The following is a 53,299-nucleotide window of genomic DNA, read 5'->3' as shown; positions in this document are numbered from 1 at the left end:
CAATTCCCTGCATCGTGTAAAGATAATTGCTATGTTCATCATCCACCCGTTTCCATCCACCAACTTGTATCTTATTTAACCTTAAAAGACGTTGTAAGTTGTAATAATCATGATGGATTGCATCAAGCAACTTATTAATTACGTCTTGCAATTTTTCCGTTTTAAAACGATCTGGATATTTTTCAATTTGCTCTTTATCACTCATTAAAGACCTATGCGCCATGTCGATTAAAATAAATTGGTGAAGTAGTTGCTGTTGTTCTTCTGTCATACGATACCACGCTCTTTATAAACGACTGGAGCAATTGCTAACACATTGTCTATGATAAAAGTACGTTTTGATTGTTTGGTAAAGCAATACACTTGAAACTTATCACCTATTATTTTGATGATTTTAATACGACGTTTACTAATGGCACCATTCTTTGATATATACATCAAATCGATTAATTGATTACGTTGCACTGCTTTTTTTAGTTGTTCTTGCATAATCTGCACTCCCCTAAAATTAAAATACGAACAATAGTTTGTGTTCATTTTAGAACAAATGTTCTCGTATAGCAAATGGAAGATTTATGAACTAAAAAAAAGACATAGATTTACTCGTCATTGTAAGATAATGTATAAAATGTAAATGTAAAAATTAGGAGGTTTTTTTAAAATGAAAAAACAATTGAAAGTGGCAGCAATGAGTACACTTTTATTATCAAGTTTAGCTGTACCAACTGGAGCATTTGCGGATGGTCCAAATATAACCAATGTACAAGCGAGTGCACAATTTACTGACGTTAGTAAAAATCATTATGCTTATGATGCTATCCAGTGGGCACAACAACGAGGCATTGTAAGTGGTTATACCAATAGCAAAGGAAAACCAAACGGTAAATATGGTCCTAATGATAGTGTAACTGAGGCACAATTTGCAAAAATGATTTCTGAATTTCTGCAGTTAAAAGATGATAAAGGGGACTTAAATAAATACACATCTGATCTTCATTGGGCGGATGATTATTATGATGCGCTTGCAAGTTACGGCGTTCCGTTGAATGCCTATTTTGATAATAATTTAAGAAACAAACCTGTTAAGCGTGGAGTAGTTGCGCAAGTAATCGGTCACTTAACTGGAAATGCTACTTCGTTAACCGACTCAATCAACTATATGATTGGAGAAGGAATTACTACTGGTCAGAATCCTCAATTCGAAAATAAAGATATATTAAAGTATTTTGGTTCTCAAAACACATTAACTAGAGCGGAAGTAGCAGCATTTTTATACCGTATGCATAATGCTAGTATAGATGAAGCTATAGGAAATGCTATAGATGCTCATGAAAATCAAGAAGGTCTATCTTTAGTTGGTCAAGCAAATAAAGGAATAAGTAGATTAGATAAAAGTTTACGTTTTGGAAATTTAGGTCCCGATGGAAAATATGATAATTTCTTTGGAGATGGTTTTGAAGTAGTAAAACCGAGTCCTCCTATAAAAACTGATAGTGAATACATTAATGAATTAAAAACTCTTGTGGGTGATGAGAATATTCAGAAGTTAGAAAATAAAGGTTTTAAATTTAGTTCAACTAAACAGCAAAGTACTGGTTCTGTGTCTGTTGGGTACAGTGACGATAGAAATGGTTACTATACAAATATTTTCTTCTACATGAAAGACGGTGAGTTGGATATAATTGCGGCAGATTTTCCTCATGACGGCGTAATTGAGTTGTATGCAAATTTAATGGGTATAAGTGAAAGTAAATTAACTGGAGGAGCGTCTGATATGAACATTCAAAATAGTAAGTACTCGATTAGATATTCTATTGGTGCTTACATTTTAGACATAAAGTAAAAAATAATTAAGGTGTGTTGGGATATTTTAATAATATAAAAATTGGTTAATTAAACCTTTAATCCAGCACCCTCTTCCATTCCAGTCATAGTAAATGTTGAATATTAGGAGGAGAATTATGTATAAAAAAAATATTATATTAAATAGTGCAAAGTTAGGATTCTGCAGTATTTTAATAGCTGCTAGTGTATATGGTGCTCTTGGAACAGAGGTAATTACTGCAGAAGCTTCAAGCAATGAAATAAATACAAAAGTAGCTCAGCAAGTAGTAAGTCAATTTAAAGATGTAGATAAAGGGAATTATGCTTTTGAAGCGATTAATTGGGCTAAGGATAGAGGGATTGTTGAAGGTTATCCAGATGGTACATTTAAACCGAACGAATCGATTACTGAAGCACAATTTGCTAAGATGTTAGCTGAGTTTTTAAAGATAAAAGATGAAAAGGGAGATTTAATTAAATATACCCCGGATAAACATTGGAGTGATACTTATTATGATGGATTAGCTTCATACGGCGTTCCGTTAAACGGTTATTTTGAAAATAGTTTAAGAAATACCGCTGTAAAACGAGGCGTTATCGCACAAACAATCGGACATATGACAGGAAACGCTAATGCTTTAAGTGACTCGATTTATTACATGATTGGAGAAGGCATTACCACGGGACAAAACCCACAATTTGAAGGTACTGATTTATTTAAATTCTTTGGCAGTAATAACAATTTAACACGTGGTCAAGTAGCTGCATTTTTATATCGTATGCATAACGCTAATGTTGATTCAGCCACAGGGATTTCATTATTAGCTTACAAAAATGAAGAAGGTTTAAGCTTAGTTGGTCAAGCTAATAAAGGAATGAGTAAATTAGATAAAAGTTTACGTGTAGGTAAATTAGGAAGTGAGACGCCTGTAACTGGTGGAGGAAATAACGATGGTAATACAAAGCCGAATCCTCCAGTTGAAAATAGTCCAGATTATAATGACGCTAAATTACCTGTAAGTGAGACTGCTAAATCTGTTGATGTAGAAACAGTTAATAAGTTAGTTGATAGTTTGTCTAGTAGTACATATCAAAAATTAAAAGATAGCGGACGTGAAGTAACTTTTACTGATGCAGGAAGTACTGTAGGTTTTGATAAAAATACTTTTGTTATTAAGATGCAATCTGGAAACTATAAAGGTTCGGTTTCCTATAAGAAAACTGATAACCCGGATTTAATTGTAGGTATTGTAAAAGATTTATATGGAATAAGCATTCCTAAGAATGAGGTATTTTCCTCTGATAAAGGTACTATTTATACAAGTAAGTATATGATAGAGAGTTATGGTAGTACCCTTTTAATAAGTATTGGAGATTTCAGGGCTAAGTAACTTTTATGTATCCTAATTTAAGTTTAATCTCTAAACAAAAAGTATCAAAAATACAGTTTATAAAAGAAGCTCCTTCCAAAACAATTTAATTATATTGCGGAGGGGTAAGTATTTATTTTAATATTTTCAAATTATTTTTATGTAAACGCAAAAAAGCCCGCCACTACTGCGATTTACAGTATGACGGGCCTAATTTAAATTAAATCACTCTAATTCTTTAATACTAATATTGTTCTTTGCCATAATAGTTTTAATGACTTCTATACCAATACTTGTTAGAAATTCATTTTTGTTGCTAGATAGATAACTCTTTTCAATAGCTTTGTAAATTTTAACAATTTTAGGAATCAAATAAAGGTATAAATACATTGGAATTATAACCGCTTTATCTTCTGGAGTAATCGGTAGATCTATACTCGAATTCTTCGCTACTACCATTTGAAGTTCCTTATTATCATTAGAAATTTCGCGTAAATAAAAGGTCATTGTGGCTTCAGGCATTTGTAAATCCATTTTTATAGATGTAATTGGATATCCATTTGTTAAAAATGCTTTTGTAATAATTAATTCAGCTGTTTGTGTACTTCGGCCTTCAAATTGGTTATCTTCATTGATAACGTTTCCTGTAAAACCGTTAATATTATCTAAATAAATTTCCTCATTAATTTGAAAATCTTTTTGAATAAATTTATAGAACAACCAATTAAACAATTCTGAATTAATCTGATGTATAGCAGTAATTGGATCTATTAGATTTTCACCAACAAGATTTTTAATTCTACGTAAATCGTAAAATTCTGTCGAGAAAACAATCATATAATAATTATCGTTCCATTCTATAAATAGAACATCAATTAAAGAAGTATTTAAACGTTCTTTTTTAGGTAAAAGTATTCCAGTTACGCTATCTTTAATCTGACGGGTAGTGAATTCACACGAAGCTAAAGCCTTTTTATATTTGAATTTTATATCATCATTAGGGAAATTAACCTCAGTTTCTTCACTTGAAGAAACCCACTGTGAAATAAAATATTTATCTTCTTCAGGAATATTTTCTGGTATGTTCTTTGTTGACAATTTTTCACGAAACTTCTTTTCGAGGATTTCATTTTGTACATAATTAAAATCAGCAATTTCGTTTTTTAATTTATATAGAGTATATCTCTGGTTTTTTTGCAGATAATTCATTACCCAAATCCTACCCTTCAATTTGCAAGTTTTTAACATCAAAAATACAATATTTATACAAAAACCATTTTAGTTTTGAGTTACTAACTTCCATACTAAATTTAATTTCACTAACCCCAGCTGAAATGCGTTGTAATTGTAGATCTTTAAAAATTTGCGTTTCATTCTTTGACGAAGAGTATAAATCGAATATTTTGAAATACCATACATTATTATTTATCTCACTATGTTCGTCTGTTTCAAAACCATCATTCAATTCTACAGAAAAAATTTTGGGGTTCATTTCCATTTTCACTTTACATTGCATCATTTTTAAGAGTGTTAATTGAAGTAAATTGAATTTAGCAGAAAATTTTATTCTAAGAAACTGTGGTTCTTCTGGATTTTTTTTGAAATCTAAAATTTCAAGAGTTTTATTTTTCTCATTTGTATATGTAATTAATATTTTTGGTCTCACATTAAAAGCTATTAGTTTCTTTATAGTTGCCCAAACAACCATGCTTACTATATAACCTATCACTACTGAAAATGAAAAAAGAATCCCTAAAAACTTTTCTATATTGCTTGCACTTATAGGAATACTTTTCATAAACGTTGTAATATTTGCTGTGTATTTGGTTGAGATTATCAACGCTAATACACTTCCTGTAAATATGAAAAACGCATCTGATAATTTCGATTTTATTTTATCCTTCATTATTAATTAAACCTTTTCCAGTAAAAAGAAATTCGATTAGATTTAATAATATATTATTATATTCTTCATTAAATCTGTTTGAAACGCCAATATTACCGCTTGAAAATATTCGAATTGAATTATACTTATCGAATATATCAAAATCAATATAGCTAATCTTTTGTCCTGTTTCATTTAAAAATTCAAAAGAAGATTTTACATCATCTTCTATCATTTCTTTTACTTGCATCTTTTCAATCTCGGCTTCTTCTCCATCAAATTTAAATTCAAAATTAACAAATTTAAAAACTTCACTTTTTGAAATTTCCAACAATAAATACAGAAACTTGTAATTAGTCATAGTTAAGGGTTTATATAAATCTTTAGAAAAAAATTCCGCTATTTTTTCTTGGTTAATATTATATATATCAGGATTATACCTCACGCAAATGTACTTATTAGCGTTTTTTATTGCATAACATTCGTCAGAAAATAAAGATGTGAAATAATCGATGTTTTTTATATCAAATGCTTCACTTACTTTGATTGGTTTATATACTCGCACATTTCACACTTCCTTTCGTTTAATTGTATTATATACGATAAGGATAAATTATACTAATTTATATTTCATATGTAAAAACTAAAAAAAGCCCGTCACTACTGCATTTAAACAGTAATGACGGGCTTTGAATTATTTTGCTACAATTAGACGTTGGTTAACGATCAATTTAAGACCATCGTAATCACCATTTGTCATCTCACCTTTATCAAATTTCACTAACCACGATTGATTGATAAGACCTTTACCAACAAATTGTACTAATTCATCTCGTACCGCTGATTTTGTTGTTGATGAACTGAATTGCATAATGTTTTCATCTCCTTTAACAACTGTATTTTTATCGCCTGATATTGCAATCTGATATGCAACCTCTGTTCTAGCTCGATACTTCGCGAAGTTGCCATCACGTCTCATAATGAGCTCTGGACAATACTTGCCACTCCAATCTTGATGTGGCCGTACTTCATTTGCTGAAAGTTTGTAAAAACATATTAAATGAACCGTCAGTGCAATTGCATTTTCTTCCGCTTGTTCGTAATGTTTTTGGTCTGAATGCATACAAATTTCAAGCCCAATCGATTTACTGTTTCCGTTTCCTTTAGCTCCATCTCCACAATGCCAAGCCGTTTCGTTAAAAGGGATATGAATATAAATGTAATCCTCATCAACGGCCGCATGCCACGATACATGTGAAGTATCACGTACAGACTTACCAGCTAAGTTGTGAATTAGATTATTATGGGCTTTTGCGTTTGCTCCTTTACCGCGGTTACCCGTATTATGAATGGTTACGTACAGCGGTTTCATCGCTGTACACGGACGTATTTCGGGATTGCCTTTTTTAATAATGTCGATTACGACTGTAGCTTTGCCGATTTTGTCGCCCGTCTTTAATCCAGCTACTGAATAGGTCATTTTTGATCAACTCCCTTTGTCACCTTAACTAAGTCAAACGCTCCACTTGCAGCTAATCCGCCAATAAACCCAGCAACAGCCATAGTATAAATGCTGTAAACCGTCAATGGCTGCAGTAAAACACCAAATAAAATACCGACTGCCAACGAGACAATCGGTATGTAACGTTTTGTTAAATTGAGTGTCGTTTTTAATACCTGTACTAAGGCTGTAATTAGCCCCACAATTGTCAATGCGATGATAAATAATGTTGTTAAATCCATTTTAAGCGCTCTCCCTATTCTCAAATTTCTCCATACGTAAACGTAGGTCCGAAACATCAGTTTTTACCTCATTAACAGTAGCTCCCATTGTACTAATTGCTGTCACAATTTCCTTTTGCGTCTCGCTAAGAGACAGATTAGCCGTAATCGATTTGTCGATTTGCTCAGTCATTTTCTTCTCGCGTTCTTTTGATTCATCACGATGAGCCTGATCTAAATTGATTAAATAATTGAAAATATATCGCCCAGCTAATAATGCCGCAATGATTAAAATGATTGATAAGTAAATCCACGGATTTGGACTGCTAGCCACTTTTTCGGCTATACCTGCCCCTGTTATTACTAATAGTTCCATTGCCCTCACCTCTACCCATAAAAAATAGCACTGCTCGGTACAGTGCGTTTCTCTGTATTTGTGTATAAACGTTAAAAAACTTGCGCTGTGAGACGCATCGAGAAATTACTTCGTGGGTAGTTGCTCACCTCGATAACGCTCACAATGCAATATAAAAAGCACCCTCGAGTGAGAGTGCTTTTTATTAATTAATTTCTACATCATCTAGATTAAGATTTAATTCATTTGCTACAACTTTAATTAATTTTTCTGGATTATCTTCTTGGCTTTCAATATTTACAAACCCATCTGACAATTTAGTATCTTCAACTTCATTGCCATACTCATCATAAAATTTTACTTCAGCAATGCGAATTACCCCTAACATATATTCTGGCATATCATCATCTAAAAAAATTACTGCTGATTTAATGTCACTCATCAATATCACCTCCTAATGGATTATTTTACTATAAAAATAATTTTATAGTAAGGAAGTTAATAGATTTTACCTGTTATTAATTTATATTCTTCAACAGTAATTTCACCATAAGGATTGCTCTCTGTGACAACAGCTAAACGCAGTTGATCAGCTGTCACCCATTTTAAGTTATAAGCCATTTTCCAGAATGCCATTATGAAGCACCTCCTTTCATTGCCATGATTTCGAGTTTCATTTGTGCTACTTGAGCGCCTAACCCGTTGATAATTGCATCCTTTTGTATATTGGATAGTTTTTCTAAAGTGAGTTGCATGCCAAGTTCTGCTACTTGTTCTTCGGTCGTAGGTATAGAACCTACTTTTTCAAGTGGTCCTAATTCGCCATTAGGAAGCCTTCTTCTTCTCCACATTATTCAAGTACCCCCATGATTAAATAAATTTTATTATCAATATTAGTATTAGCTCTCGTTGTAGTTAACTTAAGAATAATATTGTCTTTCGGCTCAAGAGTTTCGTGGTAAAATTCGTCTTCTACAACACCTTCATACACAGGGTCTGTAGAATTTGCTGAAAGTGGCACATATAGTTCTTGTTCACCTTTTAAAGTCATAGATAGCTCAGCAGATATTTGAAGCCCCTCATCTCGTTGAATCCACAATAAAACGCCCTTTGCAGATCCTTTTGGTGGCTCAATTTTATAACGAGCTACAGATTGCAAAATAGGCGTTTTGATTTCATTTTTATTTAGTTTGATTGTTTTACTTGTTTTAGCCCCGTAATTGTCAACTACCTCTATAATGATGGTATTTTGACCAACGACCAACTGAGCGAGTGAAACTTCAAATTCCCACGCTCCACCTGGACCATTATAAATCTCAACTGAATTGCCAGCGTTAATACGGCGTGTCACTGTAACGTTTGAATTAGCATCTTGATCTGATGCGTTACCGTTGATTGTAAACTTGTCCATATCAACTACACCGGATGGCACAACAGCATCTACAGTTAATAGAGGGGCACGGTTTGGTACGACGTAAAATGCACGCTCAATAATTGCGGAGGTTGCCTTTTCGCTGTCTTCAGCCCAAACTTTTAACGTGTGCGCTACTCCGTCAGCTAAATCTCCTGTAATGACTGTTTCGCCGTCATATAGCTTGCCACCTTTAAACGTGAGCTGCTTAGATAGAGCGATTTGCGTTTGGCTTAGATTTGTTGCTAAAACCTTACGTTGCTCATTATTTATTTGATAGTACGCTGTTACTGATTGGTCCGGGTCTGCATCATGAGCATTACCTGCAATATTTAGTGTATCATTTTCGTATAGCGTTTGATTATCAGAAGGCGCTGTTAGTGAAACGGTTGGTATTGAATTATGTTCAACATTAAATATTGTTGAATTCCGATATCCTGAATAAGCCGAACCATCAAATGCGCGTACTCTGAAATCTACTTTATCTATTGTATCGTCAGATAATAAAGTCAGCGTTCTTGTGAGACTTGTACTATTTACTAATGCTGTCCACGTTTGCGCAACACCGTTTTTATAATAACGATATTCTGGGAAATAGGTTATCTGATTGCCATCTGCATCGGATGATGGTCCCCATGCTATCGATACAGTTTCTCCGCCATTCATCTTGCCTGTTGGTTGTGTGAACGCGCCTGGGGTTGTCGGTGCTGTGTTTACATTAACTGTTCCAGCGTAAACATACCAGTAACCACCACTTACGGCATTATCAGGGTAGGCGCTTCTTGATGCGGACGTCACTTGCCCGACGTAACTTCCCTGTGATTGCCCACCGGTTACAATGTCGGTATATCTTGCTTCGTATAAATCCGCGAGCAAGTCCCCACCTGTACTTACATTGTTTACTTTAACTACCTGTCTAGTAGCTCTAAGGTTATTGTAGGGTATTTGGTAGTATGTGCCACCAACCTGTAAGTTTCGTCCATTTATCGCCGTTAATCCACTCGTAGAGAACGTATATTCGCCTTCATAACCTGGGGTATTAATAGACGAATGGTAGTTCTCATGACTGGCAATTCTAACATTAGAACCTAGTAAACTCCAGTTTATCTTCAAACCACCTGTCGATATGTTATACCTATTCCATGCGTACGCCAATGCCATCTTAAACCACCTCCACTACTTCGACATTGAACGTTTGCCAATTGCCAACGCCCATCTCAGCATTAACCATATCAATCGCCACATTACTACGAGCCACTTTTGCGCCTTTTTTATAGCTGTTTACAAGCTCTTGGACTGTGATTGTATCTGCGCCAACTGCCGTAATCATTACATCCTCGCTTGATACGTCATCAAAAATTGTGACTTGTGTAAATGCGGCAAAGCCTGTCACATTTGCAACTTTTAAGACTGTAGTACCTATTTCAACAGGTTCGATAACATCCGTTAGCGTTGTGTCTAGCTTAATTTTATTGGTGTTCCCATCGAGTGTGTCGGCAAAGGTACCGCTGTTACCTGGAACCCTGCCGTCAAGCTCCATTTGTACGCGCATACGCTCCATTTGACGATACATATCGTTTAAAAACTGAAAAGCGTTCCAGATACCCCATTCGAAATTGTTGGCGTATTCCGCCCAAAAAGTAGTACCGAATGTCTGTACTTCACCAGTAACTGGATCTATTACTTCGTCTTCCCAATCGATGCGAGTATACGGATTGTTTTTTTGATTAATAGGTATTGGTCCATTCATTAGTGACATATCATACACCTACTTTCGAAATGATTTCTAATTCAAACGGGAACGCAACTACATAACCCTGCGAACCAATTGTATAATTCATTGTTTTGACGTACCATTCGCGCCCGTGCGAATCAATTAAAGCCACACGGGTAACCGTTCCACGTTCAGTTGTAAATTTCACATATTTACGTAATCCGTATGTACGGCTCACATGAGAAATTTCTTTTTCGTAGGTATTTCCGTCAATTATTACTTTTGCTTTTACGGTATTCGCGTCTAAAAAGTCTATCATGCTACTAATGGCGATAGGCTGTAATTCTGTAGACATTTACCTCTTCCCTCCCGCTCGGAATTTCCCTGTTATTGGCGCTGTTACTGACCAATCGTATGGAGATTCCACTTGATATGTTGGTAAACCTTGAGCGTGACCTGGTCTTGAAGCTGTGCGGAATCGCCCGCAAACATTGGGATTCATTTCCCAACCATATGCACCTTCAAAAATCTGGATAATTTCTCTTACCATACCTTCTGCAATGGTTAACCATATATTCATTGGTAGCATCGGCTCTAATATTTCAAACACTTCTCGGTATTGCCCGATTTCAATTGGTAACAATAATTCAACTTCAAATTTTTGCGGATTTAAATTCAAATGATAATTATCGATACCAAGGATTGAATTAAGCAATTGCTGAACTGAGCGCCACGTGTAAGGTAACTTATTATTGATTTTCGCAAGTACTCTCATTCTCCTTACTTCTAATGAGTCAGAAGGTCTGCGTTTCATTTTTAAAAGATTTTCCCATCGAGATATTCCACTTACATCAGTTTCGTGAATAAACCGCATCCGAAATAATTTCAATAAATCGACCCGTACTTGATTAAAATTAGAATTCTCAACCTTACAGATTTCGATAATTTCTTCAAAATCATTAATAGTGGATGGGTAATGCCTTTGAACATCAACTTCATAGGTAAGCGGCTCATACATTCGTTATCTCACCCCTATTTGGAATAGAGTTTGCTTCTAAAATAAGGTTATTCGCCTCACCATTAATAGTCGTATTTTGTACGTCAATAATTCCGTTGATTTCTAACATTTTAGATTCCAACTGTACGATACGAATTACAATTTGAGTTGCAACTTCCCAACCCTTTTTTAATTCAAGTAAATAATCATCAACCATTTGCTGTACATCTAGTACGACATCTTCCCAATCAAAACCATCTTCAAAAACAATTGAAGGGAAATTGATGCTCACTGTTGATTCACCCACACCTACCACAAGTACGGTATGACCAATCGCCGCAATGCCCAAGCCTTCACCCTGATTTGTTACTGGATCTATTGCTGTTTGCAACGTTTCAATCAAAGGAAGAGAAGGGACATTGTAAGTAGAATCTAATATTACTAATTTCACGTTATAGATCCCTTCGCGAATACGGAAGGCTTTTACGCCACCGATACCCTGTAATTCGTGTACTTTTTCTAAATAATCTTTTCGATTCCCACCGTAAGCTAAGGCTTCAAAACTATCTAAATAGCGTTTTCGTAGGCTTTCAGTTTCTTCTTCATCTTCCCCAGGTATTAATAATTCAGTTAAGGTTGCTGAAGCTAATCCGTCTACATATTCAATTGGAATTAATTGACCGAAATAATTATTCCCCACTATCCCAACTGTTTCGCATTCCAATTTAAAAACACCGTTACCGATTCTTTCAATAACGATGTAATTTAATGTATCTAAAGAAAATCGACTTCCGATAGGCACATCAATATTAAATTCTCCCTTTAAAATGGCCTTTTCAGCTGAGTATGGATAAATACCTCTATCTCTGCATAAACGTATTAAAAATTCACGGGAAGCTGTGTCGCCAAACATTTCCTGTAGCATGCCATCCATCGATAAATAAAGCTCGTACAATTGGATGGTATGAGGTGATAACGTATCCCAAATAATAGCGCCTTCCCGTTTGTCTACATCGTTTTTTACCATATCCAAGGCATCGTTTAACAATTGTTCCTGACTGATATGCTCAAACATTACGTAACGATCACCTCTCTTTCAATTTCAATGGCGCCAACGACGGTGTGAGCTGTAAATTGCACATGCACCTTATGCTTAACATGACTAAAATTAAAAGCATCAACACTTTCGATGCGGTCATCGTGTGTTAATGCTTCTGTGATCAATCTTTTTAGTTCGCTATATACATAAGGAATCGGTTGCCCGAACAGTTTTGCTATTTCTGCGCCGTAGTTCCATGTATAGATTAAATAATCATAACGCTCTGTGCTTAACGCTTTGTAAATAGCTTGTTCAACAGCCTCACGACCATCTGCATAGCCAACAATGCGCTTGCGCTCTAAATCCAATTTATATGTGCGTGAAGGCTGAACGACTTCCTCAAAATCTACTGTAGAATCTTCAAATTCATTTTGCGGAATCATCAAACCACCTCTTTATCAATAATTAAAAATTGTTGTCCACCGTGCGCACGAATCATCGTTACCTTATCCCCAACAATTAACCCATTGTGGATAAGGAACTTTTTACGACCTTTGTACTCATGATTGTGTGAAGCGAATGAAGCGGCATCCGAACCGCCGGAACGATTTTCGGTTAAGTGGTCCACTGTCATATCCACTTCATAATCCATAACAGCACGTGTTAATTTAAGCTGTTCTTGCTCAAGCAAAAGCTTTTGGTCGATACGTACTTTTAATGGAGCGATACTTTCAACTGTACCATATACAACATCCGTTAACTTTTGCGCATTTACACCATCTAAAACAACTTTTCGAATGGAGCGAATAATATCTGACATATCACGCAACGAAATCACCGCCAATCAATTTTAAATCCATTCGGTGGTCGGATTCGTAAAATGAATGTTTTACCGTTTCAACCATCATAAAATTAGCTACGGACAAATCACCTAAATACATTTGCGCTCCAAGTGTAGAGCCACCTCTTACACGTGGATCTCCAAACACATTATTAATATGGAGTTTACGCGATTTACGATTATAAAGAGTAAGCAATGCATCGGCTTTCACCTTGCCATTTTCGCCCTCGTCTACACTTTCTGTATACTGCAACATGCCCCATTGATTCATATTGGCGCTATCCTGAGCAATAAATATTTCACGTTTGCCCGTCTTTTTATTTTCACGGGATAACTTGATTTTGTTGTACGTATTTTCGTCTATGGACGTAGTGTATTCAAATGTTTCGCCACTTTCTTCATCGACTAAAATATCCAATTTAAGCTCTTTCACGTTGCGGTAATGCAGTTTTCCGTAATTGTCATACAAAATAAAGAGATTGCCAGTATTCTTCGTCGTAATGGCCCCAGCATTATCCATTATCGTAAATAACTCTTGATTATCCTCTACACGCGACGAAATGACATGCTTTGTATCATCAATTAAGCCACCTTGTAATTTAAAGTCGGTTATGAGCATTTTTAATACTGCGGCAGCCGTTTTATTTTTGTACACATAAGTATCTTTATTTTTGAAATAACGCAATTGATCGTAAGCAGTAACGGAAATAATACGGTTATTTGTACGTTTTTTGATAAACACAAAGCCACAAAAGATTTTATGGCCATCATAATCAAAACGCACCATATCGCCCTCGTGAAAACCTAATAATTCATCCTTAATCACGTTAAAGGTTAGTTTACCAGGCATCGATTTTCGATGGGTCTCCCATATTACGGGCTCCTGTACGGCACATTCGTAAATGTTTCCACGGGACAAAATTAGTAACTGATATTTACCCAAGTTTAATCACCTGCCCAACTTTAATGGAATTAGGATTAGATAAATTATTCAGCTTAGCTAGTTGAGTGTATTTAGAGCCATCACCTAAATGACGTTTTGCTATTGCCCATAACGTATCTCCCGTTTTTACAGTATGAGTTTTAGGTGTTTCCTTGCCCGTTGTAGCTCTGTTCTTTTCTACTGTGACCTTTTTGGCGTTAGTGTTACTTGATGCACTAGACGAGCTTGTAGAGCTTGATTTGATGTTTAATTTTTTCGTACCAAATGGACGGAATTGTTTTAGCGATATAGTCACTTTAATATCAAAGCCGTTTTCAGCGTCCTCATCAATAGGATACTCCTCTAATGATACCGTCATATTCGTATCAAATAATAAAGAGCCATCCGGCTTCATTCGATTAACGATGAACTGGAAGGGCTCTTCTGAGAGTTTTAATTTTTCGAGATGCTCTAAAAAGTAAGATGCTGGTTGAAATCCGTTTGGATATACCGCATATGGATATTTCACATTAGGAAATTCTACTTCGAATTCAATATTGGTTAGTCCTGCTTTTTTGAGGATATTGACCTCACCCTCGTTGATTAAAGTGATCGTTTCGTTTTTGTTATTAATTTTCATGCTCATAGCAGGTGGAGCAACAGGTAGTTGCACACCATCCATGAAAAAGTTATACATCGTCACTGTCCCCCTCTGCTATTACTGCGATTGTTTCTTCTACCTTTTCGCCGAAACGATCAATAACCCCATCGATATCCATTTCGGAATTGATGTGGTTCTCGTTTTTCATATCAACTTTAATTTCGGCTGTTGTGTAGCGGTTGATAGATTCACGTTCTGCTAAATCGCGGAGGTATTTCAATTCGTCAACGCTACCTTCCATTGATTTTGCCATTTTTGCTGTGTTTTTCGCTGTATCTTTATTGGCAGGAGAATCGTTTAATTTCCCTACACCAGCAAGAAGCTCATCCCATGGTAAACTTTTATCTTCTTTCCTTTCTTGACGTGGATCACCACCGAATAAATTTTCACCCCAGTTGTAACCTTTATCCCAAGCAGTACCTAAATTTTTCATATCCATTTTCGGTGCTTCCCAGTAATCTGCTGGTGCTTCACCTACCCAATCATTAACTTTATTTTTCAGACCACTGTAATCAGCAACAAGTGAATGACGTTGTTCAAATTCACCAACTTTTCCAATTTCGAGGTCGAGACCAGGAATAGTGTTTAAAGCGTCAATTACCCAGTTAATAGCACGGATAGCCATGTTAGCTCCACTGATAAACATATTCGCCAAATTGGTTGCTGCACTATCAAACGCTCCCACCATAGCTAACCCCATATCGATTGCATTATTAGCTAAATTACCAAATAAACGTTTGATAGTATAAGTAGGTTCAAACCAGACATTAGCCCAAAATTCAACAATAGCCGCAAAATGATTCCATAAAAAAGCGATAACATTGAAAATCGTGGTTCCTAAACTCAAAAATAATCCAGCAATTATACCTGTTGCGCTGATAGATTCATCTCTAAATCGATTGACGACACCAATAACTAAATAAAATACAGTCACCAATACTATAATAGCTCCTATTAGCCACCCGATTGGATTAGCTGAAATGGCGATACTTAACGCTGCCATTGCTGCTGTAAACCCATATGTTGCCCATGTAGACGCAACCGTTGTGGCTACATACCATAAATTGCGCACCCCTGCTGTAGCCAACGAAAATGTAGTTACTACTATTTGACGATTAGCCCACAACCACGCTATCGAATTGGCAATTAACGCTGTTGTCACACCCCCTATTAGTGGGCCGATTAGTGACCAATTATCGTAAAGGAAAGCCCCTGTATTTGTCATCATATCTAACGCCCATGCTGACACCGTGGCAATAGCATACAACCCGTTTGTAATACTACCTACAAATGATTCCATTCGTTCACTGTTAGCAATATCATTTATTTTTTGAAGAATTGGTGAAAAAGCATTAACTGCAAAGTCTTTCATATTCGTCCAAATTTGTCCCCATGTTAACGGCATTTTTTCAAATGCGGCATTCGTTTCTTCCGCTGCATAAAACATGGCATTTTTTATAATTTCGGCTGTAATTACGCCATCAGATGCTAATTTCTTAATATTAGATGCATCCATATTAAATGCATCTTCTAAATAGCGTTGAATATTAGCTACAATTGGTTGAGCATTATCTAAAATTGCGTTTAATTCTTCTCCCTGTAACCTACCGGCTGCCATAGCTTGAGTAAGTTGAAGCATGACAGATTCAACACCAACTACAGATGTACCAGCAATTGCGAAGGTTTTATTTAATTGCTCAGCAAAAGCTATAATTTCTAAATTACTTCCAAAGGCATTTGCCGCTTGCATACCTAGTTTACCAACCAAATCAGCGGTAGCCTGATAAGGTGCGTAAGTTCTTTGTGCACTTTCATAAATCATTCGCTGAAGCTCTGCGGTAGTTTGCAAACCGTCATTCATAAGATCTAAACGAGCTGTAGTATTTGTCATTTCATCAGATAAACCGACAATGCCTATTACCGACTGGATTGACACATAAGCACCTACTATAGCTAATAACTTACTTAACATCGCATTGGCTGCTGATGTCCCTTCACGAATAGAATCGTTAAATCTATCTTGCTGGTGATCAGCCTGACGTATTTGAACTTCAATCTCATTAAAAGCTGATTCAGCACGTGCTAATTCACGTCTTGCTAGTTCGATAGCTGATGCATCAATAGCGTTACCACTAGCGCGTTCTATATGTTCGAAGCTATTAATAGTTGATTGCATCGCAACATTCATAGCGCTAAATGCTTGTGACAAATTATCTTGAATTTGAATAGCTGTGCGGATTGTTGCCATATAAATAATCCTTTCGCTCATAATAAAAAGCACTCAAGAATTGAGTGCTTTAAAAATGCTAAAAATAATTTGAATCATAAGTAAATTTCGCTATACCAAAATTCTTATTTTCAATTTCCAAAATCCATACACCTTCAACATCATCAGATACTCGTTCATATCTAAGGGCGTAATTAGTATCTGCTTCTTTGCGCATACTTGAGTTTGGGGAAATTCCGAACATAGGGAAAATATCCTCTTTTTCCTCGAAACTCATAATTGTATTATCATGACCTATATAATCACCAGAATAGATATTCGCTCTAACCAAAATGTCATCAAATAAAATAAATTCATACTTATTACCTTCGTAAATGTACAGTTTCCCGACTATACTTTGGTTATTTTTTGGTACCGTCCATTCAAAATCTTCAATCTGCTCAGGTTCACCCATGATTTTGACTAATTCGGAACTACTTATTTTGTTGAATTGCGTTACATCAATGACTTGTTCTACCGTTTTGCTCTTACTAGTATTTTCAGAAGAACAAGCTACTAACGTAAATAGAAAAAATACAACAGCGATAATTTTTAGTTTCATTTATCATCCCTCCTCCCCATAAATATACATAATTCAGGAAGGAATAACCATATCATCCTTTTCGCTTTCCTTTTCGCCCAGTTTTCTTTGATTCTTTTTCAGCCTTTTCATCAGCCTCTCGCTTAAGTTGTACGGAAGCGATAACCATAGCTTTTTCCCACTTAGGCAAAGAATCATATTCGGACGGCCACTTATGAAATTTGTGCAAACAGTAGTAAGCAATGTTTGCATCATAGTCGCCATCCTCAATTAGTTTTTTGCTTCTTCTACTGCCTCATCCATGCCAACATCAAAGCCGTTAGCATTTTGTACAACTTTTAAATACTCGGCATATTCACCAGGTAATAGCATCTTTTTAAGTAATGCCTCAGCGCCCATTACCTTGTATGAATTTTGAAGATCCACGTCATGTAAATTTGGGAATACTGTGCATTCTACCGCTAATGTCGCTAAGTATGCATCGTAATCTGTTGTAGGCTGGAATACGTTTTTTTTGCCCGGTACCGGTAAACGTTTTGTATTTTGCTTACGTAAAGCCTCGTCACGATCTGAATCTACTGCAACAATTTGCCATTTCATCGGCTCTTTTGTTTCAGGGTCCACGAAGCGTTTTGAAACTACGCGCTCCTGTGAGTCTGGTTTAATGGCATTTTGAGCCAAGAATGCTGATAAATTTGTCATTATTAGTCACCGTTCCTTTTTGATTTTTAAGTATATGAAAAGCCTGCCGAATAAACGGCAAGCTCATTATTGCATTTCGGCTAAAATAGAGAACTCTTCAGGCATATCCCAATCCTCAAACGTAAAGTCAATAGTATCCTCTAAATACTCTGCGTCAGCATCTAAGAGAGCAATGATGCCACCATCTAAGTTACAATCCAGTAAAATTGTAGTTTGACGACCGACGGTAGAAGAACCATCCTCATTTGTGGCTTGGACATCAAAATAGATATCTTCACCAGTATCTTTGTAACGTTTGAGTAATTTACGGAAAATCGATGTGTTGAAGTGGAATGTTGCTGAACCAGTACCTTCCCATCCAGTTGACTTATTACCTTTGCCGGTGCGTCCCATAATTGGTACTTGCGTTTTGGTTTTATCCATGCGAGCTTCTAAATTAATTAATTGCGCGAATTGATAACGCAACCCCTCAATTGTCACGAAAGCTTTACCTTGTGCACCATGAACAGCATCGCGACCATGCATTGTGTTAGCATTTGACATTTATACCCCTCCTCACGCTACCATCGTTGTCACATATAATTGCGACATTGTTAGCGTATTAATAACTTCCTCTTGAATCACTACAGCACGTTTCGATTCGCCTTGACCTACTAAAAGTTTTTCTTTGTCATAATTTTGGATAGCCCGGATACGTTGCATTTCGCCTCGATGCTTCCCAATATCATTCCAAAGAGATATACGACCATCAGTATCATTTGGCACTTTCCCTAAATAACGAGTATTAAACAGATGGGCCGTATCGATTGCAAGTTGATCTAACACACGGATAGTTTGATTAAACGAAAAATCTTCGTTTTTATCTGTTCGGAATGATGTAAATGTATTTACATCTTCTAATACATTAATTTCGCTACCAACTCGATGGAAGACATATTTACCCGTATTCAATAACAGCGATAATTGAGGTTGCGTTTTTGTTTCAGATAAATCAATTTCATGTTCACCGTTATACGTGCGATTTGTATTCGATTGATTTACTGCTACGCCGGCTTGTACGCCAGAAACCCAATAAACTGCACCGAATTTTTCTTCCCCATCACCATTTGCATCATTCTGTATATCGATAACTCCCTCATGATCAATTGCACCAAGCTTATGACCAATAAGTTGGAACTTGCCGCCAACTTCATCTCGGATACGCTTTGTATACTCGACGTAAAGTGACTTAATAATTGGATCTTCTGATAAACAGCCAATTGTATTAAAACCATACGCTTCTAGTTCATCGAGTGCCATTTGGTGTGGTGTGCCTGCTGTTAATGCAGTCGCGCCATTTGCCCCACCTATTAAAGGCGAACCAGCAGTCGCCGCTAACGTTGTGGTAGTTTTAAAAGAAACGAAATCGTTTGCCTTTAAATCTGCAGCAGTTGCTACAGCGTATTGTTCATCTACTAAAGTTCCAGCAAGTAAGGTTTTTACATCCCATATCGTAGGCTCATCAACATTTGCTTGAACAGTAATTGTAATATCATTACCTCGAACTCCTTTGTAATTAGCAGTAGCAAGCTCATTTGTCGCTTTTGAGCCACCTAAATTCAATTTGTAAAAGAACACAACAAGCGCGCCTTTGAATAAGTCTCGAATCCCCTTCAACTTCGGATGAGTATAGTCGTAACCGAAAATTTTCAGAGAATCTTTTTGCATATCCTCTTTTGTAACTGTCATCACTGCATCATCAACACCCCAATCAAGAGCCATTGGTTGTGCTGCATAACCACGATCAGAAAGATTCACGAATGCTCGTGCTTTTGAAATAAAGTTTTGATATGTCCCGGGCAATACTTTATTTTGTGTTAGCCAAAAACCCCCACCTAATGCCATTAATTCTTCACCCCTTCATCAAATTGCTTTAAAATTTTGTCCACCTGAGCGAACGTGTATTGCTCACTGTCTTTTAGTAATGCATTAAGAGCATCACGACGATGAATATATTTACGACTTGTGACCAGCTGTGATTTTGTGAATTTCGGTAACTTCGAAGTAACGACTTCTGCTACCTTATCAACGTCCACTGGCTCGACCTTTGCTTCAATCTCTTTCGCCAACTGAACTCACCCTTTCTCCATTTGTGTAATGATCAAATGACCCCATAAGCACTTTCGCCTCAATCTCTTGCAAAAAGAAATCAAAGCGCATGAAGTTATGACCGATTCCGTCAACAACCTCACTATTCGCACCTCTAGCAAGCATTTTAGCGCCATTTAGCAAAGTAACATCCTTTAATGCCCGTTGGACTTTCAACGTCATATTCGCGCTTTCTGACGCACCTTTTTGAGGGAAATACTGTACGTTAAATAACGGAGTAACTTTCCAACGATTTCCGATTTGCCTAATGTGCTCAAAGTTTAAAAATTGAATAAAAAAACAAGGCGTTTGAAAGCCTTGTGGTATTTGATCCGTATATTTTTTATAACCACTTCCGAATACTTCTTGAAGCTTACGGGAAATAGCAATGCTAATATCATTAATTTCCATCGAAAGCCTCCTTTAGCATTCGTGTGAGTTTCTTATCGATAATGGACGGTGCTGCACGTTCAACTTCATCAGCTGAAATGGTCATCATGAATTTACCGTTTACCCAACCTTGATGGTTAGCTGTCCTGTGACCGAATTCAACCCACATAGCGTATTCCGTTGGATTAAACACTTCAATTTGATAACTACTACCAACTTTCTTTACAGTCGTATCAACTGTCCAAGCGTTTCTTAAAGTACCACCTGTCATGCCTGTGCTAGGAGTAAATGATACTTGTTTTCCATCATTCGTCGTGAAATTCACAGGTTTATCATAAACGCCAACAGGTGTCCGCAATTTAACCTTACGTAACAAACGAGCAGCAATCTCTTTCGTCATAGCTTCAAGAAACTTTTCATAATCATGGCCGAGACGCTCTATTTTCTTTTTCATGCGCTTTAATTCACGAAAATCAACCCTAGCTCCACGTCTAGCCATTAAGCATAACCTCCGAAAATATCGAGTACGATTTCTTGATGGTCAATAAACATACCCGGCTCACCACTACGAGCATAATCAGCAGTCTTACCATTCTGTGTGACGGTTATTTTGCATCCGGCAGGTATTTCAAACTCATTGCCAAGCGACAATTTAATTTGTTGCACTAAAATAGCACCTGCACCCGTTTGAGATGTAGCGCTAATTGTTTTATGAGATAGCTTACATTTAAGGTTTTCGTGAAGTATAACCTCTTGGAATTCAGTCACAAATGTTATTGGATCTTCAACCTCTTGCCAAGCGATAACTGTACATTCACCTTTCCAAAGGCGTTCAAGGGCTTTTCTTCGTGCACTTACCATGTCAGCACCCGATATTTAACAAAATCGACCTCGTTATGCTGTAAATATGCAATAAACGATTCAAACTTTTGTTCCGGGCTGTATTTGGCATCAACTGCATATTCCACGTCTGTATCGCCATCTTGAACCTTTTTAACAACGCCGCTAAAATCTAATGAGCTCACATCAAGCAAGCCCATTGATTTTTTAGCAAACAAAAATTCCCCAACAGCCATATCGATAGCGACATGTTCCAAGCCTTGGGGAATTGCATCTAAATTTGTTTGGTTTTTAATATGATCGGTTGTTTTATTTACTGCAAATGAAAGTAAATATCCATCTGTAGAAGTTGGTTCGTTGGATAAAGTGACACCCAAGGATAGTAAGCGTTCTTTTACTTTTTCAAGCACATTATCACGCCCTATTCAGCTTTTTGAGCTTCTTCAATTTTCTTGATAATGCCCTCTTCTGTTGTAGCCTTACCGATGTCGATTTGACGTTGTTCGGCATAAGTTTTTAACTCATCAATAGACATGCCCTCAAATGGGCTATCCTGTGTATTGTTTTGTTTTTCTGCGACATCACCGATAATTTCTACTAACTTTTCATTTACATGCCCATCTTCCATCTCAAATTGTGCGTCCTTTGGATGCGTTTTACCCTTATAACGCACTGGAACATCAATTACTTTAACTAATTTCATCGACTACCCCTCCTTATGCAATTGGTTGCGCCTGGAATACGTTATTAGCTTCTGGGAATGAAGGAATAGCTGTAGTAGCTGCCTTCGCCCAAGTTGACACAGGATCTAAACCTTCTTCGAAAATCATACCGATTACATTACCAACATTACTTACTTGCTCGTTCCCTTGACGTAAAAGGCGTGATTCTTCAGGTGTTGGGCCATGCAGCGTTTCACCTAATTGAGCATCACCGAACATAACAAATTTATTTTCAGGGAAGTAACGCATCGTCGCATAAGTTCCGTTAGCATTTTGCACACGGTACTTTGAATCATATGTTGCGATTGTAGGTAAACCATGCGATTGCATAAACGCATTTAAGTCAGCAAGCGTGGCAATACGACCGCTATCTTTACCAAATAATGCAGCAATCACTTTCGCGTCGCGTAAAATCTGACTAACAATCGTTGTAGACGTTAGTGCACGTGTCGGCTTTTCATCTAACGCATTTGTCCATCGAGTGATGTCACCAATGATGTCGGCCGTTTCTAAATTCCATAAATCCGTACCTGCTAATGCCTCTTTGTGTTCGTTAGGCACATGGTAATCTACTGTTAACGTACCTCCACCCTCCATTGCAAGTGTTAACTGACCGTTCGCTAAAGCTTGCATACGCATCACTTCTTTTTCAGCACGTACATCACCAACAGCACGATCAATTAAGTTGAACACACGTCCCATTAACACCTGCTGTTCCTGTGGAGTACGAGGGAATTGTAATGCAATTAAATCTTTCTCTTTGATTTGATACTTCTTTTTAATGTAAGCAGCTTCAAGGCCTTGTTCATTGAATTCAACAGAACCAATTTCCGCCTCTGTATCAAAAGCATGAATTTTAGCAGCTACAGGAAGATTACTCGCACCTACTAAATATTCAAATTCAAGCGTGTCATGCTTCACTTCTGGGAAGAGCGTTTCACCTAAAAACGGCGTGATCTTACGCTCCTTTAAATAACTAAGAACTGTTTTATGGTCAAATAACTCTAAAATATCTGGCATATTAATTTTCCACCTTTCGATTATCGAAATTTAATTTCTTTTAATGCTGTTTTGGCTTCAGCTGTTGGTTCTGTGTGTAAGCGTGCTTCTAAAATGTACGCTTCAACAATTAACGAGCCGGGTTGTGGACCATGCGTTACATCGACATCGTTATACAGAATACCTTTAGCTGTGGCGTCATTTGCCGGAAGGACTGTTCCAGCTCGTACAATTTTCTTTCCGTTAGCATCAGCAGCTATACCAGCATCACTAACTGAAGTCGTAAATGATTGCACCTTTGAAGATGCTAAAAAGTTAATACGAGAATAATTGGTTACACCTTTTACATATGGCATGTGTATGCCCTCCTTTTAATTAATTTTATCCCCATGGATTTGGCGAATCCGAACCGACTGCGCCTTTTTCGTTAAACTGTTTAGCAAATGAGCTACCCACGCTTAATTCACCGTCTTTTTCATCACTACCACCAGCAGGATTCCACCCTTTGAATGTAGGTGGTTTCTTTTCTTCCTTTTCAAGAACAAACAAAAAGGACTTTGATTCTTGCAACGATTTAAGTTGCTCATCAAGTCCCTTTGTGACATTACCCTTGTCATCTAATTCAATTAATGTTTTATCGACAAGGCCTGTTACTAGATCAGCGTCATGTACTTTACCAGCTAATGCTAATTTCAATGCAGTGGAGAGTCGTTCATCTTTAAGCTGCTGCTCGTACTGCTCCTTTGCTTGCTTTTGTTCATTTTGAAGCTTTGTAATTTCGGCTTGTAATTCCTCATTACCTTTTGCTTTTGTTTGAAGCTCTTTCAACTGCGTTTCATGCGTTTTCACTTGTTCTTCCAGTGTTTTTTTCGCATTATTTACCTCGTCAAAGCGTTCTTTTGGAATCATCGCTCCAAATTTATTAATAAGAGCGTCAGCCTGTTCTTCACTTAAACCCATTGTTATTAAATCTTCTTTTTTCATTTTATTGCCTCCTAATTCGTTTTTGCAGGTAACGACCTGTTAGGGTAAAACACTTGTTCTTTAACGTCTACAAGCGCTAAAAAGACGAATTTTAAGCATAATAAAAGCACTCAACCATAAATAACCGGTTCAGTGCTCTATTCTTTAAAGTATTCTAAATCTTCCTCGTCCAAATATGGTAATAAATCATAAATTATATACAATTTCTTACCAATCTCATTAACAGTATCTTGTCGGTCCATACCGTGAGCCACGATACTAAAGTTGATATCAGATTGGATATTCCGAAAGTTTTCATCACTTAATTCAAAATGAACGAAGCGACTATCGGTTGTTTTATTTTCCGCATACTTTTCTATTTCAGGTACATGCTCCGCTAGAAAATCATAATCCTCTTTTTTGAGTTTCACTTTGTCGCCTCCTCGAAGATATAGGATTTACTTGAATTAAATTACCCGTTTCAGGATTCACACTTACCTCGCAAGTATTACCTACGTACAGTTTACTTTGATTTGCTCTCTCTTTTACATTACCGTTCAGCAAAGCTTCTTTGATTTCCTCCAGTGACACACCGTTCCTTGCTCGCTTAGTATGAGGATCTACATTCGTACCAAATACACGCTCAATAAAATGTTTCGACTGAGCCTTAATAAGCGTACCATCAGGAGTTGTAATGCCTATCAATTCATTATTGATTCGATTTTTATATAGAATATAATCATCAAATGAAGTAAATGGAGAAATCATATTATTTTCTCGTGATTTTTTGTAATCGTTCAGTAAATTCCATTCTTGGCTATTATTATACTTTAAATTTTGAAAAGCATCCAAAGAATTAGGTCCCTGTTTGCCAATTATTTCTTTCATTTTATCAAATTGAAGTTTATCGCTAATTTTATTAGATTCTTTCTTTTTAGCAATAGCGATTTTTTGTTCCCCGTGTTTATCTACCTGTGTCTGATACCATTCCTCATACTTCATATCACTTGGGACGTAATATGTTTTACCTTCTAAATCTCTTGCAATACGAGTGCCGTAATCATCCTCAAAGTAAGGAGCAGTAGTTGACCTGCACCGTGGATGAAATGGATTGGCTGTAACTCCCGGTTCAAAATCGCTCTGTTTAAAAATTTTGCCGTCTAATGACTGGCATATTTCACTTGTTTTATGGTCAAGCGTTGCAATAATTTCATACTGTTCAACATCTAATTCACCGTAAGCATCCTTTGAAGCTGAAGCACTAAAAAAAGCCTGTTCAGTTAATACTAAACGGCTTGCATTTGAGCGTGATGTATTCATTTTCTTTTGAATTACTGATATAAGCCTGTGTGGGCTCTCACCTTTGGCAATAGAGAGCAATAACTCTTTATGGAGAGTATCAATCAGTAAGCCCCTATCACGCCAAATTTTAGCACTAAACGTCAAATTATCAGCAGTCCACGGTTTGCTTATTATTTTGGTTAATCGTGCTTCATCAAGTTTTTGGAAGGTAAAGCCGACGTTAAAAGCCTTTTGCACCTCAAAAGCCGTATGATAATACTGCTCTTGGTACACTTCTTTCATCAAGCGCTCAAAGCCCTCGATTTGGTCACCATAAAGCCTTTCTACGTGTTGCTGTAATTGTATCCGCAAACCTTCTAATCGTGAAATATGGACACGTGAAGATGCATTTTCGAGCTGTTTCATCCATTGCTGATTAAGTGCGTTCTTTTTGCCGTATTCGATATACTCTTTTACAGTCCACTGGAACTCGCGCAATTCATCTGATTTTAAAAGCCGCTTTGCCTCGTCCAATGAAATCTCATTGTTAGTAGCAAAACGGCTGTACCATTTCAATATGTCTTTTTCAAGTTCGTTTATTGTTTTGATATATGCTTTTTCGAGATCAGCATAATAAAAGATGGAGCGCTTATGCTGGGCATCTTCTAGTGCTTCGAAACGTAGACGCCAATAATTACGGGACTTCTTCGACAATCATCTCAGCCTCCATCTGCATACAGACCAAAGCAAAATAAATGGAGAGAGAAGAAAAATAATTGGTAATAAAATGATAACTAATGCCGTTTCAATATAATCTTTAAACCTCATCATTATCACCGCCTTGTTTCTGTTGTATCTGCATAAAGTGAGCGCCATAACCATCTCCACGCTCAATTTCCAACTGCTGCTCTTTCTTCAATCGCTTTTGCTCTAACTGAACATCTTTTACATAAGGATGCTGTGCAATTTTCGTTTCATTTGAAAGATAAGGAGATTTATCCAACACTTCAACCACTTCTTTTTCATTAATTAAGATGTCGCGATTAAAGACGATATCCAACTTTTCACCTTCAAAATCACCTTGTCCTGTGTTAGCTAGGTGCTGATTAACAAACCAAAGTAATTGCTCAAAAGATGCCTGGAATTCTGTTTCAATTCCGTTTGCATCTAGCTCAATATCGCTGTACATCGACTGGATATTCATTTGATTTGGATTGTTGGCCATACGCTCATCTTTGGCATCGTAGCCACGACCATTTTCAATAAGTGCCTTTTTAAACAGAGTTAGGATAGCTTTGTAGTTATCCGCATTTACTGTAACGGTTAATGTATCAACACCTCCTTTTGCGCCGTCAGCTGAACGAACTTTTACTGCTCCGTATTGGGATAAATTGCGACGGAACTCACCGAGATCTTGTCCATCGTAGTTATGCAGCACCAAAATAGTGTTACGTGCATCCTCTTGCATGTTGTTCTCAAAATCTGAAAGCATGATATTGATTCCATCTTGCAAAGATTTTACACGCCTAATCAATGGAATTTCATTGCTGTTAAATTTAAAAGGAATTAAAGGTACACGCTGCCAATTCACATCAAGTTTTGTTTCACCATCATATACGGTAATATATGCTCGGGATTCGTTCATTACCTCAGGTAACAAACGCCCATTAAACCATTCGTAGTATTCAACGCCATTTGCACTGTAAACTTCTGCTTTTTCAACAATGACTTCTTTATCACCTTCGTAGGCAACCGTTGAATAAATTCGAATTGCAAAATCAACTACTGACCGCTCTGAATCCTTCCAAAATGGAATGATTTCTTGAGGAGCAAATCGTTTAATTGTAAACTCTCCATTTTCATCATAGAAAGGATAAAGCCAACCGATTCCTGTATTTAAAGCATCTTGCCCAACTTGCTTTAATGTTCGGTGGAAGCGACGGTTAAAGATGGTTTCAAGTGCTTTTAAATACTGCTTATTTTCACTCTCTAATGTAATTGGCTTTCCTAGCTGATAATTCACCTTTTGGTCAACGAGCTTGGCGTATTGATTATCTAAAATTTTATTGTTTGGAAGGTTTTCGTTTACTTCTAAGCGGCCACCTTTACCAATTACCTTCCGCTTACGTTTAAGGATTTCTTGGTCACCTTCGTAATAAGCTTCACCCGTTAGCATCCATTTGTGCTTTTCAGATGCTTTAAATTTGTTGATTTCACTTTCTAATAGCTTAATATTGCTAATGATTTTATTAGCACCTGAAGCGATTCTCTCGTTCAATATTTCCGTATCAGTTATAGCTCCCTGGAACGGGAATAAGTTTGTCATGTAATCACCTCTCTTAGTCGAAACTGAATGTAGAAGGACGCATATCTCCTTCAAATGCATAACGCGTAGCATCAATCGTATGGTTATCCTTATCCTCTAAGCGAGGTAATGGATTACCGTCTTTGTCTGTTTGATAATCAATGTTTTCAAATTCTTTCGCAATGCTTGGTGTGCGTAGTGGATCAATGTAAATAGCATCTAAGTCGTCTAGCCATTCCTCACCAAATTCAACGCTATCCGGACCTTTCTTTACGCCGTAAATGCGTGTAATACCTAATTCATCACGCAATTCTGCAATAGACTTTGGTTCGGCACTATCTGCTGCAATACGGTCATTCTGATAGACCTTATCTTTCAATCGCTTAGCCAGTGTACTGTTACTAATTTTCACACCATATATTTCATCAATAGCGTAGATAGCATTTTTCTTTTTATCATAGTGCCAACGAACAAACGCTAAAGGATCCGTAGCATAACCAAAATCGACTGCATTTCGAATGTTATCGAATGAAGCGACCATTTCAGCAGTAATACTACCTGCTTCAATCACAAGGTTATCGAATGGCACAACACCTGAGCCGATTGCTTCGCCACCATACTCCCACCTGTATCGCAATTCATTCCGTTGTTTAGCCGCCTCTGCTTCTTCAATAAACTGCTTCGAAATAAAAGGGTTATCAAGGTACGTAGACTTATGAACAAACGTGTTATCCGGCTGAAATGAGCTCTCATACTTCTTATTTACCCACGACTGCTTTCGCTTAGGTGGATTGTACGTGTAAAAGAACTTATAAAAAAGACCATCGCCCAATTCTCCACGTAAAAGGGAGTTGGTAATGGTCGTTACTTCTTCTTCTGTTTTAAATTCAGCTAATTCTTCAAGCCACGCTAAAGCAAAAGGGAAATTCGCACTCTTTAACGATTTAATACGCGCAGGATCTTGTGCCCCTCGGAAAATCATGTAGTTTCCACGCGGAATGTAAGTAATGCGCATAGGCGACTTATTAATTTTAAAGAGATGGGAAACACCCTGCTCATTAATGGCCCATTTCATTTGCTCGAATATGGACGTTTCAATCGTATTATCCACCTTACGAATTCCTACTGCATTAACTGGATAGCGCATAAGTAGCTGAGTAACGATGTGTGCAATATCCGACGATTTACCACTACCACGACCACCCTTACAGACAACATTTAGGATATCCTTGGCAATCGATGCTTTCCAGACGGGATGGAAGGCTTTTGGGATGAGTTGAGATAGCTTTTTTACTGTCATTCTATATCATCCACGAATACTGGTGTAACGACTGCGTTAACTTCTTGCTTGTCCGTCCACATTGCATAACGTTTACCCAGTAATTCAGCTGCACGAATACGTTCGGTCATTGTCGGTGGCATTTCATCTGTTATAAATTCCTCGCCACCACCGGCACCTACTAATGTAGCCGCACGTGCTTCACCGCGAATAACTGATGTTAGCGTTTCAAGGATTTCTTGCTGGTCAGCTACGCGTTCGGATTTTAATTGCTCCATTCGCTCGTCGATATAGGATTTTACGTTAGCATTAGTTAGCAATCTACTTGCATTTGCCCTTGCCGTTTCATCCTTTTTTATATTCGGATATGCATGCTTGTAGGCTTCACTGCCATTCCCAAGCTCTATATAAGCATCTGCAAAAGCCTGCTGTTTTATTGTTAATTTACGTTCAATCAATGGCATCACCCCATTATGCTAATTGCTTTTTGAAATAAAAAAGTACCCAATTCTCTTTGGGTACTCTCTTTCTACGGAAATAGTTTCTTTGCGATAACAGAACAAATTTTTGCGATTTCACCTGAGGCTTGCGATTGTTTAGTTTCGGCACTTTTATATATAGCTTTGATGAAACTTTCTGGCGTAGTATCGATTGCGGTTATCATTTCACCAGTAGCCGCTACATACTCACTAAATGCTTTTACTAGCTGACTATGTTCTCTTTGTATAAGAACTGGCTCAATAACTTTTGTCAATCGCTTTTCACCTTCTTGCAGTTTAGTTAAGTCTGTTTTATAGCGGCCGATAAGTGCAACAAGATCATTTTCATTATTGATTTTCGTTTCTTTATAACCACCAAAGTTTTTTGTTGCTTCAGATACGATTGAACCTACTTCACCGATTTCCTTAGCGTAATTGATTTTAGTTTGCATCTTCTCACCTCCCACCCCATCATAAACCGAACCTGAAGGAAATAACATGATGTAATTTTGATAATAAAAAGCCACGCTCAAACGAACGTGACTACAGATACATTATTTACTACTCAACAATTTTCGCCTTCTTTATATAAGTTACGAGCTTTTCTCCAACAGAATTAAAGGAATAAAATGCATCCACTTCTTGATTAGAAACATCCGCACTTTCACCATCTACGTCTATGTCAACCGATATATCGGATTCATATTCCTTTTTAATTAATTGTAAATTAACGCATTTTTCTAAGGTTAACGTTATGCTTGTTACATCGGCTTTTTTCGTTGATAAAAAATCTTTTAATTTTTGATTGTACAGCGTGAAATATTTTCTATCACCTCGTGATACGTAGGTGTGCAATAAGGTTAGATTTTCAAAATCAAAATCATAAAATTGCATCAAAGCATTTATACAAATCAAATCTTCGTGCGATGCATCTTTATCAGAAAACACTATTTCGTTTGCAATAACTCCTAAGACTATAGGCGCTTTATTCGTTTGACTTTCAATTACTTTTCTGTACAACTCTAAAACGAAATCTCTTCTTTTTTCTTTTTTCATATACTCTCTTAATTTCTGTTGTTGCCTTTCACTTAAATTATCGCCACTTAAACTTTTCAAAAAAATAGTTAATTTCTTTTCAGCTAGTACATTTAAGATGCTATTAGCAACACTTACAATTTTCGAAGTATCTACGAGCGTTTTAATAATTTCATTATCTAGTATTTCGCTACTTACTCCAGAAATCTCTACTAATTGACTTTTCATGTCGTTAATATCACTTTTAGAAATATTACTCATTATCCTCGCCTCCCACCCAATCATAACTCAAACTGGAAGGCGTTCCCATAACTTATTTTTGCTCTAACTATATTTCAAATACACTACCTCCAACATTTGTTTGTTTTGTAATCACCTCATTGTGCTAGTTGCTTGATAAAATAAAAAAACATCCGTATGGATGTTTTTCTTTCTTACTGTCGTCTATCTAAAACTGTTTTGATATAACCATTGGATACATCTATACCTTTTTTCTTTAGTTCACTATTTAATTTATTAAAGGTGTAGTGTGGATTCTCCTTAAATGTCTTTATAATCTCATCTTCAACATCACGATATTCAAATTTCTTTAAATAATAATTTTTATAAGCGTCATTCATTAGGTCTGAGTTGTTTAGTATTTTCTCATTCATTTCTATTTTGAATTTATTAATGGTTTCTTGTTTTATTTTTTCGCCATGTTCAACTAATTGTTCATAGGTGTAACTATCGTTCCTTGTTTCTGTATTCGTGTCAACAGATTGTTCTACATTCGTAGCTGCATCATCTATTTCATTTCTTTTACTTGCTATTAGCATCGTAATATTTCCCATTTGCGTTGATAAATCTTGCCGCATTGACTCTGATGTTGATTTACTGTCAGAATCCTGCTTTAACGATAGGAAAATAGCAATTACTGCTAATGCTATAGAAGTTGAATTCGCTATGATAGATATTTGAGGGTCCCACTTCTCATAAAAATTCGCTACTAATAACGTCATAATAAATAATAAAATACCAGTTAACCAAACCCAATCACGATTACTCCAATTTTTAAACATATTTATAACCTCCCAGATAATCATAATCCGAGAGGGAACAAATTGGAACATTTTTCTACAAATTCAACTCTCAACAGCACGCACCACCGGGGAATAGCAATACGCACTATTCAAAGCCCTACTCAATCGTAGGAACAACCTTCCCACCACACTCACACGTATTAGCTGACGTCTTTTTAATCGTCTCATGGCCCGTTTTCTGCCTACCAATTTTACGGCTCATAATCTCCGCTGGTCTATCACACTTTTCACACTGCAATACATAATTCATCTCACTCACCCCTTATACACGAAAAAAGCTACCCACGAATGGATAGCTTTACGTCTCGAAATATTTTCCCCTCTGATTTTTATTGTGGTAAAAATTTTAGGGTATTTGTGAGGTTTTTGGCTATGCGCTGTACCTCACGTATAGTATAAAACAAATAATCTCTTATTATGAAACCTTAGACATTTCGGACATAGCGGACATTTCGGACATTTTTTTTGCTACATCATTTAAGATGCGGCGTACATGTCTATCCGTAATCCCTTCAAGCTCTGCAATGTTAATCGGCTTTAATCCCGATAAGCGCCAATGTAATACTGCGCGATCACGTTGCTTTGTAATAACATGCTCCCACTCATCAATAAATGCTACCTTCACTTCATAATCCTTTACCATTCGCTCAGGTAGCACCATTTCATGAACTGGATTCAATGCCTGTCTAGCCGTAGGGTCGCCCACTCCCTGTGCTCTTGGCATTCCTAAATTGTCGTAGTCTTGCACCATCGTATTCTTTTGATCTACGCTGTACGGACTAACTACCGCTAACCCCAATGATGTTTTCATCTGATAGTAACGGTCAACCATTTCGTAAACTTGTACTGCTGTGTATTGTTTTGCCATAAGATTGCCCCCTTATGCTATAATTAGTTGTCACCTAATATTTAGCAAGAGGGAACCGTAGCGCTTGTACTCGCTGCGGTTTTTATTTTACCTGTCTTAAAGGCACTCAACTAATTATAATCACTACCAAATCATAGAATATAACGTAAAGTGATTTAACTTTACAAACACCTCCCTTTAATAAAAGGATCTCTTTTAAATAAGGGATCCTTTTTAATACTAATACATATATTTTTCCATAATCGCCCAAACTCGACTGTATGTAATATCACAACTATATTGACTTGGGGTTTTACCACGTCTCACCAAAATAAATCCTCTTTTCTCGAGGTCAGCGATAGCAACATCTAATTCTGTATCGTTTTGTCGTTGAATTGGCTGTAATCTGAATACACCATTTTGTGATGCTAAGCGAATATACATTTTTTCATCCCCTTAAAAATTCTCAACATAGAATGAACTTTCAATATATATTTTATCCGCAATGTCATTGACCAATTTATTGATAAACAACCATCATCTATTTTGTAATTTCAAGAATTTTTTTGTGTTTTCAGCCCACACTATCCTTGTTTGAATATGACAAAAAAACTGAAAAGGAAGTGCAAGTATGGGTATTTTAGGTGGAAATCCAAAAGATGAACCATTACATTACGGTGAGGTATTTAGTGTCTGGACAGGTTTAGCAACAGCTAATGGCTTAATCGCTGGATACCAAACATTTTATAATCACGCGGGCGATGAAGACCTTAAAAAGATTATTGAAGATATCATCCAAGCTTTAAGGGATGAAGTGAAACCGTTAGAAAAGATACTAAAAATTAATGGCGTTGGATTACCTCCTGCACCACCTGAACGACCAGTAGCAAGAATTGAAGATATCCCACCAGGTGCGAAGTTTAATGATCCCGAAATTAGTGCTGCATTGTCAGTAGACCTTGCTGCTGGATTAGTTGCATGCAGTCAAGCAATGGGCACTTCAACTCGAGAAGATATCGCTTTAATGTATGGTCAATTCCATACAGCAAAAGCTCTACTCGGTGCTAAACTACTTCGTCTTAATAAAAATAAAGGTTGGTTAGTTCCACCACCATTACACGTAGATTATCCAGAAAAATAATAAGTATTTATTAAAGCTTGTTAAAAATTAGTCTCCAGTTTAAAACTGGGGATTTTTTTACAAATTATTTTTAGTATTGTCGGATCGTTTTCCTTGATTTGAATTACCAAATCAAACAACAACTCCCTCAAGCAGAAGCTAATAAAAATCAAGCCTCTGGTCGTTTTCTAAATAACGAAAACAGTACAAATTAAGATTATCCATTCTAAACCGGTATTCCTTTTGCCGGTTTTTTTATTTTCTACCTAATTTCTATTACTTTTCTTATTAGTTACTCACCCAACAAAATAGGCAGAATATTTAGTTTCTTTAAATAACCGATTCCTGAGTTACTTCATACTATATTCAAAAATGGAGTTGGTCTTCATGACAATATGGATTGACGTATCTACATCAAATAATCAATTAATACTTATGGATGACAAAACAATTTTAAAAACTTACCCAATTGCAGTTGGGAAAATGTTGTCACCAACACCTACTGGGATTTACACGATTATCAATAAAGAAGTCCATCCACCCGCACCATTCGGAGCGCTTTGGATGGGTTTATCAAAATCTCATTTCGGTATACACGGAACTAATAACCCTGCTTCAATTGATAAGAATCTCCCACACGGATGTATTAGAATGACAAATCAAAATGTTCAAGATTTATCATCTCTAGTACCACTTGGTACTAGAGTTTCTATTCATAAATAACATTGTTAATCTATCCCTATAGGCATAACAACAAATCCGAGGCGTGCTGTGCTGCTACCATACACCCGTTTTATTTTGCTGACTTGAGTGGTTGCTCAGGTCTTTTTTTCTACACAAAATGATTCAAGACATTATATATTTAATTACTTCTCATGTATCAATCAGAAGCATATAATTTAGGTATTAAAAGATAGGGGATTTGAACATGAAACATAACACATTGCACCACCTGCAAAAAGACCATAATAAACGGGTAATTGATTTCCATAAGAATCACGCCTTAGAATTAGAACGTGGCGAGAATGGAAACGGGTTGCTAGCAAAATGGGAAAGATTTGTCTACAAAAAAGGGAAAGCTTTTTTAAAAGCTGTTAAATAAAGTGTTATTAATGAACTGTTCATTTTAGGACAGTTCATTTTTTTATAAAATGAATTATGCTTTGCTACTCATTTTGCTCAAAATGTATAGCAACTAAAGCCTTTTTGCAATCGCAGCAATTACATTTACAGTCACACTGTTCCCAGCTTGTTTATATAATTGACTATCTGAATTAACTTCTGCAGCTTTATCAAAAGCCCAATCTGGAAAGCCTTGTAGTCTCCAACATTCGCGTGGTGTAAGTTTTCTGATACGATACTCTTCAATAGTCATCGGTTTATGAGCAGTACTTAAACAATGCGACTCACCTTCCGGATAAGTGACATGTGTACCTTGTATAGATGATTTTTTTCCATCAGTTCTAGCTAGGTGAAAACCGTCTTTAGTTTCTCTTAATACAACACCTTGATTACAAGATGTATCTAATGTATTCGCTACTCCTTTTCCAACTCTACCTCGACGAGTTTGTGAACCTGGTACTGCCAAATTGATTGAATCGCCTTCTGTTGCAATGTCGTAACCTTGTTTTGTTGCTTCTTTAATAGCTATACCATGTCTGTCTTGAGCGGTTAGAGTAAACATCGGTTCGCCATCTTCTTTAAACCGTCTGCCGTTCTGTTTTTTTTCTATTCGATCAGGTGTAAGAACAGGTCGAATTAATACACCCGAATTCACACCTTTATGATTTGTTATACCAGCTGTATATCGTGCTGTTAAACATCTTGAAACATCTGTTGTATTAGGCTCTGTGTTCAAATCTATAAATGTATAATGCTCTCCACTTCCACCTTGATCAGTATCAAGTACCTCTGTTAAGCCATTGTTAATCGCTTTACTTGTTCCACTGATAGGAAATACTTTTCTGGTACTTCCTCCTCTAAGATGTCCGATAATGAACACCCGTTCTCTGTTCTGTGCGACGCCATAATCCTTGCTGTTACATATTTGCCATTCTGCATCATACCCCAATTCATCAAGCGTGTTGAGGATTGTTCTGAAAGTGTCCCCGCCTTGGTGATTGAGTAACCCTTTGACGTTTTCAAGGAATAAATAGCGTGGTTGGATTTGTTTAGCTGCTCGGGCAATATCGAAGAACAATGTTCCGCGAGTGTCATCAAATCCTTTTCGTTTTCCAGCGATACTAAATGCTTGGCATGGGAATCCTCCACAAATAACATCGACTGTTCCTCTAAATAATCGAAAATCGTCGTCTGATACAGTTGTAATGTCATGTGCTGTCCACTCCCCTTCTGTATTATGAATTGCTTCGTATGATTTTCGAGCGAATTTATCCCATTCAACATATCCAACGCAGTTGTGACCGACAGCTTCCATACCTAAACGAAAGCCCCCAATCCCTGCGAAAAAATCTAAAAAATTTATGTTGCTCACCTACTTTTTTCACTTCACATAATTGTTCAAATGCTTAGTAATTTTATTTAATAAATCGATCCAAAATATAAATAAGATAATCTACGAAAATATGAATTCGTTTCTTCATCAAACCGCCTCCACCTTAACCTCTGCCCTCGGCTGCATCGCGTAAAATTTACGCACCACCAGCTCCACAATTTGTGCATCATCCACCCAGATAATTTTGGAACAACCATCTTTAATGCCCTTAACTAAATTATCCAAGTCAGGCTTTTTAATTGGTCGCATTTCACCACATGCCATTCGTGCTAATTTCGGCTTTGTTTGGTCTGCTTTTGGTGGTACGAGATAAACATCCACCTCTAGCTTTAATGGACCTTGTAGTGGCTCCTGTGGTTTGTTATCCCATGCCACAACCTTTACTAAATCTTTATATGCTCTCGATTTAGGAGCATCATGTGTACGTACACCATTACCAGCTCGACTAAATCTCGGTCGTTCTTGCGCCTGTGTTGCGCCTGGTATTGTAAATTGAATCATTGCCCTAACCCCCCTCAAACCAATTGCTCCTCAATTTTATATATCCCATCTACATAAAAAGGAACGCCACCTTGCAAATGAATCCGTAAATTATGGCACTCGTAGTTGCAGCGATAATGATGGATAGCGATATCTGCTTTTGTTGTTACACCTTTAAATGCATAGACATGGTCCTCAAACTGTATAAATCTCGCTGGAGCACGGTAGTTGTCGTAAATAGCTGCATTGTTCTCATATGATGGTGTCATGCATATTCCTCCCTACGCCACCTGTTGCAATGGCTCGTTACTATCAACCAAATGCACACTCGGCTCTAATTTGTTATAAAAATCCCCTGGTGTTGTATGACGATTGTGCATCGCAATAACATCGTCCTCGTCATAACAAATTGTTTTGCAAAACGGTGTTTCCTCGCCTGGCTTGTACCAAAAAATGATGGCTAATGGTGATACACCATTAAAGCCCATTAGGATTGGTTTCATTTTGACTCCTCCAATCGAGAGCGCCTATGCACCCTCGTTTTCTTGTAAAAATGCTTTAAACTGCCCGAAACGCCCCTTTGCATGCTCTCTGCGGTAGCTGGTCGCCTTATTTTCAACTGGCTGCATTATCTCAACGATGCGGTCATTTGAACGTTTACCAATCTGCTCCGGTAAATCCTTCGGAGCCATGTTGCTTGTGGCTAAAATCGGCTTATTACGGCGGTAGCGGTTGTCGATGATTTTAAATATCGTTTCCTCCACCCAATCACTAGTTTTTTCAGCACCTAAATCATCGATAATGAGTAGGTCGCAAATGGATAATGCACGTAATATTTGCTCTTCACTCTCTTTATTATTGCGGTTGAACGTAGCTTTAATTTTGCTAAGTAAGTCAGGCATCGATACAAAGACCACGACTAGCCCCTTTGCTCGTAATGCGTTATGGATAGCTGCCGCTAAATGCGTCTTACCATTGCCAGGCTCACCCCAAAGGAGCAAACTCTCGCGTCCAAAAGTCTCGAACTTGTCCACGTAATACTGTGCGATTTTATAAGCATTTCCCGCCCCTGTCCGCGATTGAAAGTTATCGAAAGTAGCTTGTAAATAACGCTCTCCCACTTGACTGATGCTAAAGAGCTCGCGTACTTCACGTTCGCGCTGAAAGTTTTGAAATTCCTTTTGTTCAGCGTCAAAGGCCTCTACCTCGCATTTGCACTTGGGTTGCACCATGCGTTTCGTACCTAATACGTCTACCTCAATAGCTGGCACTTGCTGATTACAAATAGGACAAATTTTATAAGGAGTAGTTGTCTTGTTCTGTTCCACCAGGCGATTGACGACTTCGTGGATTGGATTCATTTCGTTTCGCTCCTTTCTTTTGATTAAACGCTGCATCATCTCTTTCGACTTCTGCTAAAGTGGTAAGACGCTTTTTTTGCCAATCTATTAAAATACCTTCCGTGTATCGTAGTGCTGTTGCATTTGCTAATGCGGTACGTTTCATTGCCTCGATGATTAGCTCGTAAGAATATTCGTTTTCCCAATGAATAATCGTTTCAAGTTCAAATGGCGATAAATTGAAGCGAACATTTTCTTGGAAGAAGGTGATTATGCTCACTGGAGGCGAAGGCTTAGTAGCAGTAGTAGAAGATCTTTTAAGTTCTTTATCTTCTTCTATATCTACTTCTACTTCTATTCCGTCACGTGACGTCACGCTAACGTCACTCGCTAATTCTTGTGACGCGTCATTTGGTGCTTGCAAAGCTTGTTGTTTCTTGCGTTCACGGTATTTTCGATTACGTTCAGCAGTTTGCAATCGGACTTTCTCCATGCCGTCAATATTTTGGTGCTTCTCCCAATTGCTAATGCAAATACGCTCATTTTCATCAACTTCAATCATTCGATAACGTTGTAAAACTTGTATTGCATAGCGTACTTTTTCGAGTGGTCTGTTAAAGATGATTGCCATTTCTTCGATGTTCATCGGTATATCTTCAGCGATCATAATGTAACCGCTACAATTCACCTTTCCGGCATAGGCGAGAAGTTTCACCCAAACGACCAAGATGCCATCGCCCTCCGGCATACGTTCGATAATTTTAATTTTTTCATCATCGAACATGTCCGTTTTAAGTTTTATCCAAGTGATTTCAGCCATTGCCCTAGCCCTCCTAATTAAGCCCTCGATATTCTTTCAATTTGCTAATTAATAAACGACATTGTTCTTCATCAAACATCGCGATGTGCGCCTTTTCTGGCGGTAAATCCATAAGTTTTTGTATCAAACGATAAGCTCCACTACGCCCCATCTTGCGGAATTTGCCCTTCCACAGTGGGTCGAAAATTGAATGTGCTGTCATATGTAGTGAGCGTAATTGTTTGTTAGCTAATGTACCAAGTGGCGTTTTACCTTTCCCATGCGTACCGACATAAGCGTCACACGGATAACAAACATATACGTTCGTGCCATAATCCTTGCCGTAAAATTGTTTGGTGCTTACAAACTCGACTTGGCCTGTGCAGTACGGACATTCCATTTCCATGAGTAACCCTCATAATTGGACGGGGAAAAATCCCCTGTCCTTTATGCTGTTGCTGGCTCTAAATTAGCCAAATAATCAATCACTTTACTCGCTTGCGTTTTGGTTAAATCTTTGCGGTTTGTCCCACTCGGAATTCCCATTACATCGAGTGCACCGTTGTAAATAACCGCCATTTGGTCTTTGTCTCCACCTGCACAATTGGATAGTTTAGCGTTAAGTGCCTTTAATTGCGGCTCAGTGATTCCGTTGCTTTGCTGTGGTGGTGCTGTTTGATTCTGCTGTTGGTATTGCGGTAGTTGGTACTGCTGATTTTGATATTGTGGCTGTTGGTATTGCTGGTTACTACTGAATGATGCGCCCTCGCCATCGTCATCTACGTCTGATGTGATGCCGAAAATTGCTGCTAAGCTGTAGCGCTTAAGGTATGTGATAACGCTCCCGGCTGCTTGTGCATCTTGTTTACCTGGCGTTGCAAAGATTGGGTCAGTCTCGATAAATTCGCCGCTTATGTGCATAACAAGTGTTTTAATACCAATGCGAGCCTCATCATTAATCGGAAATTGCATAAACGATAAACCGTGCTTGCTTGCAGTCTCAGTGATTGCTTGCACTACCCCATCCAACGTCACGTATGTTGATTTAAAGTGAGGATTTTTACCGTCTTTTGTCGGCTGTTTAACCTCGCCCTGGAATGTTGCTAATGCTTTTGCCAACTCGATAATTGACTCTGATTTATTCATCAATCCGACACCTCGACTTTAAAGGAAACTGACGGAGGTTTTACCGTCACACCCGGCACGCGCTGACCATCTGAATCAACGACCACTAATTCGCCATCAGATTCGACCACACTGAGTGTTTTCTTCAACTCCGCCCATTTGAGTGACTCGGTTGTTTTGACCTCTACAACGTCAATTTCGTTAGATTTGGCATACTGGATTAGCGCCTGCTCGTCCGCTTTTTCGGGTGCTGCTTTACTTGATGTGGATTTAGCTACTCCATATGGTGTTTTGATGGATTTTGCTTTTGGATCGTCTGCTAATACCGTTGCATGATACTCTGTAATTTTTTGCGTAAAATAAGCTAAATCATTTTCGTATTTTGCCAACTCGCTAAGCTCATATTTATCGATACGTTCTCGCTCGGCTTGCGCCAATGCTTTAACATCATTTACTTTCGCATGGATAGCGGACATTTTGCGAAATGCCCAATTTAATCCGTTTAAATCAGTGATTACATAAACTCGACTTTCTTCACCATTTTGCTCTAGTTCAAATAATTCTTGCTCCTGTAATACGTTCATTTAAAGACCTCCTAAACAATGTTTTTAATTGATATTTTTAGGCTCATGCTCTAAAATGAAATAAATTATTGTGGCATGAGCCTAATCTTAACCGCTGCTCGTAACAGCGGTTTTCTTATGCAATGATTGGATAATTGTCGTGATAAACTTCGATTAAAGTAATTAGTTGCTCGTAACAACTAACACCTAACCGACTGTCATCTAAAAACTCGCAAACTTCCTCGATATGCACAAAAATTTCATGCTCATTTTCACCGAATACGTAATACTCCTCACCCTTAAACACTTGGTGACCTTTCCAGTCCAATAAAACTGGCGCTGGTGCATCATACAAACCAACAAACGTTTTACCTACACCACTGTACGTTGTGTTTTCAATTTCCAACATCATGCGATTTCCTCTAACCAGTTAGATACATCACTAGTGACCATGAAAATTTTTACGCCATTCAGCATTACATAAGCACGACTGATTTTTGGTGTAACCTCATTAATTACTAAATGACTGATTTTTTCTAATTCACTATGATCCCAAATCTGAATGCGAGCCCCTTGTCTTTCATCGCAATCCACTGAAAGTACTGACTCAAGTTGGTATTGTTCAATAATTGATGCTGCGTTTTTTAACCCTTCTATCATTGACATAAAATCACTCCTCATTTTTTGTATGGGACGAATCCCATCAAGCAACACATAGTCAATGGCCTAGCCGCACTTATTTTGGGAGGATGCGGTCTGCTATGTGCTGCTTGACGAGAGCGAGTAAAGTTAACTCGCAATGTCAGTTAAAATTTGTTATAATGAATCTACTAAACTTGTACCGACCGTTAATCGTTCCCGCGATTAGCGGTTTTTTATTTGTCTGCCACTGATTAGCAACCTTTGCTGGACTGATAACTTGTGCCAGTTGAACAACCATTTAAGCATGTAAACCTCCATATCCGACTGCTAATGCATAAACTGCGAATACACCAACAATCAAAAGTAAGATGATAACTGCCTTATCAGAATCCGATGCCTTCGCTTCTTCTAAAAAGAAGAAATCACGCACTTTCTTGATCATCCCTTCCATCTCCTTCTATTACATAAAAAGCTGTGTAGCATCTACCGTTGTTATAAATGCCGGAATTAATGTGACCGCTTGTGATGCCTGTGCAAAAATATCAGCCCCAAACATAATCATCGCTGCTTGCATCTCGCTGTTTGTCGCACGTACCCAACTCATGAATGTTTCTAAATCGATTACCTTACGCCCCGTCTCATATTTACTAATATGCGATTGTGTCATATTAAGCTTTTGAGCCATTTCCGTTTGCGTGATGCTAGCGCGCTCGCGGAAATCTTTTAAATGTCTTGCAAAATCAGTTGCCATAATTTCTACCTCCCTTCAATATTCCATTTCCGACTAATCCATTTCCGACTAGTCGACTGTGGACTTTTAATACTATCAAGTACCAAAATCGGATATATTTAATTAAGCAAGTTAACTTGCTATTGAGCTATTGCCCTAGCTCTTTTTACTGCCGATTGCCCTCGGCTATATGGTTCAAAGCTATCGCACCTGCCCGTGCATTATTTTTTTAGCTTGGCCATTCATTTAACATGATTTCTCGGATAGCGTTACGCGTTTCTTTAGCGAGCCAAACACGTTTGCCCCGTGCTTTGCCTCTGCGTTGCCATCGTAAAATCCGAGGATCATGTAAAAAATATTCTTTTAACATATCTTCTTTGAATTTTGTAATACGGATTAAATCCTCAATCTCGTAAACGAGTGGTTCATCGAGATTTTCAATTTCCTCGTTAATCGGATTTTTCTTCATATAACACCTACTCCTCGGAAAAAATTCCACACTATCATTTTCAGAAAGGCGCTGGTGTGGCGCCTTCTTTACTCCACTAATTTAAATTGCGCTTGTTTATTAGCCGCCTCAATATCGATTGCAAGTGTTGTATCTGGACGCCACATAGCAATAAATTTTACCCCTTCATCAAATCTCTCCCTTGGTAATTCTGTTGAGCGAGGTAAAATAAAGTGCTTTTTAAAGTCACGCCATAGTTGCGCGAAAACTTTACGACTTAGTTTTTCGTAAGCTAATGAGCCATATCCGCCAAGTTCTTGTAAAACCTTCGACTTACCTTGTTCTTTTAATGCGTACTCTTGGCGACCATCGATACGCATTGTGCCTTTTAGTAAATTGACATCTTGTTGTATCGTTTGTATTTGTTCACGCGTTTCTAGTGCAGCTTTTAAAGCTAAAGTGATCGGATCCTGCAGAAGTTGTTTTTGCTGTATCGTTTCCTCCATTTCGTTGAAACGGTCAATGTACTTGACTGCAAATTGTGTACCTTTTCCACCTGTCATACGTGTCCCATATAGTTCACAGCCTTTTTTCGTTAAAAGAAAACTGGGTAATTCCTTGTTTTGACTATTTGTATAAGATGATTCAATGAAATAGGACTGGGGTAAAATCCCCTCTCCTAATTGAGTGCTGATACGGCGTAAATCTTTCAATACTTCGTTATGATCTCGCCCTACCATCTCCGCGACTTCCAAACTTGTAATGTTTCGTAATAATTGATTCATGTAATGAGCCTCCTAAGCTAATTTTTTGATACATTCTGTATCATTTACTTTTAAAAAAATATCTGGAAACAATTCTTTCATTGGTAAACCAAAAAATTCTTCAAATTTAATCATTAATGCGATGGATGGATTACGTGAACCTCTTTCCAATTTCCTAACATATACTTCAGAAATCCCCAATTGTTTAGCTAATTCAAACTGAGTTAATAAATGTTGTTTACGTTGTTCAATTAGTTTCTTTCTCAAAATTTCCACCTGCCTTTCTGATACATTTCGTATCTTTAAACAAAATATATCAGATACATTTCGTATCGTCAACTATTTTTGATACTTTTTGTATCATTTGTTTTTTAAAGATACTAATTGTATCTGTCAATGTGTATAATCATTTACAAATATATGTTCCTATAAATGAATGTGAGGAGAATTTTGTGCTTCAAGAAAACCTTAAAAAATTGCGAGGTAAACAAACTCAAGAAGAAGTTGCTAAAAAATTGGGTATCTCTAGGGCTAGGTATTCTCATTACGAAAACGGCATAAGAGAACCTGATCATGAACTACTGCAAGCAATTGCCAACCTTTATGACATTTCTGTTGATTCATTATTAGGTAGGAATGATACTCCATCAAATAAAAGTAATAATTTATTAAAAGGCGAACAGGACATCGCTAAACGACTTGAACAATTTAAAAATGATCTTGAAAATACTGATGGATTAGCCTTTGACGGTGAGCCAATGAGCGATGAAGCTAAAGAATCATTATTAGAATCAATGGAATTATTATTTAGACAAACTCAACGGATCAACAAAAAGTACACACCTAAGAAATATCGCGAGGAAGAATAAATACTGGTGAAGCGAAGTGATTGCATGTGGATTCAAAAAATCGTAAGGCAATTGACCAAAAAGCACCAAACTACCTGCCCTTACGAAATTGCAGAGTCATGTAATATCTTAGTATTTAAACATGATCTGCATCACGACATTAACGGTTACTACAAGTACGATAGACGTAATCAGTATATTGTAATTAACCAAAATCTTTCTGACCATCTACAAAAAGTAGTTTGCGCGCACGAATTGGGACATGCGGTGTTACATAAACATGTAAATACCCCCTTGATGCGTAAAGATACTTTTTTATTAGTTAGCAAAATCGAACGTGAAGCGAATCGTTTTGCTGCTGAATTATTAATACCCGACGAATCCATCAATGAACGTGAATCGTTACAAGAAATAGCTTCTATACATAATGTCCCGATTGAATTAGTCGAGTTGAAATGTAAGAAGCTATTTTTACAACCAAAAAACGAACATATATTCTCTTTTCGAAAGGAGTGATGTAATAAATTATCCCGTTAAAGCTATCGCACCTGCCCGTGCTACGGAATGGGGTAATAAAAAATGGCAAGATATAATTTGGAAAAAACAAAAAAAGACAACATTTACAAGTATCAAAATGCTGCCGGTGAAACGAAATATGCATATCGTTATAAGTATTACGATAAGTTACAAAATCGCCAAGAAAAATCGAAATACGGATTACCATCTGAATTAGCAGCGGAAAGAGCGTTAATTAACGTTAAAGCCGATATTTTGGATGGCAACGAAGATTTTGTGAAGTCCGATAATTACAAACTTATGGATTGGATGGAAATTTGGATGGCTGCCAACGAGAAGGTTTGGCGAATCGGCACATACGAATTGTACAAACGAAATATCGAACGGCATATACTTCCGTCGATTGGTAAAATGAAATTGAACAAAATCACGAATATGATTATGCAGCGCGAACTGATCAACCCACTTATCGAAAAAGGAATGTCACAAAGAACAATTATTAACATCAGCAGGATAGTTACTACTGCACTTAATAGCGCCGTTGAAGAACGTATCATTAAAGATAACCCTGTAACGAGGTTAGATTTTGGAAAAGCTAATGGTAAACGAGATATAAAATATCTGTCCGAGCAAGAACTGAAGCTTTTTTTAAAAATTGCTCATGATTATGATCCAACTACTTATTATACTGTCTTTTTAACATTGGGCATGTCCGGCATGCGAAAAGGCGAACTAGCTGGTCTGCGCTGGTCTGACATTGATTTTCAAAATCACACCATCACAATCGAGAGAACTCGCATCAATAATAAAGTAGGGCCACCTAAGTCAGATAACGGCTATCGAACAATCCATGTTAATAGAATTTTAATAGACCAATTAAAAAAGTATAAAACATGGTGCATTCAATGCAAATGGGAGAAAAATATGCATCTAGTTAAGGATGATTATGTATTTATCGACCGCCACCATTTCACTCCGATTGGCGTGGGTTATGTAAATGACGCATTAGTTGCATTGTTAGATAATTGTCCTAAAGGGTTTCCAACAATTACACCTCATGGATTTCGGCACACGTATACATCGATTTTAATTGCGAATAAGGTTCCTCTCGTAAGTGTTGCAAAAATTATCGGAGACCACCCTGCAACCGTCATGAATGTATATGCGCATTCGTTGGCACAAACTGAAGAAGAAACAGTGGAATTATTTAACCATTTTAATGTTGTGGATAACTAATTTTTCATGGTAAATTTGGCGTTTTGGGGTACGTTTTGGGGTACACCTTTATTAAAACACCTCAAAACGCTGATATATCAACACTCTCCCTCACAGACCGATGAATTATATATCATAAATTGGCTAGAAAATGCATTTGTATAAAATAAAGCAGCTCCCGTAACAATAAATAACAAAAAAACTGCTAAAAGGAATAAAAAGCCCCGTTCATTCACGAGGTAACGGCATAACAATGACCCTTTCCCGCAATTTCCCATCTTGTGTCACAACTTTCATAATAATTTCATTACCTTCTTGTCTATACTGTAAACCTTGCACGTTTGGAAGCATGATTTCATTGCCGCCCTTATTTGAACGTTTACGCACATGATTATTCGGTTGTTCAATATAAAATTCACGATTATCTGGATCATTAGCTGGCTCTAACATCAATATTTTAGGTGAAACAATTTCCCCCGATATAGAATTTTCATTGTATTGATGTACATCATAGACAAAAAGTTCCCAATTTACATCATGCTTTATTTGGTTAATATTTTGAATATCTCGCACCCAAATAACAATCAATAAACTAATCGAAGCAAACAATACGAGCACAGCTAAATGAAATAAACTTTCTAATAGTGTAAAGCCACGCTGATTTTTTATTTTCGAAATTAAATACATCGCTCCTTTATCACTCCATTTAGCTCATATGTTACACATATTTGTCCCTCATTATAAATCCATGTATAGAATGTGCCTTCAATTTGCTGTTCACCTGACACTTCTTGATATCGTTTGTATTTTAAAGCACCATTGAATGCCACCTCCGCAGCATGTGCTTGCTTTTGTTGTATGGTAATATTTTGTTTCATATTAAAGGTGATTGGAATCAATGTTGACGTTAGAAAAAATAAGATTACTACTGCTAAAAGTGTATCCACAAGAGTTAATCCTGTCTGTTGTTTCAATAACATCTTTTAATATCTGCCTCCCTTTGCCCATATTAATTGTAAAGTGATAAGCATAATTATTGAAATGATACATAATAGAACCGCTACTTCGAATATTTCCGTTATTATTAAATATTATTTTTGAATTGGTTGTTGATAAAAATATTTCAATACCAGCTGGTAATACTTGATCATATAGAATTTCATCGCGACTCGAAAAATTTCTAACCGTTATTTTACGACAATTAAATACGAGGAATTCAAAATTGGATTTCTTCTCAATCGCCTTTACCTGCGCTAAACGAATCAACAATTCTGTTTGGTCAATAAATTGTTCGTTTGTATAGTTGGTCAATTTTTCAGTTGTAAAAAATAAAACCGAAGAACAAATGATTGTAAAGATTACTAAAACTACAAGCATCTCGATTAATGTGAAGCCTTTTTCGTTTTGGAGTGCGTTATTCATCTTACGGTAAACTCGAATCATTAGGAATAGTAGCCATTTTACCATTAAAAGTTATCACAGTTTTATTAGGGCATTTCGGTACTTCTTCTGTAATATATCCATTATCAAATAACTCCTTAAAACTTGCAGGATAATCTCCTGTACTAATTCTATAAGCTTCAATTTGACCATTAAGCATTAGCACATAAGAATCACAGCCCTTCTCATCTATCGTTGCAAAATGCTTGGATACATTGGGAATCGTGATTAAGATTAAAATCGATATAATAAACAACACAACTAACATTTCTACTAAAGTAAATCCTTTTTCGTTTTTCACATTTTCCACCTCATTAAATAAAATCAATCACATCATACATTGGCAATAGAATGCTTAAATACGCAGCAATTACACAAACTGCAATTACCATAAATAACAACGGCTGAATGATTGCTACCGATTTGGTGATAATTTTTTCTAGTTTTTCATCTAACAAATCGCAATATAAAACAAGCTCCCTACCTAAAAAACCACTGGCTTCACCATGTGCAATAAAATGTTCAAATTTCGGATAAAAATAACCAACCATTTGTACTGCATTCGCCAGTGGGTCACCTAAGATTATTCGTTGCTGTAAGACGAGTGAAATGTAAGCGATTTGTTCTTGGTGCTGTTGAATTTTCAACTGTTCGAATGCCTGTTGCAATGATAAACCCGCTAACAATAGGTTTCCAAGATTTCTAGAAAATTGCCTTGTTAAAATTAATCGCCAAAACAAACTAATATAAGGTATACGAAATAATAAATTCAGTTGAAGATCAACACGTTTCTTTTTTACAAAAAAAGTAAAACATATCAATGTAGTCACAATGAATACGCTAAATATTACAATTAAATCAGGGATGTGTAAGAAAAATGTGGACCATTGGATGCTTGTTGACGAGGTTACATCAGCTCTAGATGAAATTACAGAGGACATATTTGGTAAGAAATACGTACGAAAAGCCAAAAATAACATTACTAAAAATCCAAATAACAATACTGGGTACGATAATACTTTCAATAGCTTGGATTTTGCTTGCTGTTGAAAGGTTAACTGCTTGGACACAATGTAAATCGTTTCATTTAAACGACCTGAAACTTCGGCTAGTTCTATCGAAATTAAATATTGTTTTTCAAGCCCCAAAGCTTCAAATACTTGCGTCACACTACCGCCACTCGACAATATTTCCTTTATTTGCTGTTGAACAGGTTCAAAATTTTTTATGTGGTATGGCAGCAACATTTCAATGCTATGTGCAAATGTATAGCCTTCATTTAATAATGTTGCCGTACGTTCTAATAAGGTAGGAAATTCATGTGCTCTCATAACCGATTTAGCAAAAAATTGCTGCTTCCACATCGATTTTTTAATTAGAGGTATATTCATAGCAACCTCCTGATAATTTTTTCTTTTGACCAACAAGCGTTGCGTCTGCGGATAAAGCATAACTCAAATCATTTCGGATTGCTTCAATCACATTGACTAACTCCTTATCATGAAGCATTTCAAATAACGCTTTATATTCTCCTCCCCGTTCAATTAATGTTTGACAGACAACGGCTCGCAACATTTGGCGCATTTCCTCGTAAGAAACCGATAAATCATGTAAACGATATAAACTGTTTATGCTATCTTTAGCATGGATAGTTGAGATAACTAAATGTCCAGTAAATGCAGATTCAATTGCAATTTTTGCCGTTTCCTTATCGCGTATCTCCCCAATCATCAATACTTGTGGCGAATGTCGTAATATCGCTTTTAATGAAGTTGCATACGATATGCCTGCCTTTTCATTTACCTGAATTTGCAAAAGTTCTGATTGAATACTTTCAACTGGGTCCTCGATTGTGATAACATGACGATTTAGCTGATACGCACAATAATGAAGTAATGAATATAAAGTCGTTGTTTTACCACTGCCTGTTACACCGCTTACTAAGATTAGACCACTTTCATGCTGTACTAAACTCTCCAGCAGCTGAGCAGTTTCACGAAAATGACATAACTCGTGTAGTGGCATCGAATGATTTTGTTTTAGAATACGAATCGCTAAGCTTTCTTTTTGACAGGCTGATGGTAAGGTTGAAATTCGCAAAGAATATTGAAAATCTTGGAATTGTCGTTGGAAGGCTCCACTTTGAGGCTTACGCTTTTCACTAATATCTAATGAGGATAAAAATTTAAAATAAGAAATCATACGAATTGAAAGGTCATTTGAAATGTCTCGTATTTTTTGAAAGTAACCATATTTTCGAAACATTAACTGATAATGGTCTTCTCTTGGCAATAAGTGAACATCAGAAGCTTGAAAATCAATCGCTTGCTTTATGAGCTGTATGCACTTTTGTTCAATAATTGATTCTTGTTCGATTATGTTTCACCCCCTCTATCTAATTTATCGAAAGTATAAATGAAGCAACGTGAAATGGGAATGCATTTTCTAAAAATTTCTTTTTATGTGATATTTTTGTGTAAAACAGACATTTTCAACCTCGATTCGTGTAGAATAAAAGAGATGAAATACTATAATTGCCAATGATTGGAGGTTAGAAAATGCTACATCCAATAAAAGTAACAAGTACTTTAGCCGATGAAACACGTTTTTCAATTTATGAATACATGGTACAGTACAAAAGACCGATTTCTGTACAAGAAATTGCGGATGAATTCCAAATACATTCGAATGTAGCACGCCTACATTTAACCAAGCTCGCTGAAATTGGTGCTATTACCGCTGAATTTCTTAAAACCGGAAAGGGTGGTCGCCCCGGACGAGTGTACCAAGTAAAACAAGAAGGGATTCAACTTAGCTTTCCATATCGTGACTCTTCGTCACTCTTGAAGTGGTGTATTCAATTAATCGATCAACTTGGAGATGATGCTTTACAACAAGCGAAGAAAATTAGCTACGAAGATGGACGTCAAATGATGCGCGAACTCATAATAAAACAATCTGAACATTCCCCACTAACTTTTGAAGAAAAATTAGCGCTATTAACAAAAAGCGCGCAACAAATTGGTTATGTTCCTGAAGTCCTTATTGAAAATCTCTCAAAGACCGTGTTATTCGATATTTATAATTGCCCTTTTTATAATCAAATGACAACTCATGGTAAAATCACATGTCAATTACACGAATCATTTTTGCGCGGACAAGTTGAAGTATTGTTTGGCAACAGTGAATTTGCTCAATTTGAAAGTATGTTGCATCACTGTGAATATTGCAAATACAAAATTACCATACACAATTAATGGAAAAAAAACACGCGATTGTCACAACTCTTCCATAAGTTCTAGTTTACATTGTTCTGAACATTGCCTTATAATAGATGAGAGATTAGTCTATTTTACGTAAAAGGAGGGAAAATCTAAATGAGCAATATGTATAAAGTTATGGCATTCTGGACAGCTATTTTCGCCGTTATGTTCTACCTTGGTGGTATGAACGAGGTTTCGCTATTATTCATAGGTAATACAGGGTTATTTTTATTATTAGGCTTCTTAAATCTGTCAGAACGCATGTATCTATACATTTTCGGGGCTTACTTAACTGTTTTCTTCGCAGGATTCACGTATTTTACAACATTCATGCACACTCCTGGTGGAGGACACTAATAAAAAAACGACTGCCAATCTTGCGCAGTCGTTTTTTTATATTGTTAAAATCCATTTAAAAAGGGATTATGATTCATCTCAGCAGCTGGAGTTGTATAGCCACCGTGACCTGGATAAATAATCGTGTCTTCTGGTAAAGATAGCAACTTATCATGAATCGATTTAAGTAATACTTCCATCGAACCCCCAATTAAATCAGTACGACCTATACTTTGTTCAAATAATGTATCTCCAACAATTGCAAAACCATCTTCTTTAAAGATAAATGACACACTACCTGGAGAATGACCTGGCGTATGTACCACATCAAAAGTGAAGTCACCAATTGTCAGTTCGCCCTCTGTACGAAGAATATGTTCCTCCTTTGGTGCCTTTACAATATAGTTTGGCAATTCGGCATACTTACCTGACCCATTTTTTAGTGGGTCCCCTAACCAAGCTACTTCTTTTTCATGTACATATAGTGGTACATTAAATACTTCTTGTAAAGCCTCTACCGCACCAATATGATCAAAGTGTGTATGCGTTAATAAAATCGCTAATGGCTTTAATCCATTACTACGCAGCTGTTTTACAATACGTGCCCCCTCTTCACCTGGATCGAAAATTAAACATTCTTTATTTTTATTGCTTATAATATAGCAATTAGTTTGGATTGGCCCAAGTGGATACATTCGGATATTGAGCATTTCATTCACCTCAAAAATTGTAATATCTATCTTTTCTAGTGTACCATGACTTAATCGTTCATATAAACGTCATTTTTAGTCCTCGACAAACGAAAAGGAAACATTTACAATAAAAGAGGAATATTGTTGCGACATTATTTGGAAAATGGTGTCGAAAGGAGTGTCAATTTTCATGAACTTATTAATGGTTATTTTTGGCTTAATTGCAATTTTTGGCGTAGTTGGCATATTCCAATCAATCAAAGAAAAAAACATCTTAGCAGTTTTATTTAACGCAGCTGCAGCAGGTGTATTTGGTTGGTTCGTTATTATGACGATTCTTAATCAGGGCTACCCACCGGTACATCAATAATTGCGAAAAATACCCGCACATATGGTGCGGGTATTTTTTATACATTTTTTGCATCCTACAATTCCAACCAGAATGGGGCTGCGCAAAAAGTAGAAACTTTTGAACAGTACGCCCCTCACATGATAATAATCTGTTTGACTGCCTTCTTTGCTTGTAGCAAGTAAAGCACGAATGCTAAAATGTCACTTATTGCGATAACACATTCATGATTAGTTTCTAGCTAACCTCCATCATCATCGCAAAGGGGGCTCCCAGAATCACTTCTCGGACGCCCCCTTTGTTATTTTTCATCAACAGTTAGATTACCCGTTTCCGCATCATAGAAGCGCAGTAAATCGCCGTTAATAATTTGATCAGAATAACCTAGCTCTTTTGTTGCTCGTTCAATATATGGCTGACAGTTCACGATATCAATCTCTTCGCCAGTTTCACGGTCATAGCAAACTTCACCTGCATACACTACTTTATCTGTAATAAATCGACCATCACGGAAAACAACAAAGTCCTCATGCTCTTCAGAGAATAAATCTGCACCTAACTGCATGTCCTTAGACGTGTCGATCCCTAATAAATGTAATAATGTTGGACGCAAATCTATTTGCCCAGAAACTTCTTCCATCACTTGTCCATCATTTGAGCCTGGAATATGGATGAATAATGGCACAGATTGTAATAATGCACTATCATAAGCTGTAATTTCATCTTTACCTAAATATTGTGCCATCGCTTTATTATGATTTTCTGAAATCCCATAATGGTCACCATACATCACAATAATTGAATTTTCATATAAACCTTGTTCTTTTAAATCATCGAAGAATTCTTTTACAGATTCGTCTAAATAACGAACTGTTTGGAAATAACGATTTAATGTACCAGAACTTGAATCAAATTCATTAATCATCATATCTTCAGGATCTAGATAGAATGGATAGTGGTTTGTTAATGAAATTAAACGACTATAAAAAGGTTGTGGCATGTCTTTCATCAATTTTGTTGATTGCTCGAAGAATGGGATATCCTTTAATCCCCAGTTCACAGAGTTTCCATCATTAACATCATATGATTCAACATCATAAAAGTTATCTATATTGAATGATTTGTAAATCATGTCGCGGTTCCAGAATGATTTACTATTGGCATGCATGACATTTGTATAGTACCCATTTTCGCCTAAGCTCTCTGCAAATGAGTTATACGTGTTCTCACCATGTGTGAAGAATACCGCACCACGACCCAATCCGAATAATGAGTTTTCAAAAATAAACTCTGAATCAGATGTTTTTCCTAACCCTGTTTGGTGGTAGAAATTATTAAAATAATACGTATCTTTATCTTGTGTTAGTGAGTTTAAAAATGGTGTAATCTCTTCGCCATTCATTTCATTGTTAATGACAAAATTTTGTAATGATTCTAATGAAACAGCAATGACGTTACGCCCTTCATATTTACCAAACATCTGTACGTTTGGCTCTGCTTGATTGGCACGAACAT

The 53,299-nt window shown here is 36.9% G+C and carries 78 protein-coding genes and 1 pseudogene (2 of these 79 only partly in view); 11 read left to right on the top strand and 68 right to left on the bottom strand.

Annotated features, from left to right (window positions below):
* Together LZ480_RS07865 and LZ480_RS07860 are read right to left on the bottom strand one after the other, a co-directional pair.
* Positions 1-271, bottom strand: the 5' portion of a protein-coding gene (locus LZ480_RS07865; RefSeq protein WP_241368862.1) for a hypothetical protein. It extends 71 nt beyond the left edge of the window; only the first 271 of its 342 coding nucleotides appear in the window; its start codon is at positions 269-271; its stop codon lies off the left edge, out of view.
* The gene (locus LZ480_RS07860) at positions 268-489 is read right to left on the bottom strand and encodes a transcriptional regulator (RefSeq protein ID WP_241368861.1); all 222 of its coding nucleotides are present in this window, start codon (positions 487-489) and stop codon (positions 268-270) included. Before LZ480_RS07860 ends, LZ480_RS07865 begins: the two co-directional genes overlap by 4 nt.
* A 172-nt stretch (positions 490-661) precedes the next feature.
* Here LZ480_RS07860 and LZ480_RS07855 point away from each other — a divergent pair, with 172 nt between their 5' ends.
* Complete coding sequence (locus LZ480_RS07855) at positions 662-1,843, top strand: S-layer homology domain-containing protein (protein WP_241368860.1); 1,182 nt, start codon at positions 662-664, stop codon at positions 1,841-1,843.
* A 94-nt stretch (positions 1,844-1,937) separates the two neighbouring features.
* Positions 1,938-2,237: pseudogene (locus LZ480_RS20060) on the top strand (S-layer homology domain-containing protein); the annotation flags it as partial.
* A 1,182-nt stretch (positions 2,238-3,419) separates the two neighbouring features.
* Here LZ480_RS20060 and LZ480_RS07845 read toward each other — a convergent pair.
* From LZ480_RS07845 to LZ480_RS07640, 42 genes are all read right to left on the bottom strand, one after another.
* Entirely contained in the window at positions 3,420-4,403 is a 984-nt protein-coding gene (locus LZ480_RS07845; RefSeq protein WP_241368858.1) for a hypothetical protein, read from the bottom strand.
* Between the two features lie 10 nt (positions 4,404-4,413).
* Positions 4,414-5,100, bottom strand: a complete 687-nt coding sequence (locus LZ480_RS07840) for a hypothetical protein (protein WP_241368857.1) — start codon at positions 5,098-5,100, stop codon at positions 4,414-4,416.
* Positions 5,090-5,644 carry a hypothetical protein gene (locus LZ480_RS07835; protein WP_241368856.1) on the bottom strand — a complete coding sequence of 185 codons (555 nt, stop codon included), beginning with the start codon at positions 5,642-5,644 and terminating at the stop codon, positions 5,090-5,092. Before LZ480_RS07835 ends, LZ480_RS07840 begins: the two co-directional genes overlap by 11 nt.
* Before the next feature lie 129 nt (positions 5,645-5,773).
* The gene (locus LZ480_RS07830; RefSeq protein ID WP_241368855.1) at positions 5,774-6,559 is read right to left on the bottom strand and encodes a peptidoglycan recognition protein family protein; all 786 of its coding nucleotides are present in this window, start codon (positions 6,557-6,559) and stop codon (positions 5,774-5,776) included.
* The gene (locus tag LZ480_RS07825) at positions 6,556-6,822 is read right to left on the bottom strand and encodes a hypothetical protein (protein WP_241368854.1); all 267 of its coding nucleotides are present in this window, start codon (positions 6,820-6,822) and stop codon (positions 6,556-6,558) included. The genes LZ480_RS07830 and LZ480_RS07825 overlap by 4 nt, the downstream gene beginning before the upstream one ends.
* Before the next feature lies 1 nt (position 6,823).
* Complete coding sequence (locus tag LZ480_RS07820; RefSeq protein WP_241368853.1) at positions 6,824-7,177, bottom strand: hypothetical protein; 354 nt, start codon at positions 7,175-7,177, stop codon at positions 6,824-6,826.
* Between the two features lie 184 nt (positions 7,178-7,361).
* Positions 7,362-7,598 carry a hypothetical protein gene (locus LZ480_RS07815; protein WP_241368852.1) on the bottom strand — a complete coding sequence of 79 codons (237 nt, stop codon included), beginning with the start codon at positions 7,596-7,598 and terminating at the stop codon, positions 7,362-7,364.
* Between the two features lie 56 nt (positions 7,599-7,654).
* A complete protein-coding gene (locus LZ480_RS07810) occupies positions 7,655-7,792 on the bottom strand; it encodes an XkdX family protein (protein ID WP_241368851.1) in 138 nt (45 codons plus the stop codon).
* Positions 7,792-8,007 carry a hypothetical protein gene (locus LZ480_RS07805; protein ID WP_241368850.1) on the bottom strand — a complete coding sequence of 72 codons (216 nt, stop codon included), beginning with the start codon at positions 8,005-8,007 and terminating at the stop codon, positions 7,792-7,794. The genes LZ480_RS07810 and LZ480_RS07805 overlap by 1 nt, the downstream gene beginning before the upstream one ends.
* Positions 8,007-9,728: a hypothetical protein gene (locus LZ480_RS07800; protein ID WP_241368849.1), complete on the bottom strand. Its 1,722-nt coding sequence runs from the start codon at positions 9,726-9,728 to the stop codon at positions 8,007-8,009. The genes LZ480_RS07805 and LZ480_RS07800 overlap by 1 nt, the downstream gene beginning before the upstream one ends.
* Position 9,729: 1 nt before the next feature.
* Complete coding sequence (locus LZ480_RS07795; protein ID WP_241368848.1) at positions 9,730-10,326, bottom strand: hypothetical protein; 597 nt, start codon at positions 10,324-10,326, stop codon at positions 9,730-9,732.
* Position 10,327: 1 nt separating this feature from the next.
* On the bottom strand, positions 10,328-10,636 hold the full coding sequence (locus LZ480_RS07790; protein WP_241368847.1) for a hypothetical protein: 309 nt from the start codon (positions 10,634-10,636) through the stop codon (positions 10,328-10,330).
* Positions 10,637-11,299, bottom strand: a complete 663-nt coding sequence (locus LZ480_RS07785; RefSeq protein WP_241368846.1) for a putative phage tail protein — start codon at positions 11,297-11,299, stop codon at positions 10,637-10,639.
* The gene (locus tag LZ480_RS07780; RefSeq protein ID WP_241368845.1) at positions 11,292-12,353 is read right to left on the bottom strand and encodes a baseplate J/gp47 family protein; all 1,062 of its coding nucleotides are present in this window, start codon (positions 12,351-12,353) and stop codon (positions 11,292-11,294) included. Before LZ480_RS07780 ends, LZ480_RS07785 begins: the two co-directional genes overlap by 8 nt.
* Positions 12,353-12,760, bottom strand: coding sequence for a DUF2634 domain-containing protein (locus LZ480_RS07775; RefSeq protein ID WP_241368844.1), 408 nt, complete (start codon positions 12,758-12,760; stop codon positions 12,353-12,355). The genes LZ480_RS07780 and LZ480_RS07775 overlap by 1 nt, the downstream gene beginning before the upstream one ends.
* A complete protein-coding gene (locus LZ480_RS07770; RefSeq protein ID WP_241369162.1) occupies positions 12,760-13,137 on the bottom strand; it encodes a DUF2577 domain-containing protein in 378 nt (125 codons plus the stop codon). The genes LZ480_RS07775 and LZ480_RS07770 overlap by 1 nt, the downstream gene beginning before the upstream one ends.
* Position 13,138: 1 nt before the next feature.
* Positions 13,139-14,077, bottom strand: a complete 939-nt coding sequence (locus LZ480_RS07765) for an XkdQ/YqbQ family protein (RefSeq protein WP_456299981.1) — start codon at positions 14,075-14,077, stop codon at positions 13,139-13,141.
* Between the two features lie 16 nt (positions 14,078-14,093).
* Positions 14,094-14,777 carry a LysM peptidoglycan-binding domain-containing protein gene (locus LZ480_RS07760; RefSeq protein ID WP_241368842.1) on the bottom strand — a complete coding sequence of 228 codons (684 nt, stop codon included), beginning with the start codon at positions 14,775-14,777 and terminating at the stop codon, positions 14,094-14,096.
* Positions 14,770-16,989, bottom strand: a complete 2,220-nt coding sequence (locus tag LZ480_RS07755) for a tape measure protein (RefSeq protein WP_241368841.1) — start codon at positions 16,987-16,989, stop codon at positions 14,770-14,772. Before LZ480_RS07755 ends, LZ480_RS07760 begins: the two co-directional genes overlap by 8 nt.
* A gap of 58 nt (positions 16,990-17,047) precedes the next feature.
* Positions 17,048-17,569 carry a hypothetical protein gene (locus LZ480_RS07750; RefSeq protein ID WP_241368840.1) on the bottom strand — a complete coding sequence of 174 codons (522 nt, stop codon included), beginning with the start codon at positions 17,567-17,569 and terminating at the stop codon, positions 17,048-17,050.
* A gap of 249 nt (positions 17,570-17,818) precedes the next feature.
* Positions 17,819-18,250: a phage tail assembly chaperone gene (locus LZ480_RS07745; RefSeq protein ID WP_241368839.1), complete on the bottom strand. Its 432-nt coding sequence runs from the start codon at positions 18,248-18,250 to the stop codon at positions 17,819-17,821.
* 66 nt (positions 18,251-18,316) lie between these two features.
* A complete protein-coding gene (locus LZ480_RS07740) occupies positions 18,317-18,793 on the bottom strand; it encodes a phage tail tube protein (protein ID WP_241368838.1) in 477 nt (158 codons plus the stop codon).
* Positions 18,794-18,805: 12 nt separating this feature from the next.
* Positions 18,806-20,134 carry a phage tail sheath subtilisin-like domain-containing protein gene (locus tag LZ480_RS07735; RefSeq protein WP_241368837.1) on the bottom strand — a complete coding sequence of 443 codons (1,329 nt, stop codon included), beginning with the start codon at positions 20,132-20,134 and terminating at the stop codon, positions 18,806-18,808.
* Positions 20,134-20,358, bottom strand: a complete 225-nt coding sequence (locus tag LZ480_RS07730; RefSeq protein ID WP_241368836.1) for a hypothetical protein — start codon at positions 20,356-20,358, stop codon at positions 20,134-20,136. Before LZ480_RS07730 ends, LZ480_RS07735 begins: the two co-directional genes overlap by 1 nt.
* Entirely contained in the window at positions 20,342-20,788 is a 447-nt protein-coding gene (locus tag LZ480_RS07725; RefSeq protein ID WP_241368835.1) for a phage tail terminator family protein, read from the bottom strand. Before LZ480_RS07725 ends, LZ480_RS07730 begins: the two co-directional genes overlap by 17 nt.
* Complete coding sequence (locus LZ480_RS07720; RefSeq protein ID WP_241368834.1) at positions 20,778-21,266, bottom strand: HK97 gp10 family phage protein; 489 nt, start codon at positions 21,264-21,266, stop codon at positions 20,778-20,780. The genes LZ480_RS07725 and LZ480_RS07720 overlap by 11 nt, the downstream gene beginning before the upstream one ends.
* Positions 21,266-21,628: a hypothetical protein gene (locus LZ480_RS07715; protein WP_241368833.1), complete on the bottom strand. Its 363-nt coding sequence runs from the start codon at positions 21,626-21,628 to the stop codon at positions 21,266-21,268. The genes LZ480_RS07720 and LZ480_RS07715 overlap by 1 nt, the downstream gene beginning before the upstream one ends.
* Entirely contained in the window at positions 21,622-22,017 is a 396-nt protein-coding gene (locus LZ480_RS07710) for a hypothetical protein (protein ID WP_241368832.1), read from the bottom strand. The genes LZ480_RS07715 and LZ480_RS07710 overlap by 7 nt, the downstream gene beginning before the upstream one ends.
* Positions 22,018-22,028: 11 nt before the next feature.
* The gene (locus tag LZ480_RS07705; protein WP_241368831.1) at positions 22,029-22,310 is read right to left on the bottom strand and encodes a hypothetical protein; all 282 of its coding nucleotides are present in this window, start codon (positions 22,308-22,310) and stop codon (positions 22,029-22,031) included.
* 13 nt (positions 22,311-22,323) lie between these two features.
* Complete coding sequence (locus LZ480_RS07700) at positions 22,324-23,349, bottom strand: major capsid protein (RefSeq protein WP_241368830.1); 1,026 nt, start codon at positions 23,347-23,349, stop codon at positions 22,324-22,326.
* Between the two features lie 20 nt (positions 23,350-23,369).
* Positions 23,370-23,684, bottom strand: a complete 315-nt coding sequence (locus LZ480_RS07695; RefSeq protein ID WP_241368829.1) for a hypothetical protein — start codon at positions 23,682-23,684, stop codon at positions 23,370-23,372.
* 25 nt (positions 23,685-23,709) lie between these two features.
* Positions 23,710-24,312 carry a phage scaffolding protein gene (locus LZ480_RS07690; RefSeq protein WP_241368828.1) on the bottom strand — a complete coding sequence of 201 codons (603 nt, stop codon included), beginning with the start codon at positions 24,310-24,312 and terminating at the stop codon, positions 23,710-23,712.
* A gap of 137 nt (positions 24,313-24,449) precedes the next feature.
* Complete coding sequence (locus LZ480_RS07685) at positions 24,450-24,722, bottom strand: hypothetical protein (RefSeq protein ID WP_241368827.1); 273 nt, start codon at positions 24,720-24,722, stop codon at positions 24,450-24,452.
* Positions 24,697-26,286: a minor capsid protein gene (locus LZ480_RS07680; RefSeq protein WP_241368826.1), complete on the bottom strand. Its 1,590-nt coding sequence runs from the start codon at positions 26,284-26,286 to the stop codon at positions 24,697-24,699. The genes LZ480_RS07685 and LZ480_RS07680 overlap by 26 nt, the downstream gene beginning before the upstream one ends.
* A 103-nt stretch (positions 26,287-26,389) precedes the next feature.
* Positions 26,390-27,898 carry a phage portal protein gene (locus LZ480_RS07675; protein ID WP_241368825.1) on the bottom strand — a complete coding sequence of 503 codons (1,509 nt, stop codon included), beginning with the start codon at positions 27,896-27,898 and terminating at the stop codon, positions 26,390-26,392.
* Between the two features lie 13 nt (positions 27,899-27,911).
* Positions 27,912-29,177: a PBSX family phage terminase large subunit gene (locus LZ480_RS07670; RefSeq protein ID WP_241368824.1), complete on the bottom strand. Its 1,266-nt coding sequence runs from the start codon at positions 29,175-29,177 to the stop codon at positions 27,912-27,914.
* The gene (locus tag LZ480_RS07665; RefSeq protein ID WP_305037312.1) at positions 29,174-29,614 is read right to left on the bottom strand and encodes a terminase small subunit; all 441 of its coding nucleotides are present in this window, start codon (positions 29,612-29,614) and stop codon (positions 29,174-29,176) included. The genes LZ480_RS07670 and LZ480_RS07665 overlap by 4 nt, the downstream gene beginning before the upstream one ends.
* Before the next feature lie 71 nt (positions 29,615-29,685).
* The gene (locus LZ480_RS07660; protein ID WP_241368822.1) at positions 29,686-30,087 is read right to left on the bottom strand and encodes a hypothetical protein; all 402 of its coding nucleotides are present in this window, start codon (positions 30,085-30,087) and stop codon (positions 29,686-29,688) included.
* 109 nt (positions 30,088-30,196) lie between these two features.
* The gene (locus tag LZ480_RS07655) at positions 30,197-30,931 is read right to left on the bottom strand and encodes a hypothetical protein (protein ID WP_241368821.1); all 735 of its coding nucleotides are present in this window, start codon (positions 30,929-30,931) and stop codon (positions 30,197-30,199) included.
* Positions 30,932-31,104: 173 nt separating this feature from the next.
* Entirely contained in the window at positions 31,105-31,731 is a 627-nt protein-coding gene (locus LZ480_RS07650; protein WP_241368820.1) for a hypothetical protein, read from the bottom strand.
* Positions 31,732-32,167: 436 nt separating this feature from the next.
* Positions 32,168-32,620, bottom strand: coding sequence for a hypothetical protein (locus tag LZ480_RS07645; protein ID WP_241368819.1), 453 nt, complete (start codon positions 32,618-32,620; stop codon positions 32,168-32,170).
* Positions 32,621-32,839: 219 nt separating this feature from the next.
* A complete protein-coding gene (locus tag LZ480_RS07640; RefSeq protein ID WP_241368818.1) occupies positions 32,840-33,043 on the bottom strand; it encodes a hypothetical protein in 204 nt (67 codons plus the stop codon).
* A gap of 187 nt (positions 33,044-33,230) precedes the next feature.
* On the opposite strand from LZ480_RS07640, the gene LZ480_RS07635 reads away from it, so the two are divergent.
* From LZ480_RS07635 to LZ480_RS07625, 3 genes are all read left to right on the top strand, one after another.
* Complete coding sequence (locus LZ480_RS07635) at positions 33,231-33,740, top strand: DUF3231 family protein (RefSeq protein ID WP_241368817.1); 510 nt, start codon at positions 33,231-33,233, stop codon at positions 33,738-33,740.
* A 366-nt stretch (positions 33,741-34,106) separates the two neighbouring features.
* Positions 34,107-34,442, top strand: coding sequence for a L,D-transpeptidase (locus LZ480_RS07630; RefSeq protein WP_241368816.1), 336 nt, complete (start codon positions 34,107-34,109; stop codon positions 34,440-34,442).
* Between the two features lie 205 nt (positions 34,443-34,647).
* Entirely contained in the window at positions 34,648-34,821 is a 174-nt protein-coding gene (locus LZ480_RS07625; RefSeq protein WP_241368815.1) for a hypothetical protein, read from the top strand.
* A gap of 93 nt (positions 34,822-34,914) precedes the next feature.
* Here the strand turns inward: LZ480_RS07625 and dcm are convergent, their stop codons facing one another.
* From dcm to LZ480_RS07545, 16 genes are all read right to left on the bottom strand, one after another.
* On the bottom strand, positions 34,915-36,204 hold the full coding sequence (dcm, locus tag LZ480_RS07620) for a DNA (cytosine-5-)-methyltransferase (protein ID WP_241369161.1): 1,290 nt from the start codon (positions 36,202-36,204) through the stop codon (positions 34,915-34,917).
* Between the two features lie 117 nt (positions 36,205-36,321).
* A complete protein-coding gene (locus LZ480_RS07615; RefSeq protein WP_241368814.1) occupies positions 36,322-36,735 on the bottom strand; it encodes a RusA family crossover junction endodeoxyribonuclease in 414 nt (137 codons plus the stop codon).
* A gap of 14 nt (positions 36,736-36,749) precedes the next feature.
* Positions 36,750-36,983 carry a hypothetical protein gene (locus tag LZ480_RS07610; protein ID WP_241368813.1) on the bottom strand — a complete coding sequence of 78 codons (234 nt, stop codon included), beginning with the start codon at positions 36,981-36,983 and terminating at the stop codon, positions 36,750-36,752.
* 12 nt (positions 36,984-36,995) lie between these two features.
* Positions 36,996-37,217 (bottom strand): hypothetical protein, encoded by a 222-nt coding sequence (locus tag LZ480_RS07605; protein WP_241368812.1) that lies wholly within the window; start codon positions 37,215-37,217, stop codon positions 36,996-36,998.
* A 24-nt stretch (positions 37,218-37,241) separates the two neighbouring features.
* Positions 37,242-38,042, bottom strand: coding sequence for an ATP-binding protein (locus LZ480_RS07600; RefSeq protein WP_241368811.1), 801 nt, complete (start codon positions 38,040-38,042; stop codon positions 37,242-37,244).
* Positions 38,011-38,874, bottom strand: a complete 864-nt coding sequence (locus tag LZ480_RS07595) for a phage replisome organizer N-terminal domain-containing protein (RefSeq protein WP_241368810.1) — start codon at positions 38,872-38,874, stop codon at positions 38,011-38,013. Before LZ480_RS07595 ends, LZ480_RS07600 begins: the two co-directional genes overlap by 32 nt.
* 13 nt (positions 38,875-38,887) lie before the next feature.
* Positions 38,888-39,259 carry a zinc-finger-containing protein gene (locus LZ480_RS07590; RefSeq protein WP_241368809.1) on the bottom strand — a complete coding sequence of 124 codons (372 nt, stop codon included), beginning with the start codon at positions 39,257-39,259 and terminating at the stop codon, positions 38,888-38,890.
* Positions 39,260-39,300: 41 nt separating this feature from the next.
* The gene (locus tag LZ480_RS07585; protein ID WP_241368808.1) at positions 39,301-39,999 is read right to left on the bottom strand and encodes an ERF family protein; all 699 of its coding nucleotides are present in this window, start codon (positions 39,997-39,999) and stop codon (positions 39,301-39,303) included.
* Entirely contained in the window at positions 39,999-40,562 is a 564-nt protein-coding gene (locus LZ480_RS07580) for a host-nuclease inhibitor Gam family protein (RefSeq protein WP_241368807.1), read from the bottom strand. The genes LZ480_RS07585 and LZ480_RS07580 overlap by 1 nt, the downstream gene beginning before the upstream one ends.
* Positions 40,563-40,677: 115 nt before the next feature.
* Positions 40,678-40,953 (bottom strand): hypothetical protein, encoded by a 276-nt coding sequence (locus LZ480_RS07575; protein ID WP_241368806.1) that lies wholly within the window; start codon positions 40,951-40,953, stop codon positions 40,678-40,680.
* Positions 40,950-41,207 carry a hypothetical protein gene (locus LZ480_RS07570; RefSeq protein WP_241368805.1) on the bottom strand — a complete coding sequence of 86 codons (258 nt, stop codon included), beginning with the start codon at positions 41,205-41,207 and terminating at the stop codon, positions 40,950-40,952. The genes LZ480_RS07575 and LZ480_RS07570 overlap by 4 nt, the downstream gene beginning before the upstream one ends.
* Positions 41,208-41,481: 274 nt before the next feature.
* On the bottom strand, positions 41,482-41,625 hold the full coding sequence (locus LZ480_RS07565) for a hypothetical protein (protein WP_241368804.1): 144 nt from the start codon (positions 41,623-41,625) through the stop codon (positions 41,482-41,484).
* Between the two features lie 18 nt (positions 41,626-41,643).
* The gene (locus tag LZ480_RS07560) at positions 41,644-41,934 is read right to left on the bottom strand and encodes a helix-turn-helix domain-containing protein (protein WP_241368803.1); all 291 of its coding nucleotides are present in this window, start codon (positions 41,932-41,934) and stop codon (positions 41,644-41,646) included.
* A 208-nt stretch (positions 41,935-42,142) separates the two neighbouring features.
* Positions 42,143-42,382: a hypothetical protein gene (locus LZ480_RS07555; protein ID WP_241368802.1), complete on the bottom strand. Its 240-nt coding sequence runs from the start codon at positions 42,380-42,382 to the stop codon at positions 42,143-42,145.
* A 68-nt stretch (positions 42,383-42,450) separates the two neighbouring features.
* Positions 42,451-43,146 carry a Rha family transcriptional regulator gene (locus LZ480_RS07550; RefSeq protein ID WP_241368801.1) on the bottom strand — a complete coding sequence of 232 codons (696 nt, stop codon included), beginning with the start codon at positions 43,144-43,146 and terminating at the stop codon, positions 42,451-42,453.
* 12 nt (positions 43,147-43,158) lie between these two features.
* Positions 43,159-43,392 carry a helix-turn-helix transcriptional regulator gene (locus tag LZ480_RS07545; RefSeq protein ID WP_241368800.1) on the bottom strand — a complete coding sequence of 78 codons (234 nt, stop codon included), beginning with the start codon at positions 43,390-43,392 and terminating at the stop codon, positions 43,159-43,161.
* Positions 43,393-43,577: 185 nt separating this feature from the next.
* On the opposite strand from LZ480_RS07545, the gene LZ480_RS07540 reads away from it, so the two are divergent.
* From LZ480_RS07540 to LZ480_RS07530, 3 genes are all read left to right on the top strand, one after another.
* Positions 43,578-43,994, top strand: coding sequence for a helix-turn-helix domain-containing protein (locus tag LZ480_RS07540; protein ID WP_241368799.1), 417 nt, complete (start codon positions 43,578-43,580; stop codon positions 43,992-43,994).
* A gap of 24 nt (positions 43,995-44,018) precedes the next feature.
* Positions 44,019-44,489 carry an ImmA/IrrE family metallo-endopeptidase gene (locus LZ480_RS07535; RefSeq protein ID WP_241369160.1) on the top strand — a complete coding sequence of 157 codons (471 nt, stop codon included), beginning with the start codon at positions 44,019-44,021 and terminating at the stop codon, positions 44,487-44,489.
* 63 nt (positions 44,490-44,552) lie between these two features.
* Positions 44,553-45,725 (top strand): tyrosine-type recombinase/integrase, encoded by a 1,173-nt coding sequence (locus LZ480_RS07530; RefSeq protein ID WP_241368798.1) that lies wholly within the window; start codon positions 44,553-44,555, stop codon positions 45,723-45,725.
* A gap of 207 nt (positions 45,726-45,932) precedes the next feature.
* Here the strand turns inward: LZ480_RS07530 and comGF are convergent, their stop codons facing one another.
* Genes comGF through comGA form a run of 6 tightly spaced genes read right to left on the bottom strand, consistent with a single transcriptional unit; the run spans position 45,933 to position 49,502 of the window.
* Positions 45,933-46,391, bottom strand: a complete 459-nt coding sequence (comGF, locus tag LZ480_RS07525) for a competence type IV pilus minor pilin ComGF (protein ID WP_241368797.1) — start codon at positions 46,389-46,391, stop codon at positions 45,933-45,935.
* On the bottom strand, positions 46,382-46,684 hold the full coding sequence (locus LZ480_RS07520) for a type II secretion system GspH family protein (RefSeq protein WP_241368796.1): 303 nt from the start codon (positions 46,682-46,684) through the stop codon (positions 46,382-46,384). Before LZ480_RS07520 ends, comGF begins: the two co-directional genes overlap by 10 nt.
* The gene (gene comGD / locus LZ480_RS20055; protein ID WP_408641601.1) at positions 46,584-47,126 is read right to left on the bottom strand and encodes a competence type IV pilus minor pilin ComGD; all 543 of its coding nucleotides are present in this window, start codon (positions 47,124-47,126) and stop codon (positions 46,584-46,586) included. The genes LZ480_RS07520 and comGD overlap by 101 nt, the downstream gene beginning before the upstream one ends.
* Position 47,127: 1 nt before the next feature.
* Positions 47,128-47,445, bottom strand: coding sequence for a competence type IV pilus major pilin ComGC (gene comGC, locus LZ480_RS07515; protein ID WP_332844023.1), 318 nt, complete (start codon positions 47,443-47,445; stop codon positions 47,128-47,130).
* A gap of 13 nt (positions 47,446-47,458) precedes the next feature.
* Positions 47,459-48,535, bottom strand: coding sequence for a competence type IV pilus assembly protein ComGB (comGB, locus tag LZ480_RS07510; protein ID WP_241368795.1), 1,077 nt, complete (start codon positions 48,533-48,535; stop codon positions 47,459-47,461).
* On the bottom strand, positions 48,516-49,502 hold the full coding sequence (gene comGA, locus LZ480_RS07505; RefSeq protein ID WP_456299980.1) for a competence type IV pilus ATPase ComGA: 987 nt from the start codon (positions 49,500-49,502) through the stop codon (positions 48,516-48,518). Before comGA ends, comGB begins: the two co-directional genes overlap by 20 nt.
* A 200-nt stretch (positions 49,503-49,702) precedes the next feature.
* Here comGA and LZ480_RS07500 point away from each other — a divergent pair, with 200 nt between their 5' ends.
* Complete coding sequence (locus tag LZ480_RS07500; RefSeq protein ID WP_241368794.1) at positions 49,703-50,401, top strand: helix-turn-helix transcriptional regulator; 699 nt, start codon at positions 49,703-49,705, stop codon at positions 50,399-50,401.
* Between the two features lie 120 nt (positions 50,402-50,521).
* Positions 50,522-50,764: a DUF2626 family protein gene (locus LZ480_RS07495; RefSeq protein ID WP_241368793.1), complete on the top strand. Its 243-nt coding sequence runs from the start codon at positions 50,522-50,524 to the stop codon at positions 50,762-50,764.
* Positions 50,765-50,808: 44 nt separating this feature from the next.
* Here the strand turns inward: LZ480_RS07495 and LZ480_RS07490 are convergent, their stop codons facing one another.
* Positions 50,809-51,453, bottom strand: coding sequence for an MBL fold metallo-hydrolase (locus LZ480_RS07490; RefSeq protein WP_241368792.1), 645 nt, complete (start codon positions 51,451-51,453; stop codon positions 50,809-50,811).
* A gap of 172 nt (positions 51,454-51,625) precedes the next feature.
* On the opposite strand from LZ480_RS07490, the gene LZ480_RS07485 reads away from it, so the two are divergent.
* Complete coding sequence (locus LZ480_RS07485; RefSeq protein ID WP_241368791.1) at positions 51,626-51,805, top strand: DUF2759 domain-containing protein; 180 nt, start codon at positions 51,626-51,628, stop codon at positions 51,803-51,805.
* Between the two features lie 280 nt (positions 51,806-52,085).
* Here the strand turns inward: LZ480_RS07485 and LZ480_RS07480 are convergent, their stop codons facing one another.
* Positions 52,086-53,299: the 3' portion of an LTA synthase family protein gene (locus LZ480_RS07480; RefSeq protein ID WP_241368790.1), read on the bottom strand. It continues 679 nt past the right edge of the window; the window shows 1,214 of its 1,893 coding nt (coding positions 680-1,893); its start codon lies off the right edge, out of view; its stop codon occupies positions 52,086-52,088.

It is taken from the genome of Solibacillus palustris, from assembly GCF_022549215.1.
In the GTDB taxonomy this organism is placed as follows: Bacteria; Bacillota; Bacilli; order Bacillales_A; family Planococcaceae; genus Solibacillus; species Solibacillus daqui.
This window is presented reverse-complemented; position numbering and strand designations above follow the sequence as displayed.

What these genes read in the sequence shown, in the direction of transcription:
- LZ480_RS07860 (WP_241368861.1), bottom strand. Translation starts at nt 489, where the DNA reads ATGCAAGAACAACTAAAAAAAGCAGTGCAACGTAATCAATTAATCGAT.
- LZ480_RS07855 (WP_241368860.1), top strand. Translation starts at nt 662, where the DNA reads ATGAAAAAACAATTGAAAGTGGCAGCAATGAGTACACTTTTATTATCA.
- LZ480_RS07845 (WP_241368858.1), bottom strand. Translation starts at nt 4,403, where the DNA reads ATGAATTATCTGCAAAAAAACCAGAGATATACTCTATATAAATTAAAA.
- LZ480_RS07840 (WP_241368857.1), bottom strand. Translation starts at nt 5,100, where the DNA reads ATGAAGGATAAAATAAAATCGAAATTATCAGATGCGTTTTTCATATTT.
- LZ480_RS07830 (WP_241368855.1), bottom strand. Translation starts at nt 6,559, where the DNA reads ATGACCTATTCAGTAGCTGGATTAAAGACGGGCGACAAAATCGGCAAA.
- LZ480_RS07825 (WP_241368854.1), bottom strand. Translation starts at nt 6,822, where the DNA reads ATGGATTTAACAACATTATTTATCATCGCATTGACAATTGTGGGGCTA.
- LZ480_RS07820 (WP_241368853.1), bottom strand. Translation starts at nt 7,177, where the DNA reads ATGGAACTATTAGTAATAACAGGGGCAGGTATAGCCGAAAAAGTGGCT.
- LZ480_RS07815 (WP_241368852.1), bottom strand. Translation starts at nt 7,598, where the DNA reads ATGAGTGACATTAAATCAGCAGTAATTTTTTTAGATGATGATATGCCA.
- LZ480_RS07810 (WP_241368851.1), bottom strand. Translation starts at nt 7,792, where the DNA reads ATGGCATTCTGGAAAATGGCTTATAACTTAAAATGGGTGACAGCTGAT.
- LZ480_RS07805 (WP_241368850.1), bottom strand. Translation starts at nt 8,007, where the DNA reads ATGTGGAGAAGAAGAAGGCTTCCTAATGGCGAATTAGGACCACTTGAA.
- LZ480_RS07800 (WP_241368849.1), bottom strand. Translation starts at nt 9,728, where the DNA reads ATGGCATTGGCGTACGCATGGAATAGGTATAACATATCGACAGGTGGT.
- LZ480_RS07795 (WP_241368848.1), bottom strand. Translation starts at nt 10,326, where the DNA reads ATGTCACTAATGAATGGACCAATACCTATTAATCAAAAAAACAATCCG.
- LZ480_RS07790 (WP_241368847.1), bottom strand. Translation starts at nt 10,636, where the DNA reads ATGTCTACAGAATTACAGCCTATCGCCATTAGTAGCATGATAGACTTT.
- LZ480_RS07785 (WP_241368846.1), bottom strand. Translation starts at nt 11,299, where the DNA reads ATGTATGAGCCGCTTACCTATGAAGTTGATGTTCAAAGGCATTACCCA.
- LZ480_RS07780 (WP_241368845.1), bottom strand. Translation starts at nt 12,353, where the DNA reads ATGTTTGAGCATATCAGTCAGGAACAATTGTTAAACGATGCCTTGGAT.
- LZ480_RS07775 (WP_241368844.1), bottom strand. Translation starts at nt 12,760, where the DNA reads ATGATTCCGCAAAATGAATTTGAAGATTCTACAGTAGATTTTGAGGAA.
- LZ480_RS07770 (WP_241369162.1), bottom strand. Translation starts at nt 13,137, where the DNA reads ATGTCAGATATTATTCGCTCCATTCGAAAAGTTGTTTTAGATGGTGTA.
- LZ480_RS07760 (WP_241368842.1), bottom strand. Translation starts at nt 14,777, where the DNA reads ATGTATAACTTTTTCATGGATGGTGTGCAACTACCTGTTGCTCCACCT.
- LZ480_RS07755 (WP_241368841.1), bottom strand. Translation starts at nt 16,989, where the DNA reads ATGGCAACAATCCGCACAGCTATTCAAATTCAAGATAATTTGTCACAA.
- LZ480_RS07750 (WP_241368840.1), bottom strand. Translation starts at nt 17,569, where the DNA reads ATGAAACTAAAAATTATCGCTGTTGTATTTTTTCTATTTACGTTAGTA.
- LZ480_RS07745 (WP_241368839.1), bottom strand. Translation starts at nt 18,250, where the DNA reads ATGACAAATTTATCAGCATTCTTGGCTCAAAATGCCATTAAACCAGAC.
- LZ480_RS07740 (WP_241368838.1), bottom strand. Translation starts at nt 18,793, where the DNA reads ATGTCAAATGCTAACACAATGCATGGTCGCGATGCTGTTCATGGTGCA.
- LZ480_RS07735 (WP_241368837.1), bottom strand. Translation starts at nt 20,134, where the DNA reads ATGGCATTAGGTGGGGGTTTTTGGCTAACACAAAATAAAGTATTGCCC.
- LZ480_RS07725 (WP_241368835.1), bottom strand. Translation starts at nt 20,788, where the DNA reads ATGGAAATTAATGATATTAGCATTGCTATTTCCCGTAAGCTTCAAGAA.
- LZ480_RS07720 (WP_241368834.1), bottom strand. Translation starts at nt 21,266, where the DNA reads ATGGCTAGACGTGGAGCTAGGGTTGATTTTCGTGAATTAAAGCGCATG.
- LZ480_RS07715 (WP_241368833.1), bottom strand. Translation starts at nt 21,628, where the DNA reads ATGGTAAGTGCACGAAGAAAAGCCCTTGAACGCCTTTGGAAAGGTGAA.
- LZ480_RS07705 (WP_241368831.1), bottom strand. Translation starts at nt 22,310, where the DNA reads ATGAAATTAGTTAAAGTAATTGATGTTCCAGTGCGTTATAAGGGTAAA.
- LZ480_RS07700 (WP_241368830.1), bottom strand. Translation starts at nt 23,349, where the DNA reads ATGCCAGATATTTTAGAGTTATTTGACCATAAAACAGTTCTTAGTTAT.
- LZ480_RS07695 (WP_241368829.1), bottom strand. Translation starts at nt 23,684, where the DNA reads ATGCCATATGTAAAAGGTGTAACCAATTATTCTCGTATTAACTTTTTA.
- LZ480_RS07690 (WP_241368828.1), bottom strand. Translation starts at nt 24,312, where the DNA reads ATGAAAAAAGAAGATTTAATAACAATGGGTTTAAGTGAAGAACAGGCT.
- LZ480_RS07675 (WP_241368825.1), bottom strand. Translation starts at nt 27,898, where the DNA reads ATGACAAACTTATTCCCGTTCCAGGGAGCTATAACTGATACGGAAATA.
- LZ480_RS07670 (WP_241368824.1), bottom strand. Translation starts at nt 29,177, where the DNA reads ATGACAGTAAAAAAGCTATCTCAACTCATCCCAAAAGCCTTCCATCCC.
- LZ480_RS07660 (WP_241368822.1), bottom strand. Translation starts at nt 30,087, where the DNA reads ATGCAAACTAAAATCAATTACGCTAAGGAAATCGGTGAAGTAGGTTCA.
- LZ480_RS07655 (WP_241368821.1), bottom strand. Translation starts at nt 30,931, where the DNA reads ATGAGTAATATTTCTAAAAGTGATATTAACGACATGAAAAGTCAATTA.
- LZ480_RS07650 (WP_241368820.1), bottom strand. Translation starts at nt 31,731, where the DNA reads ATGTTTAAAAATTGGAGTAATCGTGATTGGGTTTGGTTAACTGGTATT.
- LZ480_RS07645 (WP_241368819.1), bottom strand. Translation starts at nt 32,620, where the DNA reads ATGGCAAAACAATACACAGCAGTACAAGTTTACGAAATGGTTGACCGT.
- LZ480_RS07640 (WP_241368818.1), bottom strand. Translation starts at nt 33,043, where the DNA reads ATGTATATTCGCTTAGCATCACAAAATGGTGTATTCAGATTACAGCCA.
- LZ480_RS07635 (WP_241368817.1), top strand. Translation starts at nt 33,231, where the DNA reads ATGGGTATTTTAGGTGGAAATCCAAAAGATGAACCATTACATTACGGT.
- LZ480_RS07630 (WP_241368816.1), top strand. Translation starts at nt 34,107, where the DNA reads ATGACAATATGGATTGACGTATCTACATCAAATAATCAATTAATACTT.
- LZ480_RS07625 (WP_241368815.1), top strand. Translation starts at nt 34,648, where the DNA reads ATGAAACATAACACATTGCACCACCTGCAAAAAGACCATAATAAACGG.
- LZ480_RS07615 (WP_241368814.1), bottom strand. Translation starts at nt 36,735, where the DNA reads ATGATTCAATTTACAATACCAGGCGCAACACAGGCGCAAGAACGACCG.
- LZ480_RS07610 (WP_241368813.1), bottom strand. Translation starts at nt 36,983, where the DNA reads ATGACACCATCATATGAGAACAATGCAGCTATTTACGACAACTACCGT.
- LZ480_RS07605 (WP_241368812.1), bottom strand. Translation starts at nt 37,217, where the DNA reads ATGAAACCAATCCTAATGGGCTTTAATGGTGTATCACCATTAGCCATC.
- LZ480_RS07595 (WP_241368810.1), bottom strand. Translation starts at nt 38,874, where the DNA reads ATGGCTGAAATCACTTGGATAAAACTTAAAACGGACATGTTCGATGAT.
- LZ480_RS07590 (WP_241368809.1), bottom strand. Translation starts at nt 39,259, where the DNA reads ATGGAAATGGAATGTCCGTACTGCACAGGCCAAGTCGAGTTTGTAAGC.
- LZ480_RS07585 (WP_241368808.1), bottom strand. Translation starts at nt 39,999, where the DNA reads ATGAATAAATCAGAGTCAATTATCGAGTTGGCAAAAGCATTAGCAACA.
- LZ480_RS07580 (WP_241368807.1), bottom strand. Translation starts at nt 40,562, where the DNA reads ATGAACGTATTACAGGAGCAAGAATTATTTGAACTAGAGCAAAATGGT.
- LZ480_RS07575 (WP_241368806.1), bottom strand. Translation starts at nt 40,953, where the DNA reads ATGATGTTGGAAATTGAAAACACAACGTACAGTGGTGTAGGTAAAACG.
- LZ480_RS07570 (WP_241368805.1), bottom strand. Translation starts at nt 41,207, where the DNA reads ATGTCAATGATAGAAGGGTTAAAAAACGCAGCATCAATTATTGAACAA.
- LZ480_RS07565 (WP_241368804.1), bottom strand. Translation starts at nt 41,625, where the DNA reads ATGATCAAGAAAGTGCGTGATTTCTTCTTTTTAGAAGAAGCGAAGGCA.
- LZ480_RS07560 (WP_241368803.1), bottom strand. Translation starts at nt 41,934, where the DNA reads ATGGCAACTGATTTTGCAAGACATTTAAAAGATTTCCGCGAGCGCGCT.
- LZ480_RS07555 (WP_241368802.1), bottom strand. Translation starts at nt 42,382, where the DNA reads ATGAAGAAAAATCCGATTAACGAGGAAATTGAAAATCTCGATGAACCA.
- LZ480_RS07550 (WP_241368801.1), bottom strand. Translation starts at nt 43,146, where the DNA reads ATGAATCAATTATTACGAAACATTACAAGTTTGGAAGTCGCGGAGATG.
- LZ480_RS07535 (WP_241369160.1), top strand. Translation starts at nt 44,019, where the DNA reads ATGTGGATTCAAAAAATCGTAAGGCAATTGACCAAAAAGCACCAAACT.
- LZ480_RS07530 (WP_241368798.1), top strand. Translation starts at nt 44,553, where the DNA reads ATGGCAAGATATAATTTGGAAAAAACAAAAAAAGACAACATTTACAAG.
- comGF (WP_241368797.1), bottom strand. Translation starts at nt 46,391, where the DNA reads ATGTATTTAATTTCGAAAATAAAAAATCAGCGTGGCTTTACACTATTA.
- LZ480_RS07520 (WP_241368796.1), bottom strand. Translation starts at nt 46,684, where the DNA reads ATGTTATTGAAACAACAGACAGGATTAACTCTTGTGGATACACTTTTA.
- comGD (WP_408641601.1), bottom strand. Translation starts at nt 47,126, where the DNA reads ATGAATAACGCACTCCAAAACGAAAAAGGCTTCACATTAATCGAGATG.
- comGB (WP_241368795.1), bottom strand. Translation starts at nt 48,535, where the DNA reads ATGAATATACCTCTAATTAAAAAATCGATGTGGAAGCAGCAATTTTTT.
- LZ480_RS07500 (WP_241368794.1), top strand. Translation starts at nt 49,703, where the DNA reads ATGCTACATCCAATAAAAGTAACAAGTACTTTAGCCGATGAAACACGT.
- LZ480_RS07495 (WP_241368793.1), top strand. Translation starts at nt 50,522, where the DNA reads ATGAGCAATATGTATAAAGTTATGGCATTCTGGACAGCTATTTTCGCC.
- LZ480_RS07490 (WP_241368792.1), bottom strand. Translation starts at nt 51,453, where the DNA reads ATGCTCAATATCCGAATGTATCCACTTGGGCCAATCCAAACTAATTGC.
- LZ480_RS07485 (WP_241368791.1), top strand. Translation starts at nt 51,626, where the DNA reads ATGAACTTATTAATGGTTATTTTTGGCTTAATTGCAATTTTTGGCGTA.